The organism is Vibrio sp. JZG10, assembly GCF_054064075.1.
The window spans coordinates 1-57,671 of sequence record NZ_JBSUGE010000002.1 but is presented as its reverse complement, the minus strand read 5'-3'; the positions used below and the strand labels follow the sequence as shown (position 1 = coordinate 57,671).

The 57,671-nt window shown below is 45.1% G+C and carries 48 protein-coding genes and 1 tRNA gene (1 of these 49 running past the window's edge); 17 read left to right on the top strand and 32 right to left on the bottom strand.

The features are described from left to right. Nucleotides 1-59, top strand: the end of a protein-coding gene (locus tag ACWYVB_RS02835; RefSeq protein ID WP_139059842.1) for a LysR family transcriptional regulator. The gene continues 832 nt to the left of window position 1, outside the view; only the last 59 of its 891 coding nucleotides appear in the window; its start codon lies off the left edge, out of view; the stop codon is at nucleotides 57-59. 105 nt (nucleotides 60-164) lie between these two features. Here ACWYVB_RS02835 and ACWYVB_RS02830 read toward each other — a convergent pair whose 3' ends face one another. From ACWYVB_RS02830 to ACWYVB_RS02765, 14 genes are all read right to left on the bottom strand, one after another. Next, nucleotides 165-1,550 carry an FAD-binding oxidoreductase gene (locus tag ACWYVB_RS02830; protein ID WP_193447501.1) on the bottom strand — a complete coding sequence of 462 codons (1,386 nt, stop codon included), beginning with the start codon at nucleotides 1,548-1,550 and terminating at the stop codon, nucleotides 165-167. Nucleotides 1,551-2,077: 527 nt separating this feature from the next. Beyond that, nucleotides 2,078-3,181, bottom strand: coding sequence for an NADH:flavin oxidoreductase (locus ACWYVB_RS02825; RefSeq protein ID WP_457527872.1), 1,104 nt, complete (start codon nucleotides 3,179-3,181; stop codon nucleotides 2,078-2,080). 673 nt (nucleotides 3,182-3,854) lie between these two features. Beyond that, the gene (gene cyoE, locus ACWYVB_RS02820; RefSeq protein ID WP_220458597.1) at nucleotides 3,855-4,769 is read right to left on the bottom strand and encodes a heme o synthase; all 915 of its coding nucleotides are present in this window, start codon (nucleotides 4,767-4,769) and stop codon (nucleotides 3,855-3,857) included. After that, nucleotides 4,730-5,041, bottom strand: a complete 312-nt coding sequence (gene cyoD / locus ACWYVB_RS02815; RefSeq protein ID WP_258688497.1) for a cytochrome o ubiquinol oxidase subunit IV — start codon at nucleotides 5,039-5,041, stop codon at nucleotides 4,730-4,732. Before cyoD ends, cyoE begins: the two co-directional genes overlap by 40 nt. Next, complete coding sequence (gene cyoC, locus ACWYVB_RS02810) at nucleotides 5,041-5,643, bottom strand: cytochrome o ubiquinol oxidase subunit III (protein WP_005375782.1); 603 nt, start codon at nucleotides 5,641-5,643, stop codon at nucleotides 5,041-5,043. Before cyoC ends, cyoD begins: the two co-directional genes overlap by 1 nt. Beyond that, nucleotides 5,633-7,669 carry a cytochrome o ubiquinol oxidase subunit I gene (cyoB, locus tag ACWYVB_RS02805; RefSeq protein ID WP_005375781.1) on the bottom strand — a complete coding sequence of 679 codons (2,037 nt, stop codon included), beginning with the start codon at nucleotides 7,667-7,669 and terminating at the stop codon, nucleotides 5,633-5,635. Before cyoB ends, cyoC begins: the two co-directional genes overlap by 11 nt. A gap of 5 nt (nucleotides 7,670-7,674) precedes the next feature. Next, nucleotides 7,675-8,556 carry a ubiquinol oxidase subunit II gene (gene cyoA, locus ACWYVB_RS02800; protein WP_005388604.1) on the bottom strand — a complete coding sequence of 294 codons (882 nt, stop codon included), beginning with the start codon at nucleotides 8,554-8,556 and terminating at the stop codon, nucleotides 7,675-7,677. Nucleotides 8,557-9,346: 790 nt separating this feature from the next. Beyond that, nucleotides 9,347-10,105 carry an SDR family oxidoreductase gene (locus ACWYVB_RS02795; protein WP_457527869.1) on the bottom strand — a complete coding sequence of 253 codons (759 nt, stop codon included), beginning with the start codon at nucleotides 10,103-10,105 and terminating at the stop codon, nucleotides 9,347-9,349. Nucleotides 10,106-10,215: 110 nt separating this feature from the next. Continuing rightward, nucleotides 10,216-11,121, bottom strand: coding sequence for a 3-hydroxyisobutyrate dehydrogenase (mmsB, locus tag ACWYVB_RS02790; RefSeq protein ID WP_074190873.1), 906 nt, complete (start codon nucleotides 11,119-11,121; stop codon nucleotides 10,216-10,218). Between the two features lie 11 nt (nucleotides 11,122-11,132). Next, entirely contained in the window at nucleotides 11,133-12,272 is a 1,140-nt protein-coding gene (locus ACWYVB_RS02785; RefSeq protein WP_457527866.1) for an enoyl-CoA hydratase/isomerase family protein, read from the bottom strand. An 8-nt stretch (nucleotides 12,273-12,280) separates the two neighbouring features. Then, entirely contained in the window at nucleotides 12,281-13,066 is a 786-nt protein-coding gene (locus ACWYVB_RS02780; RefSeq protein WP_457527864.1) for an enoyl-CoA hydratase, read from the bottom strand. A 38-nt stretch (nucleotides 13,067-13,104) separates the two neighbouring features. Continuing rightward, nucleotides 13,105-14,259: an acyl-CoA dehydrogenase family protein gene (locus ACWYVB_RS02775; RefSeq protein ID WP_457527863.1), complete on the bottom strand. Its 1,155-nt coding sequence runs from the start codon at nucleotides 14,257-14,259 to the stop codon at nucleotides 13,105-13,107. Between the two features lie 19 nt (nucleotides 14,260-14,278). Next, complete coding sequence (locus ACWYVB_RS02770; RefSeq protein ID WP_457528142.1) at nucleotides 14,279-15,772, bottom strand: CoA-acylating methylmalonate-semialdehyde dehydrogenase; 1,494 nt, start codon at nucleotides 15,770-15,772, stop codon at nucleotides 14,279-14,281. Nucleotides 15,773-15,795: 23 nt separating this feature from the next. After that, nucleotides 15,796-17,007 carry a thiolase family protein gene (locus ACWYVB_RS02765; RefSeq protein WP_457527861.1) on the bottom strand — a complete coding sequence of 404 codons (1,212 nt, stop codon included), beginning with the start codon at nucleotides 17,005-17,007 and terminating at the stop codon, nucleotides 15,796-15,798. A gap of 276 nt (nucleotides 17,008-17,283) precedes the next feature. Here ACWYVB_RS02765 and ACWYVB_RS02760 point away from each other — a divergent pair, with 276 nt between their 5' ends. The 5 genes from ACWYVB_RS02760 (at nucleotide 17,284) to ACWYVB_RS02740 (ending at nucleotide 22,301) form a co-directional block, all read left to right on the top strand. Then, the gene (locus ACWYVB_RS02760) at nucleotides 17,284-17,658 is read left to right on the top strand and encodes a MerR family transcriptional regulator (RefSeq protein WP_012842485.1); all 375 of its coding nucleotides are present in this window, start codon (nucleotides 17,284-17,286) and stop codon (nucleotides 17,656-17,658) included. A gap of 66 nt (nucleotides 17,659-17,724) precedes the next feature. Beyond that, nucleotides 17,725-18,894, top strand: a complete 1,170-nt coding sequence (locus ACWYVB_RS02755) for an isovaleryl-CoA dehydrogenase (protein WP_457527859.1) — start codon at nucleotides 17,725-17,727, stop codon at nucleotides 18,892-18,894. Between the two features lie 25 nt (nucleotides 18,895-18,919). Then, nucleotides 18,920-20,524, top strand: a complete 1,605-nt coding sequence (locus ACWYVB_RS02750) for a carboxyl transferase domain-containing protein (protein WP_457527857.1) — start codon at nucleotides 18,920-18,922, stop codon at nucleotides 20,522-20,524. Nucleotides 20,525-20,553: 29 nt separating this feature from the next. Then, nucleotides 20,554-21,393 (top strand): enoyl-CoA hydratase-related protein, encoded by an 840-nt coding sequence (locus tag ACWYVB_RS02745; RefSeq protein ID WP_145472037.1) that lies wholly within the window; start codon nucleotides 20,554-20,556, stop codon nucleotides 21,391-21,393. Beyond that, nucleotides 21,393-22,301, top strand: coding sequence for a hydroxymethylglutaryl-CoA lyase (locus ACWYVB_RS02740; RefSeq protein ID WP_268844888.1), 909 nt, complete (start codon nucleotides 21,393-21,395; stop codon nucleotides 22,299-22,301). The genes ACWYVB_RS02745 and ACWYVB_RS02740 overlap by 1 nt, the downstream gene beginning before the upstream one ends. An 8-nt stretch (nucleotides 22,302-22,309) precedes the next feature. Here ACWYVB_RS02740 and ACWYVB_RS02735 read toward each other — a convergent pair whose 3' ends face one another. From ACWYVB_RS02735 to ACWYVB_RS02715, 5 genes are all read right to left on the bottom strand, one after another. Then, on the bottom strand, nucleotides 22,310-22,861 hold the full coding sequence (locus ACWYVB_RS02735; protein WP_457527855.1) for a DUF2301 domain-containing membrane protein: 552 nt from the start codon (nucleotides 22,859-22,861) through the stop codon (nucleotides 22,310-22,312). Nucleotides 22,862-22,901: 40 nt separating this feature from the next. Further along, the gene (locus ACWYVB_RS02730; RefSeq protein WP_048625206.1) at nucleotides 22,902-23,780 is read right to left on the bottom strand and encodes a DMT family transporter; all 879 of its coding nucleotides are present in this window, start codon (nucleotides 23,778-23,780) and stop codon (nucleotides 22,902-22,904) included. A gap of 208 nt (nucleotides 23,781-23,988) precedes the next feature. Then, the gene (ydiJ, locus tag ACWYVB_RS02725; protein WP_457527853.1) at nucleotides 23,989-27,036 is read right to left on the bottom strand and encodes a D-2-hydroxyglutarate dehydrogenase YdiJ; all 3,048 of its coding nucleotides are present in this window, start codon (nucleotides 27,034-27,036) and stop codon (nucleotides 23,989-23,991) included. Nucleotides 27,037-27,091: 55 nt separating this feature from the next. Next, nucleotides 27,092-27,961 carry an amidohydrolase family protein gene (locus ACWYVB_RS02720; protein ID WP_457527851.1) on the bottom strand — a complete coding sequence of 290 codons (870 nt, stop codon included), beginning with the start codon at nucleotides 27,959-27,961 and terminating at the stop codon, nucleotides 27,092-27,094. Between the two features lie 58 nt (nucleotides 27,962-28,019). After that, nucleotides 28,020-28,913, bottom strand: coding sequence for an alpha/beta hydrolase (locus ACWYVB_RS02715; RefSeq protein WP_258587533.1), 894 nt, complete (start codon nucleotides 28,911-28,913; stop codon nucleotides 28,020-28,022). Nucleotides 28,914-29,067: 154 nt separating this feature from the next. Between ACWYVB_RS02715 and ACWYVB_RS02710 the strand changes: the two genes are divergently transcribed. Continuing rightward, the gene (locus ACWYVB_RS02710) at nucleotides 29,068-30,024 is read left to right on the top strand and encodes a GlxA family transcriptional regulator (RefSeq protein WP_457527849.1); all 957 of its coding nucleotides are present in this window, start codon (nucleotides 29,068-29,070) and stop codon (nucleotides 30,022-30,024) included. Nucleotides 30,025-30,061: 37 nt separating this feature from the next. On the opposite strand, the gene ACWYVB_RS02705 is transcribed toward ACWYVB_RS02710, so the two are convergent. The 8 genes from ACWYVB_RS02705 to ACWYVB_RS02670 all read right to left on the bottom strand — a co-directional run bounded on the left by ACWYVB_RS02705 (nucleotide 30,062) and on the right by ACWYVB_RS02670 (nucleotide 38,887). After that, nucleotides 30,062-31,432, bottom strand: a complete 1,371-nt coding sequence (locus ACWYVB_RS02705) for an MmgE/PrpD family protein (RefSeq protein WP_457527847.1) — start codon at nucleotides 31,430-31,432, stop codon at nucleotides 30,062-30,064. A gap of 17 nt (nucleotides 31,433-31,449) precedes the next feature. Then, nucleotides 31,450-32,286, bottom strand: coding sequence for a nitrilase-related carbon-nitrogen hydrolase (locus ACWYVB_RS02700; RefSeq protein ID WP_237311161.1), 837 nt, complete (start codon nucleotides 32,284-32,286; stop codon nucleotides 31,450-31,452). Nucleotides 32,287-32,290: 4 nt separating this feature from the next. Then, the gene (locus tag ACWYVB_RS02695; protein ID WP_457527845.1) at nucleotides 32,291-33,172 is read right to left on the bottom strand and encodes a glycine betaine ABC transporter substrate-binding protein; all 882 of its coding nucleotides are present in this window, start codon (nucleotides 33,170-33,172) and stop codon (nucleotides 32,291-32,293) included. 35 nt (nucleotides 33,173-33,207) lie between these two features. Continuing rightward, complete coding sequence (locus tag ACWYVB_RS02690; RefSeq protein WP_006742426.1) at nucleotides 33,208-33,942, bottom strand: ABC transporter permease; 735 nt, start codon at nucleotides 33,940-33,942, stop codon at nucleotides 33,208-33,210. After that, nucleotides 33,939-35,108, bottom strand: a complete 1,170-nt coding sequence (locus ACWYVB_RS02685; protein ID WP_182033592.1) for an ABC transporter ATP-binding protein — start codon at nucleotides 35,106-35,108, stop codon at nucleotides 33,939-33,941. Before ACWYVB_RS02685 ends, ACWYVB_RS02690 begins: the two co-directional genes overlap by 4 nt. Before the next feature lie 24 nt (nucleotides 35,109-35,132). Beyond that, a complete protein-coding gene (locus ACWYVB_RS02680; protein ID WP_005391019.1) occupies nucleotides 35,133-35,735 on the bottom strand; it encodes an ABC transporter permease in 603 nt (200 codons plus the stop codon). Between the two features lie 290 nt (nucleotides 35,736-36,025). After that, nucleotides 36,026-37,339, bottom strand: a complete 1,314-nt coding sequence (locus tag ACWYVB_RS02675) for a methyl-accepting chemotaxis protein (protein ID WP_457527843.1) — start codon at nucleotides 37,337-37,339, stop codon at nucleotides 36,026-36,028. A 354-nt stretch (nucleotides 37,340-37,693) separates the two neighbouring features. Continuing rightward, nucleotides 37,694-38,887, bottom strand: a complete 1,194-nt coding sequence (locus tag ACWYVB_RS02670) for an acetate/propionate family kinase (RefSeq protein WP_006742422.1) — start codon at nucleotides 38,885-38,887, stop codon at nucleotides 37,694-37,696. A 363-nt stretch (nucleotides 38,888-39,250) separates the two neighbouring features. On the opposite strand from ACWYVB_RS02670, the gene ACWYVB_RS02665 reads away from it, so the two are divergent. Beyond that, the gene (locus ACWYVB_RS02665) at nucleotides 39,251-40,789 is read left to right on the top strand and encodes a putative bifunctional diguanylate cyclase/phosphodiesterase (RefSeq protein WP_074189973.1); all 1,539 of its coding nucleotides are present in this window, start codon (nucleotides 39,251-39,253) and stop codon (nucleotides 40,787-40,789) included. A gap of 73 nt (nucleotides 40,790-40,862) precedes the next feature. Here the strand turns inward: ACWYVB_RS02665 and ACWYVB_RS02660 are convergent, their stop codons facing one another. Beyond that, the gene (locus ACWYVB_RS02660; RefSeq protein ID WP_047009310.1) at nucleotides 40,863-42,797 is read right to left on the bottom strand and encodes a DEAD/DEAH box helicase; all 1,935 of its coding nucleotides are present in this window, start codon (nucleotides 42,795-42,797) and stop codon (nucleotides 40,863-40,865) included. A 414-nt stretch (nucleotides 42,798-43,211) separates the two neighbouring features. Here ACWYVB_RS02660 and rnb point away from each other — a divergent pair, with 414 nt between their 5' ends. Further along, nucleotides 43,212-45,215, top strand: a complete 2,004-nt coding sequence (gene rnb, locus ACWYVB_RS02655; protein WP_457527839.1) for an exoribonuclease II — start codon at nucleotides 43,212-43,214, stop codon at nucleotides 45,213-45,215. A 72-nt stretch (nucleotides 45,216-45,287) separates the two neighbouring features. Further along, the gene (locus ACWYVB_RS02650; RefSeq protein ID WP_457527837.1) at nucleotides 45,288-46,097 is read left to right on the top strand and encodes a helix-turn-helix transcriptional regulator; all 810 of its coding nucleotides are present in this window, start codon (nucleotides 45,288-45,290) and stop codon (nucleotides 46,095-46,097) included. 40 nt (nucleotides 46,098-46,137) lie between these two features. Here ACWYVB_RS02650 and ACWYVB_RS02645 read toward each other — a convergent pair whose 3' ends face one another. After that, nucleotides 46,138-46,491 carry a DUF3024 domain-containing protein gene (locus ACWYVB_RS02645; protein ID WP_104970115.1) on the bottom strand — a complete coding sequence of 118 codons (354 nt, stop codon included), beginning with the start codon at nucleotides 46,489-46,491 and terminating at the stop codon, nucleotides 46,138-46,140. Between the two features lie 266 nt (nucleotides 46,492-46,757). Here ACWYVB_RS02645 and ACWYVB_RS02640 point away from each other — a divergent pair, with 266 nt between their 5' ends. Next, on the top strand, nucleotides 46,758-47,582 hold the full coding sequence (locus tag ACWYVB_RS02640; protein ID WP_005391035.1) for a phosphate ABC transporter substrate-binding protein: 825 nt from the start codon (nucleotides 46,758-46,760) through the stop codon (nucleotides 47,580-47,582). A 59-nt stretch (nucleotides 47,583-47,641) separates the two neighbouring features. On the opposite strand, the gene ACWYVB_RS02635 is transcribed toward ACWYVB_RS02640, so the two are convergent. Beyond that, a complete protein-coding gene (locus tag ACWYVB_RS02635; protein WP_114322926.1) occupies nucleotides 47,642-48,322 on the bottom strand; it encodes a MaoC family dehydratase in 681 nt (226 codons plus the stop codon). A 329-nt stretch (nucleotides 48,323-48,651) separates the two neighbouring features. Between ACWYVB_RS02635 and ACWYVB_RS02630 the strand changes: the two genes are divergently transcribed. The 6 genes from ACWYVB_RS02630 to ACWYVB_RS02605 all read left to right on the top strand — a co-directional run bounded on the left by ACWYVB_RS02630 (nucleotide 48,652) and on the right by ACWYVB_RS02605 (nucleotide 54,938). Next, nucleotides 48,652-48,742, top strand: a tRNA-Ser gene (locus ACWYVB_RS02630). A gap of 87 nt (nucleotides 48,743-48,829) precedes the next feature. After that, nucleotides 48,830-50,101 (top strand): tyrosine-type recombinase/integrase, encoded by a 1,272-nt coding sequence (locus ACWYVB_RS02625; RefSeq protein WP_457527834.1) that lies wholly within the window; start codon nucleotides 48,830-48,832, stop codon nucleotides 50,099-50,101. Further along, entirely contained in the window at nucleotides 50,098-50,844 is a 747-nt protein-coding gene (locus ACWYVB_RS02620; protein WP_457527832.1) for a hypothetical protein, read from the top strand. Before ACWYVB_RS02625 ends, ACWYVB_RS02620 begins: the two co-directional genes overlap by 4 nt. A 319-nt stretch (nucleotides 50,845-51,163) precedes the next feature. Further along, the gene (locus ACWYVB_RS02615) at nucleotides 51,164-52,384 is read left to right on the top strand and encodes a tyrosine-type recombinase/integrase (RefSeq protein WP_274022531.1); all 1,221 of its coding nucleotides are present in this window, start codon (nucleotides 51,164-51,166) and stop codon (nucleotides 52,382-52,384) included. Continuing rightward, nucleotides 52,377-53,147 (top strand): hypothetical protein, encoded by a 771-nt coding sequence (locus tag ACWYVB_RS02610; protein WP_140325523.1) that lies wholly within the window; start codon nucleotides 52,377-52,379, stop codon nucleotides 53,145-53,147. The genes ACWYVB_RS02615 and ACWYVB_RS02610 overlap by 8 nt, the downstream gene beginning before the upstream one ends. A gap of 231 nt (nucleotides 53,148-53,378) precedes the next feature. After that, complete coding sequence (locus ACWYVB_RS02605) at nucleotides 53,379-54,938, top strand: hypothetical protein (RefSeq protein ID WP_457527830.1); 1,560 nt, start codon at nucleotides 53,379-53,381, stop codon at nucleotides 54,936-54,938. Between the two features lie 357 nt (nucleotides 54,939-55,295). On the opposite strand, the gene ACWYVB_RS02600 is transcribed toward ACWYVB_RS02605, so the two are convergent. Beyond that, the gene (locus tag ACWYVB_RS02600; protein WP_457527828.1) at nucleotides 55,296-56,627 is read right to left on the bottom strand and encodes a reverse transcriptase domain-containing protein; all 1,332 of its coding nucleotides are present in this window, start codon (nucleotides 56,625-56,627) and stop codon (nucleotides 55,296-55,298) included. A 1-nt stretch (nucleotide 56,628) separates the two neighbouring features. Next, nucleotides 56,629-57,267, bottom strand: a complete 639-nt coding sequence (locus tag ACWYVB_RS02595) for an SLATT domain-containing protein (protein ID WP_017420199.1) — start codon at nucleotides 57,265-57,267, stop codon at nucleotides 56,629-56,631. Nucleotides 57,268-57,671 lie beyond the last annotated feature (404 nt).

The following is a 57,671-nucleotide window of genomic DNA, read 5'->3' as shown; positions in this document are numbered from 1 at the left end:
CAAAAGCGTTTCATGATTTGTGTGTACGTTATCTAAACTATCAAGATGAAGAAACGTAGTTCGAAGGTTTTAGCTAACAGTGGCTCCATTAGATTTTAGAGCCACTGTTATTTGATATTAAGTGACAGATCCGGTCATATGAAATGACGACGCTCTTATTGCACTTATTCTGGCTTGATATTCTGATTCATTCTGAACAAGTTATTTGGATCAAACTTCTTCTTCACTGCTTGTAAACGCGCAAAGGTTGGACCGTAGGCAGACTCTGTACGTTCAGCTTCGTCTTGTGTAAGGAAGTTGATATACGCACCTCCACTGGCATACGGTTTGGTTTTGGCAAAAAAGTCTCTCGCCCACGCGATACAAGCTTGGTCATCTTCTGCGGAGTCCCATCTTCCATGCACATTTAATACATAGTTTGCATCACGGCTAGAATAAGCCATAGACTCAGGCTCAGGTCTAGAGGCAGCGCAGCCAAGAGAGGCGATAAAAATCTCACACTGAGGCGATGGTAACTTACCTGCGTATTCTATCGCTGCATCAATCACACCTTCGCTTAGCGAGTTAAAGTTGTGCGATTTCCAATAGTTACGTGCGCCCGGAGTAAGCAATGGATCAAACGCTTGCTGCCACGCCGCAAATGGCTGTACACCAACGTGCTCACCATGTGCATCACCAAACTCTCTCAACGGTGCAATTAACTTCTCACCTTCAGCCGGGTCACCCGCATAACATATCGCGAGTACAACTACTTCTTTACCGTGAACGCTTTCAGGTAAGAATGGGAGTGGCGGCGCTTTCCGACTCACCATCCAGACACTTAGGTCATCAGGGGCCGACTCAGTGAATTTCGCAAACTGGGTGATAATGGATTTCGCTTGCTCAAATGGAAAGACAATGAGACCACTTAACACCTCTGGACCGACAGGATGTAGCTGGAATTCAAAACGCGTAACGATACCAAAGTTACCGCCGCCCCCACGTAACGCCCAGAACAAATCGGCATTTTCTGTCTCATTCGCGAGCAGTTGACGACCATCTGCAGTTACGACATTTGCAGAGACCAAGTTGTCTATCGTCATACCATATTTTCGGCTCAACCAACCAAAACCACCACCAAGCGTTAACCCCGCAATTCCCGTGGTTGAATTGATGCCGACAGGCGTTGCTAATCCATATTTTTGTGTGGCCTCATCGACATCAGCCAACGTACAGCCAGGTTCAACGAAAGCCCTTCTTTCGCTTTCATCCACTTGAACATGATTCAAAAGCGACAAGTCGATCATCACACCATGATCGCAAACCGCATTGCCCGCAATATTATGCCCGCCACCTCGGACCGAAAGTAGCTGATTGTTATCCCGAGCAAAGTTAACCGCCATCACGACATCATCGGCAGACTTGCAGCGAGCGATAACACCGGGACTGCGATCTATCATGCCATTCCAGATTTGACGAACTTCGTCGTACGTAGGATCTCCGGGCAAAACAACATCACCCTGAAATTGATTTTTGAAGTGTTCAATGGTTGCATTTTCTAGACTATTCATATTAGTTGCCTCTCACGTTTTACATGAGGCTTGCAAAGCACAATGCAACGACAAGCTAATACAAGTCCCTCACAATTAAACGTGACGTTTGAGTAGCTATTTTCAGCAAATAAACAAGGCCCCACAGTAACGATACCGTAGGGTCACAAATTCCCTTACTCTCTTGGGTTCGATAAAGCTGAAACACAGTTATAAAAATCAGATAGTTATAGCAATGATACCGCACCTCAAAGCACCTTCTGTATTCTTTACCCTGCGTGACACTCGCACCTAATTATTAATAAGTTCATTGTAAGTTTAGAATGCAATTTAGTTTCAGATATGAAACTTTGTCTTATAATTAATATTTTTAATAATTAATTATATTACCTTTATTTATCAATTAAATAGGATTATAAAAATATTTCGGACTGCGAATAGTGAATAGCCGTTAGAGGCAGTGATATTGAATTAAATTGAATAGCCTTCTTAGTGTTTTAGAAGACTATTGCACTATTTATCAGTGACATACCGTCACTTAAGGTGGGTTATTTACGACGATTTCGGTTCTTATACACTACGCAAAAGTTACCACGTTTGGTTCGGCATTTTGAGCAACGCTCGCAATCCACTGGCGCTCGATTACCCTCTTTCCAGCGCTTTATTAACTGAGGCTCAGCCAATAAAGGACGTGACACAGCGAAAAATTGGATATCTGTGTCTTCTGCAATTTTCTCAATCGCATCAATCTCACTCAACCCGCCGACAGTAATCACCGGTATGTTAACGTCCTGACTGATCACATGCCCATATTCGTGAAAGTAACCTTCTTCTTGTAGTGTATAACCATCGAACGTTTCACCAACAAGTTCGTTTGCTTTGCCGTGAACATTGCCAGATACGATGATCGCATCAACGCCTACTTCTTCAAGTTTCTTACAGACGACGCGAGTTTCATCGAACGTTAAACCGCCGTCAAAGAACTCTGTTGCCGTCAGTTTAACGAGGATGGGAAATTCGCTCCCAACCAGCTTTCTGGTTTCAGAAAAGATTTCTAAAAGGAAACGCATGCGATTTTCTAAGCTACCACCGTATTCGTCTTCGCGACGATTATAGTACGGGCTTAAAAACTGGTTAATTAAGTAAGTGTGTGCCGCATGAATCTCTACGCCGTCAAAACCAGCGTCTTGAGCACGTTTACTCGCCAATGCGAATGCCTTTACGATGTAATCGATCTCGTCCTTAGTCATCGCTTTGCCTTGCGTATTCGTGCCACGCTCAGGCACGTCACTCGGAGCGAAGATGACACGCTCACCGACGTTGTAGGTGGTTTTGGTTCCGCCGTAAGCAATTTGCATTACGATTTTAGAATCGTGTTGATGTACTAGCTCTGTTAGCTTTTTGTATTCTTCAATAAAAGAGTCGTTGTAGATCCCCATCATCCCAGCGTTGGGTTTCTCTTCTTCCACGATATTAGCATAACCGGTCACAATTAGACCCACTTCACCTTTCGCCAACTCTTCGTAAATATCGTAAAGCTTATCCGTCATGTGGCCATTTTCGGTCGCCATGTTTTCCCACGTTGCGCTGCGCACAAAACGGTTCTTTAGGGTCATGCTGCCAATGCGGGCTTCGGAAAACAAAATGCTCAAAACCAGTCCTCTTAATGTTGTCTTTATGGTTCTATCTTTTCCCAAGTAACCAAGAACAAAAAAGGAACAGCGATACACAACGTATGGCTGTTCCTTCTCTGAACCCGTGAGACCTGCAAACTACAGGCGCACCTTAATGCCTCGGAGACGACAAAACTTTAATCTGGGTTAAGGTTTAGTGAGTTTTTAGATTATGTAAAAGGATGATTCTTAATCGTGTTCATTTCACTGGAGTTAAGATGCTTCCTCACCCACTTTCAGCCGTAAAACTTTTGTATTTCGCTAGCTGGTGATTCAACTCAAACATTCACATTGTTAGTTTGTATGCTGCCATGGGAACTAGCACTCCCCCCCAATGTTTACATTACAAACTATCGATATTGAATTCTCATATGGTAAGTAGAGTTATTGCGCTGTTTATACTTTTTAGCTTAATAGTCGCTATCTCTTGGCATTATTACGCGTCAGCGGAAACGCGCGATCCACTATGTTTTACACACTGGTTGTTTTTGCTTTTAGATATGAGTACGTGATAGTGAAGCTAGAGGAGGAACAGGAAAAACAGTGAAAATAAAGGACAATAGAAAGTTAAATGACCTTACTTCCAGGTAAGGCCATTCATGCATTCAGCAGCAAAAGATATTAGCGCGTAGCAAACACTTAGGTCTGGCTGTTACAGAGCTAGAGGAATCAACTCGACACCAAGCACACCACTGATCCCCATCACCACTAGCAGTGAGACTTTAAACACCGACTTTGACCAAGCGATGTAGTTGCTGTCATCAATGCTGCGAAAGGTCACTTTCGTCCACATAAAGCAAACAACCGCTGCAACCGCTAAGTATTCATACCCGGCTTCACCAAGTAAAAATAACCCCAACGATACTGCTCCAAACGCCACGACATACGCTTTCATGTGTCGATGCGCTTTATGAATGCCTTCTTTAACTGGCAATACGGGAATCCCGGCTTCTCGGTAGTCTTGCATGCGGAACATGGCAATGGCATACGAGTGCGGCATTTGCCAGAGACAGAACATGGTAAAGAGTAAAATCGCTTCCAAGCTAATAAAGTTTGTTACCGCTAAATAACCCACTAATGGCGGGACTGCACCTGAAATACTTCCCACTAAGGTTCCATACACCGAGTTACGTTTGTACCACATCGTGTAAAAGAACACGTAATACACGTAGCCAAGCAAAACGACGACAGCGGATAGTGGGTTCACTCGGATAAATAACAGTGCGGTTCCTACCAGCAATAAAGCAAGTGCATAAACAAACGCAATATCGATATTGATGTTGCCTTTCACTGTTTCACGATTTCGTGTACGTGCCATCTTTTGGTCGATATCACGATCGAAAATATTATTCACCACACAACCTGAAGCGATGACTAACCCCACACCAACTAACGTTGTAACGAACAACATTAGACTGGCTGGTTCTGTTTTTGCGGCGAGGAAGAACCCCGCCGCAACAGAAATCAGGTTGCCGAAAATAATGCCCGGTTTGGTGATAGACAAATAACTTTTCAGCATACCTTGGCCTACAACTTCATGTTGACGTTCATGTTGTAGATGATCCATACCGAGCCAGCGATAAGGATAAGTACAACAATGGCGGTAAACATCAGTGATACAAGGTTCCAACGTCCGTCGGATGTTTTTGCTTCCATGTGCAAGAAGTATTTAAAGTGAACAAATATCTGCACTAATGCACATCCAAATAGAATCGCATAGGTCGTTGTATCTGGTAATGATTTCGTCCAAACAAAGTAGAACGGAATTACCGTCAGAATCAGTGAGGCAATAAAGCCTTTCACGTAATCTGACGCACTGGTTTCTACATGTTGATCCATTACATTACCCCCAGTAAGTAAACGATGGTAAAGACACAAATCCAGACGATATCTAGAAAGTGCCAGAATAGGCTTAAGCAGTTAAACCGCATTGCCATATTGTCGTTCAGACCTTTCGTCGACAGTTGGTGATACGCTACCGCTAACCAAATCAGACCAAAGGTTACGTGCAGGCCGTGCGTACCAACCAACGTAAAGAATGCAGATAGGAATGCACTTGTTTGTGGGCCATAGCCTTCTTCAATCAGGTGATGGAACTCATAGACCTCCATACAGATAAAGCCAAGACCAAGCGCGAACGTTACTAACATCCAACGTTTGAGACCAGCAACGTTGTTGCGCTTCATCGCGATAATGCCAAAACCAAATGTGATACTGCTAAACAGCAGCAGCATGGTTTCGACAAACACGAATGGGAGTTCGAAAATGTCTTTACCTGTTGGGCCCGCAATTGAATTGCTCGACAACACAGCGTATGTCGCGAACAAGGTCGCAAACAGTACGCAGTCACTCATCAGGTAAACCCAGAAACCAAATAGCTTGTTGCCATTCGTGTCATGGTGGTGATCATGGTCGTGATGTGCTGCGATATTAGTTTGCATACGTCACCTCCAGATCATCTTTACTTTCGCTGTCTTTCACTGAGTTTTTCTTCGCTTCTTCAAGCTGAGCTCGACGCTCGGCCTCAATTGCTTTGATCTCTTCAACTTCCACGTAGTAATCCACGTCATCGTTGTAACTGTGCTGAATACACGTCACGATAATACCGACCAAACTTGCTGCCGCTAGCCACCAGATGTACCAAATCATGCCGAAGCCAAATAGGAGCGACCAAGCCGACACGTAGATGCCTGTTGCCGTGTTTTTTGGCATATGAATACGTTCGTATTCCACTTCTTTAGTTGGATCGAACTCGCCACTTTGTTTCTGGTACCAGAAGGCATCCAGCACATCACCTTTTGGCAGGTGTGCAAAGTTGTAGAACGGCGGTGGAGACGATGTTGCCCACTCAAGAGTACGACCACCCCACGGATCACCAGTTAGGTCACGGTTTTGCTCGCGGTCACGGATACTCACGTAAATTTGGATGAACTGAGACAATACGCCCAGCGCAATCACAACCGTACCTGCTGCGGCAATCGATAACAGTGGGAAGTATTCAGGGTTGATGTCTTGGCTTAAACGACGAGTCATACCCATAAAGCCCAGCGCGTAAAGCGGTAGGAACGCCATTAAGAAACCAATAATCCAAAGATAGAACGCACGTTTGCCCCAAGTTTCATTCATGGTGAAACCTGTCGCTTTCGGGAACCAGTAAGTGATCGCAGCGAAACATCCAAACACCACACCACCGATGATAACGTTGTGGAAGTGAGCAATCAGGAATACTGAGTTATGCAGAACGAAATCTGCGCCCGGAACAGCCATGAGTACGCCTGTCATACCACCAACAGTAAAGGTGATCAGGAAGCCCACCGTCCACATCATTGGCGTCGTAAAGCGGATGCGGCCTTTGTACATGGTGAATAGCCAGTTGAAGATCTTCACCCCTGTTGGGATAGAAATAATCATCGTGGCAATACCGAAGAAGGCATTTACGTTCGCGCCAGATCCCATCGTAAAGAAGTGGTGTAGCCAAACGACAAACGCAAGAATCGTGATAACTACGGTAGCCCAAACTAGCGATGTGTAACCGAACAACTTTTTACGTGAGAAGGTTGCGGTGACCTCTGAGAACACACCAAAAATTGGCAAGATCAAAATGTACACTTCTGGGTGGCCCCAAGCCCAAATCAGGTTGACGTACATCATTACATTGCCGCCAAGATCATTGGTAAAGAAATGCATACCTAGGTATCTATCCAGCGTTAGCAGAGCGATGGTGACGGTCAGGATTGGGAATGAAATGATGATCAAAATGTTTGCACACAGAGACGCCCAAGTGAAAACTGGCATCTTCATCATTGGCATAGACGGTGTACGCATACGCAAAATGGTCGCGAAGAAGTTCACGCCTGTTAACGTCGTACCGACACCTGATATCTGCAGCGCCCAAATCCAATAGTCGACCCCGACTCCTGGGCTAGCCTCAATACCTGAAAGCGGCGGATACGCCAACCAACCGGTGCGACCAAATTCACCTAAGCCGAGAGACATGTTTGTTAGGATGACACCAACAACAAACAGCCAGAAGCTCAAGTTATTCAGATACGGGAAAGCTACGTCACGCGCACCAATCTGTAATGGCACGATGATGTTCATCAGACCAATAACCAATGGCATCGCTACGAAGAAGATCATGATCACGCCATGGGCAGTAAAAATTTGATCGTAGTGATGCGGTGGTAAGTAACCTGCTTCACCCGCAGAAGAAAGGAGTTGCTGACTACGCATCATGACTGCGTCAGCAAAACCACGAACAAGCATCACCATCGCTACTGCGATGTACATGAAGCCAAGTTTTTTATGGTCTACTGAAGTAAACCATTCATTCCACAAATATTGCCACTTTCCGGCTTTAGTTACCGCGTAAACTACGGCTAAACCAACCAGCGCCACAACCGCTAAGGTGATGACGATAATAGGTTCGTGGAATGGAACTGAATCAAGAGTTAATCTTCCAAACATTACGATTATCCTTGGTTTTCAGGCAAACAGTTCATTGAACCAGGATGCTGAGTCACAACGTCGGTGAACAAGAACGGAGGAACGCTAGAGAACAAAGTGACTGGCTCTGCGATACTTGGCGCTGCCAGTGAGCTGTATTGCTCCCAATCTTCAATACGATCAGGGCTCGCCTTCACTTTCTGCACCCAATTTAGGAACGCAGCACGATCAGACATTGCTGAAGCGGTGAACTTCATTTGCGAAAAGCCTTCGCCGCTGTAGTTCGATGCAAAACCCTTGTAGTCACCTTCATGGTTCGCTATCAGGTTAAGCTTGGTTACCATGCCTGGCATCGCGTAGATCTGTGTACCTAAGCGAGGGATGAAAAACGCGTTCATGATGTTGTCCGAAGTCAGTTTGAACTGCACTGGCACATCTTTCGGGAACGCCACATAGTTCACCGTCGCAATGTTTTCTTCTGGATAGATGAACAACCATTTCCAATCGAGTGACACCACTTCGATGGTCATTGGCTTAACATCACTTTCCAATGGTTTGGAGGGCTCTAGTTCATGAGTCGAACGCCATGTGATCGTCGCAAGAATCGCAATGATGATGATTGGAATTGTCCATACCACCACTTCGATTTTGGTCGAGTGTGACCACTCGGGTGCGTACTCTTCTTCAGTGTTAGAGGCGCGGTATCGGTAAGCAAAGTAAATCGTCATTAGAATCACAGGGATTACAACGATCAACATCAGCAAAAGAGCAGTAATAATTAGCTCTTTTTCCTGCACACCAATGGCACCTTTGGGGTCAAGTAAAGCTGAATTACATCCTGAGAGCATAAGTATGACGGACGCCAAACTTCCCCTCGACAAGATGCGTTTATATCTTGAGGCTTCCATTAACTTTCTCGATGGTTGTCTGGTTTCAAAACAAATGCCAATCACAGTAAATAAGAGCTCAGAAACAGCGCAGGGGAAATGTTTGATAAAAAGGCAAAAATTTTGATAAGTAGTTATTCTACTTACAAATTTTTCAGCGCCGTTATCAAGCATCTTAACCAGCTAGAATGAACAATTACTTGCTACGATTGGTATCAAGCTAAGAACCAGTTGTTATAGTCATTAGAATGTTTATGTGTTGAGCATGAGTAACGTCGGGATCAGAGCGAAACAAAACGGAATTGAGTGGAGATCAAAACCACACTATTAGTGTGAGTTTATTGTTACACTTTGAAACACAATGTTACATTTGGCGCATTATGAGGAGTAAAAAGTTAAAGCTCATTAGCCACAACTGGAAACTAACCTTCCATTAATGAAACTCACACTCTTTAAATAGGAGATTAACCTCAACACGAATTTCACGTGCTTCACGGTTAATGTCTTTTGAAACAGACAGTTGCAAATTCATTTTGATGAGACTGACTATCAACTGCATTTACATAGATAGCTTGATTACGAAGGGGAAATTAAAAGCGGCAAATTGTGATCAATATCAAATTAATGATTTCACTTAGTATTTGAGTGGTATTTACTTCTCATTATTTACTTTTGGCAAACCATTCGCAGGGCGAATCCAAATATGAGTAATAAACACTTACGTTACCCAGAACTGGCTCTCGGAAAAATAGGAAATGCTGAAAGGGAAAGAAGCTTGTCATTCCGGTCTGTGGGACCTAACCCTAGAGCTTTACATACGAATGCCTCCATCCACTTCTAAAACTCTGCCAGTAAAGTAATCACTCTCAAGAATGTATTTTACTGCATGCGCGATTTCACTTGTTTCACCCATCCTTCCAATTGGGATCATCTTTTCTAGCCGTTCTATGGCTTCTGGTTTCATTTGCTCTGCCATCGCGGTATGTACCACACCTGGTGCAATCGCCGCCGCGCGGATACCGTATCTTGCTAACTCACGGGCCCACGTTGTCGCCATGGTTGCGACCGCCTCTTTAGACGCAGAATAATTGGTTTGACCGATATTCCCTGCTCTCGCGACACTAGAAATATTGATGATAACGCCTTGTGAACCGCTCTCAATCATCTTGACGGCAGCTTCACGCCCACACAAAAATGTCCCCGTAACGTTGACGTTCATGACCAAATTGAATTGATCCAAAGACATCTTACTGATCACGCCGTCTTTTGATTTTACAAGTAACCCATCTCTTAGCACGCCAGCGTTATTGACTAGCCCATTGAGTTGGCCAAAATCTTGGATAACCGCTTCAAACGTGTTTTCAACATCGATTTCGCTCGTTACATCCACTTGATAAGTCAACGCTTTTGCGCTCAGCATTCGGCACTGCTCTTGTGTTTCCATTAAGCCGCTAGCGTTTACATCTAATAACGCTAAATCTGCACCGGCTTGAGCAAGCGTAATTGCCATCATTTGCCCAAGTCCCTGCCCTGCACCTGTAATGGCAATGACACTATTTTTAATATCCATAGTTACTGCACTCCGTCGCTAATAATGTTCCCTATTTCAAGCCTGTTTAGGAGGTCCGAAATGATGAGTTTTACTTCACCATTTCAGACGGTTTTGTAGCAAAACTCAGTCTAGCCCTTCTTACTCTTGTAAAACTCAAACAAGCTTGAGAAGTCGAGCTCGCCATGGCCGCTCGCGTTGTGGAAAGAATATAAATTACGCGCCAGTGAGCCCATCGGAACCGAAGAGTGTGTTTGTAACGCCGCATCTAACCCCAAACCGAGATCTTTCAACATAAGTTTGCTCATAAAGCCCGGTTGGTAATCGTTGCTGGCTGGTGCACTGTCCATCACGCCTGGGCAAGGATTGTAAAGCTCCAATGCCCAATTTCGGCCAGAGCTTTGCAGCATGATGTTTGATAACACTTTGGGATCGAGCCCATGATCGATACCTAGATTTAGCGCCTCGCACGTACCAGACATTAAAATGCCGAGCATAAGGTTGTTACAGATTTTCGCCATTTGACCATCGCCCGCTTTACCGGCATGGAAAACATTTTTTCCCATGTACTGCAAAATGGCATTGGCTTTAGAAAATGCTTCATCCGAGCCACCAACAATAAAGGTTAATGTCGCCGCTTTAGCGCCGGCAACACCACCCGAAACGGGCGCGTCGACAAACAGCACGCGTTTATTTGCCGCTTCATTGGCGACTAATCGCGCAGAGTCCGGATCAATGGTTGAACAATCAATCATCAAGGTACTTGGCGAGACAAGATTGAGGACACCTACACCGCCGTGTAAGTCGCCAAGATACACGGAACGAACGTGAGATCCTGCTGGTAGCATCGTGATGACTGTGCTTGCGCCATCCACGACTTCCTCAATAGAGTTCGCCACCACCGCACCAAAAGGTGCAAGTTGCTTTGCCGCTTCGCTATCGACATCAAATACTTGCACGTTAAATCCAGACGCTAATAAGTTTTGCGCCATCGGATGCCCCATTCTTCCTAAACCGATAAATGCGATGGTACTCATGATCATTCTCCTTATTGACCTAGTGTTTGTTCACCCAAATCAGCAAGCGGATGTTCGTCATCCGGCCAAAGTGAGGTAAACAAGGTATCGATGACATCTTCATCGACTTCACTGACACTGTTAAACATCCAGTTAGGTTCGCCATCCCGGTCAATAAGCCGAGAACGGACGCCCTCTTTAAACTCACCTAATAAGGCGCTGCGAACCGATAAACTCAGCTCCAAGCGGAAGCAATCTGCAAGTGGTAAGCTGTGGTATTCTTTCACTTGTCTGAAGCAAATATGCGCGGTGATTGGACTGCCCGCGGCGAACGTTTTTTTCGCGTTTTCTATCCACTGACTGTTCCCTTCGATAGCCATGATTCGCTGTGCTATCGCATTAAGATCAAAGCCTTTGCACGCTTCCTCTATCTGATCTAAGTATGGACAAATTTGCGTGGTTGGTTTGCTATCAATAACCTGTTCTTCCATTAATTGTAGTAGCGCAGTTACCAACTCTTTCGCATCTTCTTTGCCCCACTGGAGCCGCTTTAGCTCATCCAGTAAGGTGGGATACTGCTCTTCCAACAGTAACCAATCGGCCAAAGCAATAGTGACAGCGTCACTTGAATTCACCATTGAACCTGTCAATCCGAGGAATAAACCCACTTGCGGATCTATCTGGCTTAAAAACCACGTACCTCCCACATCAGGATACAGTCCGATATTGATTTCTGGCATAGCAAGGCGTGATGTTGTTGTCACAACTTTATGGCTGGTTCCCATAAAAAGTCCCATTCCACCGCCCATGACAATACCCTCTCCCCAACCGATAATAGGCTTGTTGTAAGTGTGAATGAGATAGTCACACTCATACTCCAACGAGAAATAGTCCGTACAGAACTCTACGATTTTTTCTTTACTCTCGTTATGCATGACGTGATACATAGCTCGAACATCGCCACCAGTGCAGAATGCTTTTTCACCAGCGCCAGTGAGTACCACACAAGTCACATGCGGATCGTCTTGCCACTTGATAAGCTGATCGTTGAGTTGGACCAACATGTCATACGTCAATGCATTCAATGAAGCGGTGTTGTCTAACGTTGCGATACCAATGCGGTGCACGCCATCTAAGCACTCTATTTCACTGATGGTTACCATCCCTGCCATGTGGCCTCCTATCGGTTTTTCCATTGCGGTGGGCGTTTTTCTAAAAAGGCGCGAACACCCTCAACTTGATCTTCCGTATCAAAAAGATTCAGAAACAACTCTCGCTCTTTCATTAAGCCGTGCTTGAGTGGCGCAGAGCGCATATTTTGAATGAGCGCCTTACATGCGGCGACAGAAGATGGTGACTGGTTCGCAACAGATTCAGCAAGCTCCAACGCTTTACTTAACGCTTCGCCTTTGGGAACCAACTCCTCAGCCAAGCCTAGTTCTTTTGCTTTGTCAGCGCTGACTTGTTCTCCACATAAAACGATGCGCTTTGCCCAGCCTTCCCCTACTAACGCTGTGAGATTTTGGGTACCGCCAGCGCAGGGCAAAAGTCCGACTTTGGCTTCAGGTAAAGCAAGTACCGCTTGCTCTTCAACTACTCGAATATCACAAGCTAATGCCACTTCTAAACCTCCGCCCATGGCGTAACCATTAATGGCGGCAATGGAAACACCACGGAATTCCGAGAGCGTTTCAAAAGCTTCACCAAAGCATCGCGCCATGTCTAACGCAACCGCTTTGTCACCATCAGAAAATAGCTTGAGATCCGCACCAGCAGAGAAAAACTTTTCTCCACTGCCGGTTAAAACCAGTGCGTAGACCTGCTTATCATCGTTAAGTGTGAGTATCAGCGACTTCAGTGCCTTGAGGCTCTCTGCTGTCCACGTATTGGCTGGCGGGTTGTTCATCGTCACCACCGCAACGTGATTAGCGATCGTATGTTGAATGACTTCTTGGGTTAATGACATATATGAATCCTTTCTCAATGAACAAATCCAATACTTCGCTACAGCAAGGTCGACTCCTCAGAGAGCAAACGGCGCGCGATGATTAAACGCATAATTTCGTTCGTTCCCTCCAGAATTTGATGCACACGCACATCTCTGAAATGACGCTCCATTGGATACTCTTTGATATAACCATAGCCGCCATAAAGCTGCAGCGCTTGGTCGCAAACCTGAAAGCCCACATCGGTTGCGAACCGTTTTGCCATCGCGCAATAAGCAGCGGCATCTGGGTCATTTCGGTCGAGTTTACTGGCGGCATAGCGCACCAACTGCCGCGCAGCTACTAGCTCTGTCGCCATGTCTGCCAATTTGAATTGTAAGGCTTGAAACTGCGCAAGCGGCTTGCCGAACTGCTTACGTTCTTGAATGTACCGTGTAGCCTGATTAAGGGCCTGTTGAGCCGTACCGACGGAGCAGGTCGCAATATTTATACGCCCTCCATCAAGCCCTTTCATCGCAAAGACAAAACCTTGCCCTTCTTCGCCCAGTAAATGGCTAGCTGGAACAACGACATTTTCAAAAGTAACCGCTCGTGTTGGTTGGTTGTTCCAACCCATTTTGGGTTCTTTGCGCCCATAGCTGATACCATCTGTTTGAGCTGGAACAACAAATGCAGACACGCCTTTGGCACCCGCATCTCCGGTTCTCGCCATCACGACCAAAACATCTGTCTCTCCTGCGCCAGAGATAAAGGTTTTGCCACCGTTGAGGACATACTTATCTCCCTTTTTTGTAGCGGAAGTGGTCAGTGCAGCGGCGTCTGATCCTGCGGTGGGCTCGGTTAAGCAATAGGAGCCTAACCATTCCCCCGTAACTAACTTCGGGCAGAACTGCGTTTTGGCTTCATCGGTAGCAAAACTGGCTATCATCCAACTGACCATGTTGTGAATCGTCATAAACGCCGTAGTGGACGTACATCCCATGGCCAGTTGTTCAAAGATAATTGAAGCATCCAAGCGACTCAGCCCTAGGCCACCTTGCGCTTCTGGAGTGTAGAGACTGAGAAACCCCAGTTCTCCCGCCTCTCTCAATACGTCTTTGGGGAAGATCTGTTTTTCATCCCACTCCGCCGCCATCGGTGCTAAACGCTCATAGGCAAATTGCTGAGCGGTATCGGCAAATGCACGTTGATCTTCATTAAGTTCAAAGTCCATAAAAGCTCCTTCTATTCACTCAGCGCAGTTGGATGGTCAAATTAGGCCCCGTTGGAATATCGTCATCAAACCAACGTGCCGTCACCGTTTTAGTCTCGGTATAAAAACGTACCGCTTGTTTACCATACGCATGCAAATCGCCATAGAAGCTGCCTCTCCAACCAGTAAAGGAGAAAAATGGTAAAGGGACTGGAATTGGCACATTGATCCCCACTTGACCGACTTGAATGTCATGCTGATATTTTCTTGCAGCAGCACCATTAGCGGTAAATATGGAAGTGCCGTTACCGTAAGGGTTGCGATTCACCAACTCAATGGCCTCTTGCAACGTTTCGACTTCCATACAAACTAAAACGGGGCCAAATATCTCTTGCGTGTAAATCGACATATTCGCTGTTACACCGCTAAACAAGGTTGGGCCAATCCAGTTTCCATCGGGAAAGCCTTCCACTTCACACTGACTGCCATCCAGTTCACACACTGCGCCTTGTTGTTTGCCATCTTCAATTAGGTCCAATACGCGTTGTTTAGCTTGTTCACTGATGAGTGGGCCATAAGCAGCTTGCTCATCGTCCCAAGGCCCTGGGTGTACTTTCGCCATTGCCTGTTTGAGGTCTGTAATCCATTGTTTTAAATCGCCGACAAATACCGCAACAGAAATCGCCATACAGCGTTGCCCCGCCGCCCCAACGGAGGACCCCACTAGGTTATTCACCACTTGTTCTTTGTTCGCATCAGGCATGATCACCATGTGATTTTTAGCACCAGCAAAAGCTTGAACGCGTTTAAAGTGTTTCGTACCCGTGGTGTAGATATAACGGGCAACAGGAACCGAGCCAACAAATGACACCGCTCGAATGTCAGGATGAGCCAGCAGAAAGTCGACTTGGTCTTTGCGACCATGAACAATTTGCAACACTCCTTTCGGTGCGCCAGCTTGCTCAAATAGTTCGGCTAAACGAATAGAGGTCAACGGCACTTGTTCGGAAGGTTTGAGCACAAACGTATTACCCGCCGCGATAGCGATTGGGAACATCCACAACGGAATCATGGCAGGGAAGTTAAACGGCGTAATGCCGCAACACACACCCAGGGGCTGAATCATTGAGTAACTATCAATATCCGTGGCAACGTTTTCGACGGTTTCGCCCATCATATTGCTGGCAATGTTTGCAGCCTGCTCAACCACCTCTATGCCTCGCCACACATCGCCTTTAGCATCCACTAAAATCTTACCCGTTTCATGAGAAAGCAGTGTGGCAAGCTCATCATGATGTTCTTTGAGAAGGTGCTGATAACGAAGCATGACTCTAGCACGCTCGGATACTGCCACTTCCTTCCAGGATTGGAATGTCTCTTTCGCATTATCAATGGCGGCTTCCATCTCGTGATCCGTTGAGCAGGGAACGTACGCAATGACATCATTAGTGGCAGGATTGGTCACCTCAACCCAATCCGAAGTTTGAGATTCACGAAACTCTCCACCAATAAACAAGGGAACTAAACGAGTCATCATTTACTCCTTTCTGATTTCAATTAAAGCGGTATTTCAATGCCTATCGCCGTTGCCTCTCCACCACCGATACAAAGTGACGCAACGCCTCGCATCACTTTTTTGGCGTCTAGATCACCGTCGGTACCTAAAGCTTGTAGCTGACGCAAACTATGAATCAATGTCACCAGAATTCGAGCGCCACTTGCGCCTATCGGATGCCCCAGTGCACACGCTCCGCCTTTAATATTGACTTTACTCATATCAAGCCCAAGTTCTGCTACCGCGATTTGTGTCACGACAGCAAAGGCTTCATTTATCTCCCACAGATCCACTTCGTCAATTGACCAATCCAACTGGGACAACAACTGTTCAATCGCATAAACGGGAGCCAAAGTATATTCAGCAGGTTTTCTGGCGTGTGTGGCGTGAGACTTGATAACGGCGTGTGGCTCAAGACCTTGGTGGATCGCAGTCTCTTCATCCATTAGAACAAGCGCTGCAGCGCCATCGGAAATCGCACTAGAATTAGCAGCGGTCACTGTGCCTTTTTTATCAAATGCAGGTTTGAGTTGAGGGATTTTATCCAGATCAATCGAGCGCGGGTGCTCATCGTAATCCAGCGTTCCTTGTTCAGACTTGGTGTTGAATTCAATCGGTGACAGCTCGTCTGCAAATAAGCCTCGCTCTTGAGCTTCCAACGCACGTTTTGCCGACATCACTGCCCATTCGTCCATTTGCTCTCTGGTAAACTTAAGCCTGTCTGCGACGTGCTGAGCATAAACACCCATTAAGTGCCCGTCGTACGCATCTTGCAATCCATCGAGAAACATGTGGTCATACGTCGACTGGTGGCCCATGCGCATTCCCTTTCTCGCCTCTTTCAATAAATACGGCGCATTGGTCATACTCTCCATACCACCAGCAATGGCCGTTCGAATCGTTCCAGCTTTGATAATATCGTGCGCCAACATGACGCTCTTCATGCCGGAACCACACACTTTATTGATAGTCGTGCACCCTACACTCATGGGTAAATCCGCACCAATTGCCGCTTGTCTCGCCGGGGCTTGCCCACAACCCGCAGGGAGCACACATCCCATGAAGACTTCATCTACAGATGTCACATTCACTTCGTGCATTGCCGCCTTGATCGCCAGTGCGCCTAATTGGGGAGCGGAGTAAGTTTGCAACTTTCCTTGAAAGCGCCCGATCGGCGTTCTCTTCGCGCTGACAATCCAGATGTCTTTTTCCATGATTCGCATTCCCTTGAGGTATATGTGAACACTAGACTGACTGATGACGCCCTTGCATGACATTGCTTACCAAGTGCTACGCCAGTCTTTGTCGCCCTTTCTCACTGACAAACTTTCATACTGCGATTTCTTGACGTTTACGTAAGCATAGCACTAGCCTTTACAATGAGATGAAAAAACACACCGAGTAGGCGTTTATCTTTCAAAATTTGCGTTCGGCCTTTCCGTTGAAGGTTCGATTTCAGAAACTGGATTTTTATTCGAGGTAAGTATGTTATGGAAAAATACAAGATCAGTGACCTCGCCAAGGAGTTTGATATTACCACTCGCAGTATCCGGTTTTATGAGGATGTAGGTCTGATTGAACCAGAGCGAAAAGGCAACATGCGCGTTTATCAACGCAGAGATAAAATTCGTCTCAAACTGATTTTAAGAGGGAAACGGCTCGGTTTTTCACTGGCAGAAATTCGTGAACTTTTCGAGCTCTATGACATGCAACAAACCGAAGGACAGTTATTGAAAATGCTCAATATCATTGAAGAGAAACAAGCCGTCCTACAACAGCAACTCAATGACATCAGCGTCGTAATGGCAGAGTTGAATGCCGCTAAAGAACGCTGTATTCAAACACTCAAAAGCAAAGAGACATAACCGCTATACTCAAATAGCGACACTGCAATCGGCTTTTCCACCTTACCTCTGATATCGGGAGACGTTATGAAAAGCACCTACGCCCCACTCAATTTCGGACTTGGTGATACCATCGATATGCTCCGAGACCACGTTAATGCCTTTGCTACGGAACATATTGCTCCCATCGCCGCAGATATAGACCGCGATAACCAGTTTCCGAACCATTTGTGGCCTTTGTTTGGAGAAATGGGGCTGCTCGGTGTCACCGTCGATGAAGAACTTGGTGGTGCAGGCATGGGATACCTTGCTCACGTTGTGGCGATGGAAGAGATCAGCCGAGCCTCTGCCTCCGTCGCTTTAAGCTACGGCGCTCATTCTAATCTGTGCGTCAATCAGATTTTTCTCAATGGCACGCCTTCTCAACGCAAGAAATACCTTCCCAAACTCATCGATGGTACGCACGTTGGCGCCCTAGCTATGAGTGAGCCCAATGCAGGTTCAGACGTGATAAGCATGCAACTGAAAGCGGAGAACAAGGGCGACCATTTTGTACTGAATGGCAACAAAATGTGGATCACCAACGGTCCCGACGCTGACATAGTGGTGCTTTACGCTAAAACGGATGTCAATGCAGGTTCACGAGGTATTACCGCATTCATTGTTGAACGCAACGTCGAAGGTTTCAGCCATGCTCAAAAGCTGGACAAACTAGGTATGAGAGGCTCGAACACTTGCGAACTTGTGTTTAACAATTGCGTAGTGCCGAAAGAGAATATTCTTGGCGAGCTGAATCAAGGCGTCGAGGTGTTAATGAGTGGGCTGGATTACGAGCGCGTCGTCCTCGCTGCAGGACCACTCGGGATAATGCAAGCTTGCATGGACATTGTGGTCCCGTACGTACATGAACGAGAGCAATTTGGAAAATCCATTGGCGAGTTTCAGTTAGTTCAGGGCAAGATCGCCGATATGTACTCTCGAATGAGTGCAGCAAAAGCGTATGTATATACCGTCGCAGCGGCTTGTGATCGAGGTAACGCAACACGCAAAGATGCCGCAGGAGCGATTCTGTACAGTGCAGAACTCGCCACACAAATGGCACTCGATGCAATCCAGTTGCTCGGTGGGAATGGCTACGTCAATGAATACCCTGCTGGTCGTTTGCTACGTGATGCAAAGCTTTATGAAATCGGCGCGGGTACCTCAGAGATTCGCCGCATGTTAATAGGCCGAGAACTGTTCGAAGAATCTCGCTAAAGGAACATACGACAAGGAAGTCATTATGGCCATTATCAAAAGTAAAACTAAGCCAACTGACGAGTTATTTCTTTCCAATAAAGCTGCGATGGAAACGTTGGTCACTCAACTGAATCAACACATCGAGACCATCAAACAGGGAGGCGGTGAAAAAGCCATTCAGCACCAGAGGCAAAAAGGAAAACTCCCCGCCCGAGAACGCATCGCGCGCTTGCTTGATGACAACACTGACTTTCTTGAAATCAGCCAGTTTGCCGCCTGGCAAATGTATGACGAATCCATCCCCTGCGCTGGCGTTATCGCCGGCATTGGTTTCATAGCGGGGATTCAATGTATGGTCATCGCCAACGATGCTTCGGTAAAAGGCGGAACCTACTACCCACTCACGGTAAAAAAACACCTTAGAGCGCAAGAGATAGCCCAACGTTGCCAACTCCCCTGCGTATACTTGGTGGACTCCGGTGGCGCAAATCTCCCTCATCAGTCCGACGTCTTCCCCGACAAAGAACACTTTGGTCGCATTTTCTTTAACCAAGCGAGGATGTCAGCAAAAGGCATCCCTCAGGTTGCTGTTGTGATGGGGCTTTGCACTGCTGGGGGCGCATATGTTCCTGCCATGGCGGATGTGTCCATTATGGTCAAAGAGCAAGGCACCATATTTTTGGCGGGACCGCCTCTAGTTAAAGCGGCCACTGGCGAAGTCGTGACGGGTGAAGAGCTCGGCGGGGCAGACGTGCATTGTCGTAAATCTGGTGTTGCTGATTATTACGCTGAAAATGATGAGCATGCCCTAATGCTTGCCCGAGAAGCCATTGCCAATGCCAATAGAGCGAAACCGATTAAGCCGGAAAACACCGTGCTACCTCCCCGCTACGATGCTGAAGAAATCTACGGAATCGTGAATGCCAACTTACGACTATCATTCGACGTTCGAGAAATCATTGCCCGCATCGTCGATGATTCTGATTTTGACGAATTCAAAGCCTTGTACGGCAGAACGTTAGTGTGTGGCTTTGCTCGCGTTCACGGACACTTGATCGGCATTGTGGCAAACAACGGCATCTTGTTTTCTGAATCGGCACAAAAGGGCGCGCACTTTATTGAACTTTGCGCCAAACGGAAAACACCGCTTCTCTTTCTCCAAAACATTACCGGATTTATGGTTGGGAAAAAGGTGGAAGAAGAAGGCATCGCAAAACATGGCGCCAAGCTGGTGATGGCCGTCGCTTGTGCTGACGTACCAAAGTTTACCGTAATCATCGGTGGGTCGTACGGCGCTGGCAATTATGGCATGTGCGGCCGAGCTTATGATCCAACCATGATGTGGATGTGGCCGAACGCTCGTATTTCTGTGATGGGCGGAGAACAAGCGGCAGGCGTCTTAACACAAGTTCGAAAAGACGCGAAGGAACGCCAGAGAGAAGCGTGGTCAGAGCAAGAAGAACACACTTTTAGAGAATCGATCATAGACTTGTATGAAACACAAGGACATCCCTATTTTGCGAGCGCTCGGCTATGGGATGATGGAATTATTGACCCCAAACAAACGCGTCAGGTGTTGAGTCAGGCGCTAACGGCAGCATTAAATGCTCCCATTCCTGATAGCGAGTTTGGCGTCTTCAGAATGTAAATATCCAAAGATAAATTAAGGAAGTTAGTATGCAGGAAATGCAACCAAGCATTATTCCCAACGCCCAAAGGCAAGATGATGTTCTTTGGCATGTCGATGACAATGGCGTAGCAACCATCACTCTAAACAGAACAGCCAAACACAATGCTTTTGACGCTTGTACGATCGACTTGCTGATCCACCGCCTAGATTATCTCGCTTTACGAACGGATGTGCGATGCTTGGTATTAAAAAGTAACGGCAAGCACTTTTCATCCGGGGCCGACCTGAATTGGATGCAGTCGATGGCCGACAGCACGAGGCAAGATAATTTCGTTGATGCCCAAAACTTGGCAAGACTCATGGAAACACTAGATTCGTTCCCTCAACCCACCATCGCGGTTGTACAAGGCTCCGCTTATGGCGGCGCGCTGGGATTGATTTGTTGCAGCGATATCGCCATCGCGAGCCAATGTGCCAACTTTTGCTTAAGTGAAGTTAAGCTTGGTTTAGTTCCGGCAACCATTGCACCCTACGTCATGCGCGCGATGGGGAATCGACAAGCTAGACGTTATATTTTAAGTGGTGAAGTCATTTCAGCCGAGGATGCCGAACGGTTTGGTATTGTGCACGAAGTGAAAGAAGCCAAACAACTTGAAAATGCGGTCGATAGCGTGATCAAGACGTTACTACTTAATAGCCCAGATGCGATGCGCAAAGCAAAAACGCTCTGTCACCAATGTCATCAAAACCCGATCGATCAACAACTGATTCACTATACCAGCAAGCTCATTGCAGACATTAGGGTATCGCCACAAGGCCAAGATGGCTTGCAAGCGTTTCTTGAAAAACGAAGCCCAAGTTGGATCACCAAATCACAGGACAAGTAATGCTGCCTTCCAAAGTAAATATTGTCGAAGTAGGTCCACGAGATGGGTTGCAAAATGAATCTCCTGTTGCGACCCACACTAAAATCCGTTTGATCAACTTACTCTCTGATACTGGTCTAACGCATATTGAGGCGGGCTCTTTTGTTTCGCCCAAATGGGTGCCACAAATGGCGGACTCAACAGAGGTCATGAAAGCAATAACAAGGCGAAATCATGTTACTTATTCTGCCCTGACACCAAACCTAAAAGGCTTCGAACAAGCCTTGGAGGCTGGTGCCAATCAGGTCGCAATTTTCACTTCATCATCAGAAGGATTCTGCCAACACAATATCAATTGCTCGATTGCAGAAAGTTTAACTCGCTTCGAGCCTGTAATGCGATTAGCCACCAAACACCGCATCCCTGTTCGAGGTTATCTATCCTGCGTTGCCGATTGCCCTTACGACGGTCCGACAGACCCTAGGCAGGTGGCGAGCGTGACCAAATCCCTCATTGATTTAGGGTGCTATGAGGTGTCTCTAGGTGACACCATCGGCACAGGCACGCCAAATCGAATTGCAGCCATGCTGGAGGCCGTCATGTTGGTTACACCTCTCCCCCTGCTTGCTGTCCATTTCCACGATACATGGGGACAAGCGCTCGCCAATATTCATCAAGCATTAAGTATGGGCATCAATACCATCGACAGTAGTGTAGCTGGGCTAGGTGGATGCCCATACGCTCATGGGGCCTCGGGGAATGTCGCGACGGAGGATGTACTGTATTTATGCCAAGGATTAGGGATCGAAACGGGGATCGACTTGGAGCTGTTAGCAAAAGCTGGCTGGATGATCAGCGAAGAGCTTAATCGAGAACCCACGTCAAAAGTATCGCTAGCTTTGCGTAACCGTATGACATCTCTAACATAAGACGTTTATTAAACCTCGTAGTTTGCTTTAATACCAATATCAAAATGAAGTGGCATCCGCCACTTTGATATAGACAGGAAACCCATAATTAAGCCAGACACCCCTGTTGCAATATTCGCTACCGTCAGTATTTCGAAACAAAACGCAAAGGTTGCGATGGCAAGTAGCACTGGCACCGCTTTCAAGCCTGGAACTTTAAAACAAAAGGACTCTTTCAGCGCCACACCGGAAAAAGTGACAAAGACAAAACCAAGAGAAAGCCACACGCGGGATAAGTCTGGATCGCTCACCATGAAGAGCAGTCCCACCCAAGTTGACCAGCTAATGACAGTACGCACAGTTTTACTGTAGACATGGATATTTGCTGCAGTTAATACACCTGCAATGGCGATGAGCAGCAACACATTTCGATCATAAAATGCCGAACCTTCAATAAGGTGCAAACCCGATATCGTCATCGCGATAAGTCCAAAGGCAAATACGCTAATTCCTAAACGGTATAAACAGACACTTAAAATATCTAAAAAGTCTAGTGATTCCTTATGCTCAGTATTGGCCATGCTTCACTCCTAAATTGTTCCCTACCCACATTTCTTGAAGCTACCTAGGGATAGACAAACGAAATCGCCCGCCAGTACGGTAAATAATAAGAGAAAATAAGATAAGCACACAGCCTACTAGCTTATTTGCCGTTAGCACTTCGCCATACCACAGCACGCTCAGAATGACGGTCCAAACTGGCTCTAATATCATGATCAAGGCAGCATTACCTGCCTGAACAAATTTTTGCCCCATGGTTTGCATTACGTAACGCAAGCTCGTCGCTAGCAAAGTGCTCAACGCGAACCACCACCAAATGGAGGAGTCAACCTCTGCCGGAAAAGACTCCATAAAGAAAGAAACCAACAAACCTAAACAACCAGCAGAAAAAAGCTGCACGCAAGTAAGCAGCAACACAGGCAATTTTTGAGAATATTTACTGTTCACATTAAAGTGAAGCGCAAGAACCAGTGCCGCCCCAAGAAACCAAAATTGACTGGCCGATTGCTTCCAACCGCCAACTAAAGAGAGACAGGCGAGACCTAATACCGCGATAGGCAAAGAAAGCCAGAAAATTCGTTGTGGTCGTTGACGAAACATAACCCACGCAACAATCGGCACAAATAGCATGGAGAGACTCATGATAAATGCGCCTTCCCCGAGCGTGTCGCTGATGGAGATGGCGTAAATCCATGTCATAACGGCACTACCTAACAGTAGCCCGACACCACCAGCAGAAAGCACATCTCTCAAATTCGCTTTCAACAAAGGTCGATAGCACAACGGCAGCAGACAGAGCGATGCAATAGTAAATCGCGCCCCGATAAAGCCGAAAGGTGGTAAACCCTGTATTGTTTCCTTAGAAAAGATCCAACCAAGTGCCGCGATCATCGTTGTCGCAACCAGAATAACCGTCGCTTTGCGTTCTGAGTTAAACATAAGTACTCACAAAATATGGAACACAGTATCGCAGCAAGGGAAGTTTGCTGCGCTGTTGTATCAATTTGAAAGGAGTTTCTGTCGAGCGGAAGTGAAAGCCCGATTCTCTCCTGTGTTGTTAAGCAGATTGAAGTTCTGCGGTCGGATACATTAAAGGCAGGCAAAGTCTTAAGGCAAGCGTTTTCGTATACTAAATTGCCTAAGCATCTTATGCACTAAACAAACTGGCTAAAACTTGGACCGGATGTCGAACGACCTCCCCTTCAAAACGCTTAACTTGACTGCGGCAGGAGTACCCCGTGGCTAACACACGCTCAGTGGGCAGGTTCTTTATATTCGGTTTCCAACTCAGTTGATAAATAGCTTCAGACGTACTTTTCTTATCCACTTCATGGCCGAATGTCCCTGCCATACCGCAACATCCCGCAGGTATCACATGCAGTTTTAAGCCAAAGTGATGAAAAATAGACTGCCAAGATTTCTCAGTCTGCGGTATTTTGGTCTTTTCTGTGCAATGCGCCATCAAATACCAAGGCTCTTCATCCGATGCGCGTACAACTGGCCATTCATTGAGTGTATCCACCAACCACTCATGAGCCGTATAAACTGTAAATTCGCCTCGCTTTTCTTTTAAAACCTGACGGTATTCATCACGATAACAAAGCACTAAGGCTGCATCGATACCGATCATAGGAATTTCAAGCTCAGCAACTTGGTTGAGAAAATCCGATGTGTTTTGTGCATTTCTGGCGAATGCCTTAAGGAAACCTTTTACATGTTGAGCTTTCCCATTAGGTTTGAAAGGCAGAACAACAGGGTGTTTCCCTAACCGCTGCAATAACTGAATAAAGTCCGAAACCAACTCGGCTTCATAAAAGCTGGTAAATGGATCTTGAACAATCAAGACGTAATTTTGCTTCACTTCTGGGGAAAGCGATTCTAAATACGAAAAGTCAAACGGGCTCACGCCAGGTGCCTGACATCGACTTTGCAACGTAGGGATAGATAGCACTGGCGAATCAACAAAACCGATGGATGTCTCTAATACTTGCGTAACGGGCCGAGTAGATGCAATTCGATTAACCAGCTTGGGGGCTTTTGCCATAATCGGCAGCAGTTGCTCAATATTCGACACCAGATAGTCGCGCAGAGGTCTGCGATAACGAGAGTGATAGAGGTGTAAAAAACGCGCTCTAAAATCAGGCACATCAACTTTAACAGGACACTGACTCGCACATGCTTTGCACGCTAGACAACCGTTCATCACCTCATAAACTTCATGCGATAAATCATCAGATGTGGGGCGAGATATCAACTTGCTCAGCTTCTGAGTCAAAAGCTTAACCGATAATGTTTGATTGAGAAGCTGTTGTTCGTTAGCGAGCAAATCGAAGCCACTGTCATTCAGGCGACGCAGCCATTCACGCATTATCCCAGCCCTCCCTTTCGGAGAGTGGCGACGATCGGCTGTTACTTTAAATGATGGACACATTGGGCTGTCAGCATCGTAATTAAAACACAGCCCATTGCCATTGCAAGACAGCACGGGCTTAAGCGACTCTCGCACTTCTACAGGGATCTGACGATCATAGTAGCCACGCTTGGTCGCTGTGACTTTTACCATTTCAGCGTCGCTATTCAGTGGCGTGCAAATCTTGCCCGGGTTCATTTTATTGTCGGGGTCAAACGCCGCTTTAATACGCCTTAATTCAGTAAAGAGCTCATCACCAAAGAAGGCTGGTCCATATTCTGAGCGATATCCTTTACCGTGCTCTCCCCACATTAAACCATTGTATTTTGCCACCAACGCGACCACATCATCGGACAGTTGATGCATCAACGCTTCTTGCTCAGGGTCACACATATCGAGCGCTGGACGCACGTGAAGAACGCCTGCATCCACATGACCAAACATGCCATAATGCAGGTTATTGCTGTCTAGCAACGTACGAAATTCCGCGATAAAGTCCGCCAAATTTTCAGGCGGTACACAGGTATCTTCCGCGAATGCAATCGGCTTTGCCTGACCTTTGGTCGCGCCAAGCAGCCCAACCGCTTTCTTGCGCATACCATAAATGGCTTGGATGTCTTGAGGTTCACGACAGACTTGATAACCGATGATACCACTGCGTCGGTGAGCCATTTCTTTATCGAGAATTGAAAGTAAGCGTTCAACTTTATCCTCAATATCATCGTTGTGACTGCCTGCGAACTCGACAAAGTTAATCCCTTGCATCTCTTTGCCCTGCACATCTGAGATCGCGTGTTTTACCGAGTGCCAGACAATGTCTTCTCTTGCAAGATTAAGCACCTTTGCATCAACCGTCTCTACCGATAGCGCCTCTGCTTCGACCATCAAGGGAGCATTTCGCAATGCAGAATCAAAGCTATCGTATTTAACGTTCACTAACCGTCGTGTGGTAGGTATTCGCGTAAGATTGAGCTTGGCTTCAGTGATAAAAGCTAACGTGCCTTCAGAGCCACATAATATTCTCGTGACGTCAAACTCTTCACTCTTGTCGTTGATGGCATTTTTTAGGTCATAACCAGTAAGAAATCGATTCAGAGGAGGAAACTTATCCAAAATCTGTTGACGCTTGTCTCGACAAACTTTCTCTGTAATTTTTAACGCTCGCGATACTACATCACTGTTTAACCATTTGTTTTGTTGAATAGCTTCGGTATCGAGCACCGAACCATCCGCCAATACGGCTTTGAGCGCCAACAGATGATCCGAGGTTTTACCATATTGCAAAGAGCCTTGGCCTGATGCATCGGTATTAATCATCCCACCTAATGTCGCGCGGTTGCTGGTCGACAGATCTGGCGAGAAGAAATAACCATAAGGACGAACGATGTCGTTGAGTTGGTCTTTGACTATCCCAGTTTCCACTCTCACCCAGCCTTCCTGCTCGTTAATCTCTAACACTCGATTCATGTAGCGAGACAGATCAACCACGATCCCCGAGTTCAATGATTGTCCGTTGGTGCCCGTTCCACCTCCTCTGGGCGAAAAGGTCAGGTGTTTAAATTCATCACGAGCACTGAACTTGCCAAGTATTACCACATCATGATGGTTGGCAGGAAAGACGACCGACAACGGAAGTTGCTGGTAGACGCTGTTGTCAGTCGCCATACTCAATCGAGTGGTATAGCGAGCATCAGTATCCCCCTTGAAACCAAGCTGTTTAAGGGTGTTAAAGAACTTGATAACCACAGGATCAGAGGAAACCTGTAGCGGAAGTGCAGGAAGCATAATTTGAATCAGTGCCTTACGGTTGTCTTTTTAGGTTCGTAATAGAAATGCGGAGTTAAAAGCGGTAGAGGCGCTTGGGGTTATCGACCAGAATCTTGCCAAACAGTGTCATATCTTGCGTCCAGTGCCACAAGGTATCTAACAACTGGCCATCATTTGGCATCTCAGCAGCAAAACATGGGTGAGGCCAATCCGATCCCCAGACACATTGCTCTTCATTCGCTTCTAACAAAGCTTGAGCAAATGGAGAAACGTCATCATAAGGCGGTGATTGAAGCGACAAACGATACGGTGCCGACAATTTTGTCCACACTTTCCCTTCGGCCTTAAGCTTCAATAAGGTTTGAAAACCAGGATGAGAAATAAGCTTGTTTGTTGGCATATGTCCAAGATGATCAATCACTACGGGCAGGGGTAAAGCCCTTAATCGCTGATATAAGTCATCAAACTGCGAAACATCAATTAAGCATTGAAGGTGCCAGTGTCGCTCTGCAAGGCGAGCCGCTAAACGTTCAACATCACGCCACTCAATACCACCTTTAAACAGTAGGTTCATCCGCACCCCACAAAATCCCGCTTCTTGTAGCTCATCCAGCGTTTGCTCGGACACATCCGCATCCACGACCGCGACGCCTTTGTAGTCGTAACCTTGCTGGCGTAAATACCGTAATGTATCAAGATGCAACTGGTTGTCATTGCCATACACACTCGGCTGAACCAGCACGCCATGACGGATGCCTAATTGCTGGTGCAAATGCAGGTACGCGCCGACGCTGGCATCAGGTGGTGTGTAGGTTCGCGTTTCACAGTACGGATAACGTGAAGAAAAAACGTGGGCGTGACAATCAACCGCGCCTGCAGGAATCGCAATTGTTGGTTTATGTACAAATGGGTCCGCCGCTTCACAAAATGGGATTATGCTCATCAAAAATCATCCTGTCAGAAAGGTAGAGGTGCCATCAACGAAAGCACCTCTTGAAGACTTAACTGAAGTTCTCACTCAACCAGTTTGCGATCACGCCAGAGAACTGAATAAACTTAGGATCGTCGTCCAACATCCACTCGGTGTGACCACCTTCAGGCAGTAAGAATAGAGATTTCGGCCCAGGGTATTTCGCGTACAGCGACTTTGCTTCGGTCACTGGGTGAAGGTCGTTTTCGGCACCGTGCGCAATTAAGATTGGCGCGTCTGCAAATCGCTCGTCCAGTAGAGCTTCTGGTTTGAAATTGATGAGAGAATCCGCAAAATCCAGATCAGATGTCACGCCATAGCCCGGCGCTTTGACCAGTTCAGTGAATACATATTCGCGGCTTACTGGATCAAGCGGGTAGATTTCAAATGGATCAATCCCCTGCTTTTCTCCACCAAGAGCAAGACGTGTACGCTCTTCTAACATAAATTGACGGAACGCTTTCCAACCGTGCTCACCACGTTGAGCAACCTGAACACGTACCGCATCATAAAAGCCGTTCATGGAGATAAGGCCATCAATCGCATCTTGGCAAACTCGGTAAGCATCAAGAATTAATCCACCCGCCATGCCCCAGCCAGCCAGTACGACTTTGCGACCTTCCTCGTTAGCGCGCTTTTTCACAACCGCAACCGCGTTGGCGATGTCGCGTACTTGTTCATCCAGAATAACTCGCTCACGAATGCCTTCAGATTCACCAAAGCCACGGTAGTCAAACCCGAATACTGTGAAGCCCTTTGCAGTTAAGGCTCTCGCGTAACGCTCTGGGTGAATATTTTTTTGCCCAGTAAAGCCTGAGCAGACAATAACGATCGGTAAGTCTGGATTGTTAACGTTCTCGTCAGTAAAGAAAGCGCCATCAAGGCGTAGACCATCACTAATTACTGGGGCTTTTTGTTCAATCATAATTATCTCGTCCAAATGAATGTGTATGCTCGACAAAGAACTCCTTGTCTTAAGTCACATCATGTTCGAATTTTGATAGCAATAATTTAACAATTGCGACATTCTTATCCAGAAATACGACATAGACGAACTGCCCACTTGGTGACCACAGAGAATGAAAACGACACACACGTATCGCATTGGTTTTTTCCTTATTCCTGATTTTTCGATGCTCTCTTTTTCGGCGGTTATCGAACCTCTTCGAATGGCCAACCGCCTCGCTGGTTGCGATTTGTATCAGTGGGATATTTATGGATTCGAAGATAAAGAAGTATCGGCCAGTAATGGCGTTTCATTCTCGCCAACACAGTCAGTCAACAACATTGCCCATTTAGACTTGCTGCTGGTTGTAGCAGGTATTGGTGCCCACGTTGCTGCTGCGAGTGGCTCGGTGAATCAGTGGTTAAAGCAAGCGCTTCGTCAAGGTATCGCCGTGGGCTCGACTTCGACAGGCAGCGTGTTGTTAGCAAAAGCTGGTCTGTTAAAAAACAAAACGTGTACCGTGCATTGGGAGTCCGCCAACAGCCTGGCAGAGGAGTTTCCAAACATTAACGTGACCAGTGAGTTGTACGAATTCGACCCACGCACACTAACTTGTTCGGGCGGCTTAGCCGGTTTGGATATGATACTTCATTTAATTACAAACCAACATGGAAGCGACTTGGCGAATCAAGTGGCTGAGCAATGCATTCACCCTGCTATTCGACCCGCGCATGATAAACAGCGGATGTCGTTAATCCGTAAGCACAACATCCGCCACCCGCGCCTGCTCGACGCTGTAGAGATCATGGAAGCCAACATGGAAGAACCGCTAAAATGCTATGAAATTGGCGAACAAGTAGGATTATCGGTCAGGCAGATGGAAAGGTTATTTTTGCAATACTTGCAAGATAAACCAGGTAATTACTACCTTCAATTGCGCTTAGAACGCGCTCAACATTTGCTGTTGCAAACCATGCTGTCCATTACTCAAATCAGTACCGCTTGTGGGTTCAGTTCTACATCGTATTTTGCGCGCTGCTACAAAAAACGCTATGAAAAAACGCCGCGTGAAGAGCGACGTTTAGCTTAAGATTGAGTAAGAGAAAAGAAGTTCGATCTCTTCGTTCTCATCGTGATGTGTCAGGTGATGTGTCAGGCGACGTGTCAGACGGCTTGTCAGACAAAGTACCTTGGTAAAGCAATGATAGCCAAGCAAGTACCCGCTCTTTGCTGGCTTTATCAAGTTGCAAACAGCCCTCTTCTATCGCTGACACGCGCGAAGCGGGTAGTTCTTTCTCTGCCAAAGTACGAAACTTACCTCGCATCTCGTCTCGACTGAGCGGATTTTCAGGATTACCTCGCGCAATACAGGGAGGCGAAGTCAGTTTGTCGCCATTTTTCAACGTCACCACGACATGCGCCCAGCGTTCGGCTGGAAACTTATCATTGTAAACGGGCTCTTCAATTAACTTCATCCGCTCCGTAAGTGCCAAGCGAGCAGGATCTTTCAGTCCTTTGGTGACGGCTTCTACCGTGACCGTATTATCCATGACCGCACTCGCGACTGAAAATGGCAAACTGTACTGAGCCTGCTCGGTTGTCTCTGGGCGCTTGGTATGCAGGCACACCGCCTGATGAAAGCTATGAACTTCGATAAGTTCAATCTCATCAGGTTCTAGTTTATTTTCTTGTTGCAGCGCTCTCACTGCTTCAACCGCGGGTTGAGCCCAACGACAAACCGGATACGGTTTAAAGTATTGCTCTAGGATATACCAACGCTGCCCTAAATCTGCCCACAAAGCGTGAGTTTGTTCGTCCAGCAGAGTCACGGCTGGCGCGCCAGTAAATCCCTCTTCTGCTAGCTCTGCACTGGCAAAGCCCGCCATCGCTCCCCAGCCAGAGCCGTCTTTGAGCATGGTTGGATGTTCAATACAACGCATCATTTGGCTGCGTGGACCATAAAACTCAGCAATGCCGAGCGCATGCTCTGTTTGTGCATCCGTTAAGTCTTTTCTTCTTGCAGACACCGCAGCGACGCCCAACGCATTCCAAGCACCAGAAGTATGATAATCACAAGCGGTTTGATGCAGCGCGATTCCGGCGCGAGTTGCTATTTCGTAGCCAATGACGAGGGACGTTAATAACTCTTCTCCCGTAACTGCTGACTCATGCATACTGGCGAGCAGCCCCGGCAAAACAGCGACGCCAACATGGCCTTTCGTCAGGACTTGGCCGTCGTGCGCGTCCATACTGTCAATCAACATGCCGCCATATAGAGTTGCCCCACAACCACTAGCCGTGTGATCAGAAAACAGCATCGGCGTATCACCGGCAAACTGCTTCTGCGCGAGTTTGGCTACCATGTTTTGCAGCTGCGTCGCTTTACCAGCTGCGGCGACACCTAACAAATCCAAGACGCAATATTTCGCTTGTTCAATAACGTCAGCGGGAAGCTGTTCAAAGGTTAATTCGTGAATAAATCGATGAATAGATTGCATCGTCTACTGCTCCAGTTTTAGCGTTTTGCCTTCGACAATAGTGTTGTGATCAATGGTGTATTGCTGTCTCGCATGGTAGGCAGCTCGAATCTGGCTTTATCAATATCGTCCAATGACAAGGTTGCAGTTATCAAGGTTTCACCGTCTTCTGCCTGCGCCAATAGCTCACCCGTTGCAGACAAAATACAGCTTCCTCCCCAAAACCACGCTTCGCCCTCTGGCCCGTAACGGTTGGCCATCAAAACTGGAGTTCCGTAGAGCACCGCATAAAATTTAACGTTAACTAACCAGTTGTCTTCATTGGAAAAATCTTTACTGACAATACTGCTGGCCGAATTGATCGGCGCGAGCAAGATTTCAGGCTTATCGAGTAGCGCGCAATGAACCAAAGGTGGATTCCATAAATCGGCACAAATTAAAACCGAGCCTCGCCAATTATCATCAAGAGAAACGCTGGTGGTTGCGTCACCAGAATGAAACCACTTGCCCTCTTCAAGCCCACCATAGGTTGGTAAATTGATTTTGCGATGCACAGCAACCACCGTACCACCGAGCAACCAAGCCATCGCGTTGTAGTACTCTCCCGGAGCAGCCTGTTCAACAAAGCCGACAATCACGGACATGTGCGGTGCAAGTTGCGCAAGCTCTTTAAGCCGAGCATCATCACGCTTCATGGCAACTTCACGCACAGAAGATTGGAGCTGGTATCCGGTCAAGGAGAGTTCAGGAAATAGCAATAGCTGCGACCCCAAGGCCGCAGCTTGCTTTATGTAATCCTGATGAGTATTCAGATTGGCATTCACATCGCCTAACTGGGCGTTGATTTGGGCCACACTGACTTGCAGGATAGTCATGGTATTACCCCAAGTTATGCTCAGATAGGAACTGGCTTGCAACTTCTGAGATCGAACGTCGCTCCACATCAACTTGTTGATTCAAAGTCGACATCGTATCGCCATCGATCGCCGCAGAAAGCGCGTTCATTTGCTCGGCAAGCTCTGGGTTCGCATCTAGCGTTTCTTCGCGAACCACAGGTGTGATCGCGTAATCAGGGAAGAACTGTTTGTCATCCGTTAAAACGGTAAAACCGAATGCTTTGATACGACCATCTGTTGCGAATACGAGCGCAGCATCGACTTCTTTCCCTTTCAGCGCATCATAAGTTAACCCCGTATCCATGCGTTTCACTTGGTCTCGTGAAGCTTTGAATTTGTAGGTTTTCTGTAAAGGTCGGAAGCCATCTTTTCGTGCATAGAATTCCGCATTCAAAGCAATGGTCATTGGCGGGTCTTGGCGCATTTGCTCGGCGAAGTCGGATAAGGTTGAGATGCCACGTTGCTTCGCATCGTCACTGCGCATAGCGAGCGCGTAGGTGTTGTTCGCTTTTGAAGGGTTAAGCCAAACTAGACCTTTCTTCGCATCGAGTTCCTTAACGCGTTGATACACTTGCTCTGCTGGGAGCTTGTCTTTGACTTTGTTGTAAATGATCAGTGATGTGCCCGTGTATTCCCAATAAAGATCAATCTGGCCGTTTTCTTGCGCTTTACGCAAAACCGCACTGCCCATGCCCGAACGTTTATCAACGTCGTAGCCTTTTTTGGTTAAATATTGAGACGTGATCTCCGTTAAAAGCTGTTGTTCTGTAAAGTTTTTACCACCTACGACGATTTCCGCAGATGCGTGAAAACTTGAAAGCAGTACACCAACGGCCAGCAAGCGGCGAGTAATTTGCTTCAACATGTTTGACTCCTGTCTGTGTTCAATTTTTAGGATTGTTATTGTCTAGCTCTAATAGGGTTACAGCCTTTAGGTACAGTGACATAAGAAACGGCTCCTACCACACTGTCGATAGCGATAGCCAGCATCGCTGTAGGAATAGCGCCTGCCAGCATCATGATGGGTTCATCCAGATCAATACCGGTAAAAATGAGCTCCCCTAACCCACCGCCACCAATTAAGAAGGCCAGTGGAACGGTGCCCACGTTGACAGCTAACGCCGTGCGGATACCGGCAAAAATGACGAACAGCGCATTAGGAATTTCAACCTGAAACAACATTTGTAACTCGGTCATACCAATGCCTGACGCCGCTTCTTTTAAATGAGCGGGCACTTCTTTCAGTCCAATGTAGGTGTTTCTGACAATCGGCAACAACGAGGCAATCGTCAGCCCAAATACCGCAGGCACGGTGCCAATGCCAAGAAAGCTCATTGCCAGCGCGAGAATGGCTAAAGTAGGAATCGTGGTCCCCACATTCAAAACCTGCATCGCCGATTCTGCGACTTTCTGAAAACGGGGACGGCTGAGCAATACGCCGACGGGAATCGCGATTAGGATCGCCAATCCACCAGACAGCAGCACCAGTTCAATGTGCTGAACCGTCAAATAAACAATGTCTTCTTGGTAGTAGAGGAAATCATCGATCGTACCCGCGCCTTGTAAATAAATACCCAACGCAAAGACACACGCTAATAAAACGAAATAGTAGGTTTGTTTGAGCTGGTTGGTCACGATGCCTCCTTAGCCTGATGCAATGGCTGTGGCTGACTAGGAGAGATATCGCGCTGATAAGTTGCGCCTAGATAATGGGTAATGCCGCGCTGTGTGACTTCGCCCACTAAGCGGCCATTCTCGTCAACACACGGCATCCAAACAATGTCGTGCGTGAACATCTTCGACGCGACTTTACGCAGATCATCCGTGGTTCGGGCGATTGTTTTCAGGCCGACATAATGTTCGCCGCAGTACCCCTTCATATTGATTGCGGTAGCTTTTGGCACATAACCGATAGGTTGGTGTTGGTCATTCACTAATATCACGGCGTCGCGATACCCATACGCGTCAATTTTGGTTAGGGCGTCGGCAAGCGTCTCGTTAGGTTTCACGTGCGCAAAGGTGGTCTGCATGACGGATTCAGCCGTCACTAAGCGAAGACGTTTAAGTGCGCGATCATCTCCGACAAAGTTTTTCACGAAATCATCTTTCGGGTGTGCGAGCAAATCGTCAGGCGTATCGTACTGAACCAGGTGACCATCACGGAAAATCGCAATTCTATCGGCCATTTTGACCGCTTCATCAATGTCATGACTGACAAACATGATGGTCTTGTTGAGCTCTTGCTGCATTTTAAGGAACTCATCCTGGATTACTTCACGGTTGATCGGGTCAATCGCGCCAAAAGGTTCATCCATCAGCATAACGGGAGGATCCGCAGCTAGCGCTCGGGCAACACCAATTCGTTGCTGCTGTCCGCCAGACAACTCATTTGGATAACGATTAAGGAAGACACTAGGATCAAGAGCCACCATCTCCAATAGCTCTTTTGCACGCGTCATGTACCTTGCCTTATCCCACCCTAATAACTTGGGAACCACCGCGATGTTTTCGCCGATCGTCATGTTGGGAAATAAGCCAATTTGCTGAATAACATAGCCAATGTTGCGGCGCAGAGTGACTGTATCCATCCCTGAAGTATCTTCACCGCCAAGATAGATCTTGCCCGATGTCGCGGGAATAATTCGGTTGACCATTTTCAGCGTGGTGGTTTTGCCACAACCGGATGGGCCAAGTAACACACAAATTTCACCACTGGGAACTTCCATCTCAATGTGATCTGCGGCAGTCACCGGGCCATTAGGCGTTTCAAAAATTTTGGTTAGCTTGTCAATTTTGATCATTTGAATGTCCCTATTATTTATCCTTTATCGAGCAGCGGTTAAGCCCGGTGGCGTTAATCTTTTTTGTAGTCGAATCAATCCGTAATCCGCGATGATAGCCAGAAGGCTGACGGCGATGGCACCAACGATCAGTTGTCGAGGATCACTTTGCGAGATGCCACGACTGATAAACACGCCTAGCCCTCCTGCTCCGATATACGCGGCGATCGCCATAACGCCAATATTCATTACTACTGCCGTTCTCACACCCGCCATAATCACCGGAATCGCCAATGGAATTTCCACCATTTTCAAACGCTGAAAAGGCGTCATCCCGATGCCGCGAGCTGCCTCTCGGAGTGACGGTTCTACGTTGTGAATCGCGGTATAAGTGTTGCGAATAATAGGCAGCTGAGAATAAAGCAGTACGGTAATCACGGCGGGCACGTAGCCAATCCCATGACCAATGGTCGATAAGAGAGGAATCATCAAACCAAACAGTGCGATTGAAGGAATGGTGATAATGATGGACGCTACGTAAAGCACCACTTTCGCAACGCGCTCATTTTGTGTGATAAGAATGCCGATAGGTACGCCAGTTAGGATGGCAAGCCCAACAGCCAGAGCGACCAAAGAGATGTGCTCCATGGTAAGCGTACCTAGCAGCGCTAAGTTATCTATGGTGAAATTTAGTAAGTCCAAGTAGGTCTCCCCCAACTGTGATTCGCAACCAAGTTAACAGGAGATTAAATTACGCTACTTTTTATTAACAGTGTTGTAAAATAGCGACACGTTAAGATAGAAATACGAAATATTAAGGAGGGAAATAATTAGCTTTCTCATCACCAAAAAAAGCGCTTTATTGGCGATGAGCAGCAGTAGTAAACAAGTTGATTATATCGGAACCGAAAACAGCCATTGATAGCATGAAGAACCCACTACAATGAGCGGTTAAATTGCTCCACAGCCTCTACGACACGGCTAGCGCCATCTTGTATTTCGTTCATCACATTCCCCGCTTTTTCTGAAAGCTCTAGCGTATCTAGTGCTTCTTTTTGGCACTTGGCGATCAGTTGGACAGCATTATCGGTTCGCTCTAAGTTTTCAGTTACCATTGTGACAATTTCATCAGTGGTCGCATTGGTTCTTGTGGCAAGCTGTCTGACCTCGTCAGCAACAACGGCAAAGCCTCTACCATGCTCACCCGCGCGAGCTGCTTCTATCGCCGCATTTAACGCCAGTAAGTTAGTTTGGTCAGCAATACCACTGATGCTATTAACCAGTTCACTAATGCGTGATGAGTGCGCTTTGAGCTCGTCAATGGCCGTATTCGCTTGCTGCATTTGGTCAGACAGTGTTTGCACCTTTTCTAGCGTCGAACCTATCACTTGCTGACCTTGCAGTGTTTGTGTTCCGGTCTCTTGAGAAACTTCATTAGCCAATTGCGCAGCCTGAGCCATTTGCTGCTCTTGCATCACCTGCTGGGTGATGTCGGTCGCGAACTTGACGACCTTGTAGAGCTCTCCTCTATCGTTATGGATAGGGTTATAGGAGGCTTCTAACCATACCTCTTCACCGTAACGGTTAACTCGCTTAAATCGGTCTGAAGCAAACTGTCCTTTTGCCAAACGTTGCCAGAACTCGCGATAAGCTTCAGAACCAGCCTCTTCCTGATCGCAGAACATACGATGATGCTTTCCTTTAATTTGATCCAGTGTATAACCCATCGTACTAAGGAAATTATCATTGGCCTTTAATACATTACCATCTAACGTGAACTCAATAACCGCCATAGAACGGCTCAACGCATTCAGCATGTCCTCTTGCTCACGCGATGCTTTGATCGTTCGCGTAAGCTCAGAAGCAAACACAAAAAAGCTTTCGGCTTCTTGATGTTCGTTCAAAACAGGCTGGATAACCGTTCGTAACCACGCTTCTTCGCCGTTGCCTTTAAGTACTTGCATCGCGCCATTCCAAAATACTTTGTCTTGAACGGCTCTCTTCATTCGATGAAAGTGCTCTGTATTACGCGAATTTGATGGCACCAACTCGGTAATCGGTCTCGCTAAAATATCCGCATCAGTGAAAAAGAGTTGTTGGTGAAGTTTTGTATTTACAGAGGTAATGCAACCTTTCTTATCCAGCGTTAAGCGAAGCATTTCTTCATCTAAACTGTGTTGGATTTGCTGCAAGCGTTGCAGATCCTGCTTTAATCGTTGGTTTTCTTGCTGAAGCGACTTATTAAAAAACATAACTTTCTCTCATTTGACTAATCTTCGAACTAGTCAACGGTTTATTATTTATATGCCCAATAGCCTGCAAAGATAAGATTTCGTTTGATCGTTCTTCAAACGCAATTCCTGTCTCCAAGCTGAGACACCTACATGACATAAGGCTATTTTTCTTTGGTATGGCTTAAGCGCAGTATACTGAAATTTCTTCACCGCCCAAGTTGTTTATATATTTATCAATATTAAGACAATTGGCAGCTATTATAGATCCGTATTAATGCGGATAGTTGTATGGAGAAAGGATGTATTTGGATCAAAAAAAGCCCTTTCCATAAAGGAAAGGGCTTTGACTTAGTTCCCAAAATTTTTGCCGTTTTACAGCAGTTCCACCGACTGTTGAGCGATTACCCACTCTTCATTGGTAGGAATAACTAGTGCTTTCGCACCGAGCAACTCAGATGTTGCAATAACACCTGCGTTGCCAAATCTTGCATCTTCGTTGCCTTTCTCATCTTCAACAAAACCTAGCAGTTTTAGGTTTTTCAAGATTTCACGACGAATTGGTAGTGAGTTTTCACCAATACCACCAGTGAAGATGATGCCGTCTAATGAATCCAGAGCAGCTAGGTAAGAAGTAATGTATTTCGCAACACGGTAAGTGAAGATTTCAAATGCCAACTTCGCACGTGAGTTACCCGCTTCCATAGCTTCTAGTACACCACGTGCGTCACTTGTTACACCGGATACACCTAAGAAGCCTGACTTCTTGTTCATCATCTCGAACACTTCGTCTTTTTCCCAACCTTTACGGAAAAGGAACTCGATAACACTTGGGTCGAGGTCACCACAACGAGTGCCCATCATTAGGCCAGCTAGCGGCGTCAAACCCATACTTGTATCAACACATTCGCCATTTTTAACCGCACTCACTGATGCACCGTTACCTAAGTGCACGGTGATAAAGCTGCTTTCTTCAACCGGTTTATCTAGCATTTTCGCTGCTTCACGGCTTACGTAGTAGTGGCTTGTGCCGTGAGCACCGTAACGACGCACTTTATGCTCTTCGTAAAGCTCGTAAGGAAGCGCGTACATAAACGCTTTTGCAGGCATTGTTTGGTGGAAAGCAGTATCAAACACAGCGAATTGAGGCAGTGAAGGGAATGCTGCCATTGCTGCTCGCATGCCTTCTGCATTCGCTTTGTTATGAAGCGGCGCTAGTTCAGCAAGACGCTCAACTTCTTGAATAACTTTTTCATCGACTTTCACTGTGCCTTTAAAGGTTTCGCCACCAGCAACAATGCGGTGACCTACTGCTACAAATTTTGAGCTCAAACCCAAAGTCTCGAGTAGTTTTACCACTCGCTCAACAGCGTACTGATGATGGTTACCGCCAGCAGGAATTGCTTCAACGGTTTTTTCTCCCTGATATTTCCAACTGATTTCAGCTTCAGGTAGGCCAAAACACTCACCAATACCTGATACCAAAGCTTCACCGGTTTCAGAATCAATAACAGCAAATTTTAATGAAGAGCTACCAGAGTTGATCACCAGTACAAACGAATTAGACATGAAATAGTTATCCTGTTGTAGAGCAGAGGTTGTAATAGCGCTTGTGCGCTGCGTACTTCTTGTTTGCCCCTCTATTATTCAATAATTTTTTAATCTTTCAACAATCTTTTAGTAAAAGCGATTTGATTGAACAAATTTTGTTGATCTGTAGCAAGTTTTGATTTTATTTGAAGACTAAAAAATATGACTTGTTAAACATAATTTATGAATAGGTCAATTTGTACAAATTCAGAGATATGAGCTACGTTGTTTATTGGGTGAACAAAAATAATAAACCAATCAATAAATCGGGGTAATAATGTGCCCACTATTGCATTTCTATTAGTGATCTTAGGTTTGATTTTGCTCTGCTGGGGATGGCAGATGACAAAAAACATCTGCTCGAGAACTGATGTACCCGGGTGGACTTTCCTATTGTTGTTAATCAGCTGTTTCATTTTTGCGTATGCCGCTTTTTTACACGCTATAATGCAAAAACCTATCGCTTCCCTCTTGGAAACCGGAGTTTCTCTCATTTTATTCGGTGGCAGCATTTTTGTGGTGCTGGTTATCAAATGGAGCAACGACTCCATACTAGAACTTCATACCGTTGCTGAAAAAGAGAAGCGTAATGCCGTTCACGACGCACTTACTGGACTCCCTAACCGTAAATACTGCTTTGAGTTAATCGAAGATAGAATACAGTCTGGAGACCCTTTCTCAGTGATCCTTTTCGATGTCGTTAACTTTAAACAAGTCAACGATGCTATGGGACACTTTTGTGGAGACCAACTACTGATTCAAATTGGACAACGTCTCCAAGAGAAACTTAAAGGCAGTGACAAAATTTTCCGCGTTGGTGGCGATGAATTTGTCATCCTCACCTCGTCAGCATGCGAGGAAACAGGCAAAAGTCTCATCGAAGAGTTAGATTCAGCACTGTCTAATCGCTTCCATTTAGATGAGTTTCAAGTCTCTTCCCGCGTTGTTTTCGGTGTCAGTACCTACCCTTATGACGCTCTGTCCAATGATCTATTGATAAAGCACGCAGACATTGCCATGTATCACGCCAAACGAAATGGCAATCTCTTTGCATTTTATAATGAGGACATGAACGTCGGGGCCAAGTACCAGCTCGAAATCTCTTCTCGTATTCAATGTGCGCTGGAAAAAGAGGAGTTCCAGCTATACTATCAACCGTTGATTGATGCACATACTAACTTAGCTGTCGGCTTTGAAGCCGTGATCCGTTGGCATGATGAAAATGGTAAAACGATTTCGCCTAACGACTTCATCCCCATCGCGGAGCGAAGTAATCAAGTGCACAACATCACCATGTGGGTCCTCAACCAAGTTGAAAAAGACCTCCAGACCTTTATAGAAAAAGACATCAAGCTTCCTGTCCACGTTAACTTATCTGCAAAAGATCTCTCGTCTAATTTATTGTTTAACCGCTTGGAAACACTGCTCAAGGTAAACCCTCAATTTGCTGACCTTATAAGCTTAGAGATTACTGAAACGATGGCGATTGATAGAGTTGTTGAGCTCAACCCCCTAATTCACCAAATCAAAGGATTGGGTATTAAGATCAGCTTGGACGACTTTGGCACCGGGTATTCATCTCTGTCGCTTTTGAGAGATCTCCCAGTTGATCAAATTAAAATCGACCGATCATTTCTTTGTACCGCAAGCCGGACAGAGGGCACCCGCTCTATCGTTGAGAACACAATAGCGTTAGCGCATGGCCTAGGGTATTCAGTCGTCGCAGAAGGCGTTCAAGACATGGATACACTGCATTTTTTACGCAGTCGTGGCTGCGACATCATTCAGGGCTACTTGTTCTGCCCAGCCCTCCCCTTAAACGAAGTCATTAGCTGGGTAAATGAGCACGACGAAAAGCAAAGCCGTATTCGACGCGCATAAAAAAGCCGAGCATTTCGCTCGGCTTTCAATTCTTAAGGCAATTTAATCAATTGCTCTAATCACTGATTCGTGATTATGCTTCTTGAGTGCGACGACCACGGCCGTGACCACGCTCACCACGGTGGTTACCACGGTGATCACCACCACGGTTACGATCGAAGCGACGTTCGCCACCCTCACGGTTACCGTCGCGGTTGCCGTCACGGTTACCACGGAAGCCACCTTCGCGACGACCGCCTTCACGACGATCACCACCACGGTTGCCGCCTTCGCGGTTGCCACGGTAACCGCCGCCATCACGACGACCGCCATCGCGACGACCACCGTCACGGCGACCACCACGAGACTCTCGGAAGTCATCGAAGTCACATACTACAGCACCAACATCTTGTTGACGGATGCGTAGTTTGCTTAGCTTGCCCGCAGCTTCAGAAGTCATTGCTTTTGGTAGCTGAACGAATGTGTGGCCTTGTGCTAGCTTGATCGCACCGATAGAGCCTTTACCTAGACCTAGTTCGTTCGCTAGAGCACCAACGATGTCTTTAACTTGAACACCTTGCTCGCGACCAACTTGAAGCTGGTAAGTATCCCAATCTTGGTTGTTGAAGTTACGACCGCCGTCACGACCACCTTCACGGCGCTCTTTGCGACGTTGCTTATCGCGCTCAATCGCTTCAACCATTGGGTCTTCGCCAATGTAGAACAGAGGACGTTTACCTTGCTGACGCTTAAGAAGCATAGCAGCAAGCGTTGCTGGGTCGATTTCTAGAGAAGTTTGTAGTTTCTCTACTAGCTCAGCAAATTTGTCTAGAGCTTTGTGCTCTTTCTCTGCTTCAAGCTCAGCGCCTAGCTTAGCTAGACGAGCTTCAGCAACTTGGTCACGTAGAGGAAGCTGAATCTCTTCCATAGATGACTTAGTTACGCGCTCGATAGTGCGAAGCATACGGATTTGGTTAGTGCGAACAAGAAGGATCGCTTTACCTTTACGTCCAGCACGGCCAGTACGACCGATACGGTGGATGTAAGACTCAACATCGAATGGGATGTCGTAGTTGAATACGTGCGTAATACGTGGAACATCAAGACCACGTGCCACAACGTCAGTTGCAACTAGGATGTCGATAACACCTTGTTTGATGTGATCAACAGTACGCTCACGTAGAGACTGAGGAATGTCACCGTGCAGAGCTGCCGCTTTAAAGCCACGTGCAGATAGCCAATCAGCTAGACGCTCAGTGTCTTGACGAGTACGTACGAAGACGATTGACGCATCAGTTTCTTCCGTTTCAAGAAGACGAGACATCGCTTCATCTTTCTCTACACCCTTCACTACCCAGAACTGCTGTTGAACTTTGTCTACAGTGTGGTTCTTACCAGCAACGTCAACCATTACAGGCTCACGTAGGAAACGCTCAACGATTTTCTTAAGCATCGGAGGCATTGTTGCAGAGAATAGAACGCGTTGAGCAGACTCTGGTGCATGTTCCATGATCGCAGTAACGTCATCAACGAAACCCATGTTTAGCATTTCGTCAGCTTCGTCTAGTACAAACGTGTTTACTTCATCTAGGTGTAGACGTTCACGGTTGATAAGGTCTTGTACACGACCTGGAGTACCAACAATAACTTGTGCACCACTCTTAAGAGCACGCATCTGATCTACGATAGAAGCACCACCGTAAATCTCTAAAACTTTAAGACCCTTGATGTTCTTACCAAGGTTTTTCATTTCAGCCGCAACCTGAATCGCTAACTCACGCGTTGGCGCAAGAACGATAGCTTGTGGTTTACGTTGGTTGAGATCGATCTTATTTAGAAGAGGCAGAGAGAACGCTGCCGTTTTACCTGTACCTGTTTGAGCTTTACCCAGCGCGTCAGCACCTTCCAACAGGTGTGGGATTGCCGCAGCCTGAATTGGAGTTGGTGACACGAAACCCATTCCGTCTAGAGCAGAAAGGATAGAATCATTCAGAGATAAATCGCTGAATTGAATAACAGAATCTTGCATTGGGATCCTACTTAATTAAACAAAAAAACAGTCCCATATGCTCTTCCAATTCGATACTGATTCATCCAGTTACTGATTCCATTCAGACAGGAACACAGCACAGTACACAACCGCGATAAGCCATTAGGGACGACTAAGGGAGGCGGATTATTCCTTAAAAGCATAAAAAAAGCCAGAAAAAATTGAATTACATCACAATTTATTCTCAATAATGGCATTTTTAGCATATTTTTCCACCAGCCCCACCATTCCCCGTAGATTTGCGCAGCTCGCAGATGAGTTTTTCATCAATATTTAAGCCGATTTCCTGCGATTCGACTCAGCAAAATTCACGGCGAAATTGCGCTCCACAGGTAGTAATAATAGCTCGCAATGATTATAGTGTGCCCAACTCCATAGGTAATTTAAGAAAAGATGTTTCAAGATAACCCACTACTCGCTCAGCTTAAGCAGCAAATCCAAGAAAACCTGCCGAAAAAAGAAGGCTCAATAAAAGCCACAGATAAAGGCTTTGGCTTTTTGGAAGTGGACAGCAAGACTAGCTTCTTCATCCCACCTGCGTACATGAAAAAGTGCATGCACGGTGACAAAGTCGTCGCCATTATCCGCACAGAAAATGAACGCGAAGTTGCAGAGCCACAAGAGCTGTTAGAACAAGCCGTGACTCGCTTTATTGGTCGAGTCAAAATGTTCAAAGGCAAGCTAAACGTAGCACCTGATCACCCGCAGCTTAAAAAGCTTTCTCTCAAAGCGAAACTAAAGAAAGGTCTAAAACCTGACGAGTTCGCTGAGGGAGATTGGGTTGTCGCACATCTTATTCGCCACCCTCTAAAAGGCGATAACTCTTTCTTCGTAGAAATTTCTGAAAAAATCACAGACGCGAACGACAAAATTGCACCTTGGTGGGTAACGCTTGCTCAAAACGATCTACCAAACTCTGAGCCAGCAGGCATCGAGAACTGGGAACTAAAAGACGACGCCGATCTAGAACGCGCAGACATGACACACGTTCCTTTCGTGACTATCGATGGTGAATCAACCAAAGATATGGACGATGCGCTGTACGCGAAGAAAACCGAATCTGGCGATTTCGAACTGACTATCGCTATCGCAGATCCAACCGCCTACATCACACCAGAAGATGAAATGGATAAAGTAGCACGTGAGCGTGGCTATACTATTTATCTTCCGGGCCGCAATATTCCAATGCTGCCTCGCGATCTAGCAGACAACCTATGCTCTCTGATTGAAGGCGAAATCCGCCCTGCTATTTGCTGTACCGTAACAGTAAATAAAGACGGCGTAATTGGCGACGATATCAAGTTCTTTGCAGCAAACATCAAATCACACGCACGCTTAGCATACGATCACGTGTCTGATTGGCTAGAAAACGGCAGCTCAGAAGCATGGCAACCATCTGAAGAGATCGCGACAATCGTTCGTGACCTTTACGACTTTTCCCTTGCTCGCGCAGAATGGCGTGAGAAAAACGCAGTGGTCTTCCCAGACCGCCCTGACTACCGTTTTGAGCTGAGTGAAGACAACGATGTGGTTGCTATCCATGCAGATATGCGCCGCAGTGCAAATCGCTTGGTTGAAGAGTCAATGATTACCGCAAACATCTGTGCTGGTCGTACACTGCGCGATAAATTTGAAACAGGTGTTTTCAATACTCACGCTGGCATTAAGACTGAGAAGGTTGAAGAAGTGGTTCAACTTGTCAACCCAGAAGGTGAACTGGAATTCACAGCAGAGTCAATTACCACACTAGAAGGCTTTGCTGCATTGCGTCGCTGGTTGGCTGCGCAAGAAACCTCTTACCTTGATAATCGTATTCGTAAGTTCCAAGCCTACAGTGAAGTAGGTAATCAGCCTCTTCCTCATTACGCTATGGGGCTGGATATCTATGCGACTTGGACATCACCAATTCGTAAGTACGGCGATATGATCAACCATCGCATGTTGAAGGCCGTCATCCTAGGCAAAGAGCCAGTGCAAAAACCTGATGATCAAGTCGGTGAAGAACTAGCTCTGCACCGTAAACATCATAAAATTGCTGAGCGAAATGTCTCAGATTGGTTATATGCACGTACGCTTGCTGATGAGCCGAACAAGAAAACTTGTTTCACAGGTGAGATTTTCGATATTAATCGTGCAGGTGCACGTGTCCGACTTCTCGAAAATGGCGCAGCAGCCTTTATTCCTGGTGCACTAATTCTTGATAATAAAGAAAGAATTGAGTGCAATGGCGACAACGGTACCATCTCTATCGATAAAGAGGTCGTATACAAACTTGGTGATACATTGGAAATTGTCCTCGCGGACGTAAACCAAGAGAACCGCAGTTTAGTTGCAAAGCCAACCCAGGTATTTGCTGAACAACCAGCAGCACAAGCAGAACAGACTGTAAGTGAATAATACCGAATGAAGTTAAAAGGCGCTCTATTGAGCGCCTTTTTTATTTGTTATGTAAAAATGATAAGAACGAATATGCCGAACATTGAGATCATTCGCTTTAATCACTTCACTGCGCGCAAAAGTGAGCGTTACACCGCAACACATAATGGCTTATATGTTGTTGAAGAAGGTGCCCTATTAATTCATCAACCAAATGGTGAACAGTTTGAACTTAAAGCAGGAGATTTTACTCTCTACAACTCTGCTGATTTGAGCAGCGCAGAAGCCATCCCTAGTGAAAATGGCTTTAAAGCACTGGCTCTAGTCTTCAACCCAAATCTATTCTGTGACTTTAAAAAAGCCCACCCAATGCTACGCTCCAAGACGGAAGAAAGGCGCTTCTATCCTTTTTCAGCGCAAACCAGCAGCGAAGTAGCACAACTAAAAGACACATTGGTCAACTTAGCGAGTCGCAATGCTCCAGACTACACACAAGGTCATATCGCAATGGCACTGCTGTCGTTAATGCTGGAGGTAGAGCCAAACATCCTATCAATCATAGATGATGCAAGCAGCCTAAGCGACTCTCAAAAGGCCATCAAGTATATTGAGAACAATATCGAGAAAGATATCACTCTGGAAGGCTTAGCGGCTCATATGAGCATGTCTATCGCGACGTTAAAACGCCGCCTCGCCGCAGAGGAGCTTTCATTTTCACAGATATTAAAAGTGAAGCGGATCAACTTCGCCGCTACCCAGCTGCGCATGTCAGAAAAATCTATAACAGAAATAGCGTTTGAATCCGGATTTAAGAGTGCTGCGCATTTCAGTACCGCATTTAAATCGGTTTACAACATGACACCGAAAGACTTTAGAAACCAAGTCGTTAAATCCAAAGCATAAATCATGGTGACATTGACAGCTGTTAGAGTTGGAGCGTTCCCTATTCCCAAAAACACGCTTGAGGATCGCTTTCCAACTCGGTGAGTAGGTCTTCGAGCGTTTGACTGTATGGAAGTGGCTTATAAGGTATCCACCTTAATAATTCGTTGCGGTACGTTGGGACGTAGAAATACCAAAGCTGATTGCCCTCATCAAACACAATCTTCGCGACGGGAGAGGTATATTCGCTGTGCTGTGAATCAAGAAGAAAATGCGCTCTATGAAGCTCGACACCATTCTCCACTGGCTCATATAGGCACTTACCCTGCTCGACAGGCAGGTTAGCATTACGCGCAGAGCAGAGCGATTGAACTGATTTGTATAAACGACTTGTCGCCATTTGGGACACTGACATCAACGTTCTCCCGATGGATGATAGTTAGAGCTGTCGATCCTAGTATATAACCTTTACACCACCACCGATGCTGATTATCTGCCTACCTCAAACAAAGGGTGGCTATATTCTCATTTCCTCAGATTATCATCTCACTTTGCTTGGAAACGCTACCTACATCACCTCTTGGTTAGAAAGAATTCCCTTGTTTAGACCTGACAGTTCACAAAAGTGTAACCTGAACGCAATATCATAAACGCTGCTTTATACCGTATATGGAGTTTAATATGTTACGTTTTACTGTGGCGACGTTATTGGCCATAGCAGTCTCTCTCCCCGCCATTGCAAAAGAAATTAATATCTCTGGGTCAACCTCGGTTGCTCGCGTAATGGATGTACTTGCAGAGGAATACAACAAAACACACCCGGACGATTACATTGCAGTTCAAGGTATTGGTTCTAGTGCGGGTATTACAATGGTTAATAAAGGCGTAGCTGAGATTGGAATGAGCTCTCGCTATCTGACAGAAAGCGAAAAAGGTGAAGATCTCAACGTATATCCTATCGCTTATGATGGCCTAGCTGTTGTTGTAAACCGTACAAACTCTGTAAAAAACCTTTCTCAACAACAACTGTTTGATATCTACAAAGGTAAAATCAAGAATTGGAAAGAGGTTGGTGGTGCAGATCAACCTATCGCTGTTGTCACTAGAGAGGCGTCTTCAGGCTCACGCTACAGTTTTGAAAGTCTGCTAGGACTAACCAAAATCGTAAATGATCGCCTCGTCTCAGATATCAGCCCGAACAACTTGGTTGTAAATAGCAACAGCATGGTAAAAACCATCGTGAACCATAATACTCGTGCAATTGGGTTTATTTCTGTGGGATCAGTAGATCGCTCAATAAAAGCGATTCAATTAGATGGTATTGACCCAACTTCGGCAAACATTAGCAATCACAAGTATAAATTGGCGCGGCCATTCCTAGTACTCTACAAAGTCAATAAGATTAGCGAACCAGGTAAAGGGTTCGTCACCTTCCTTCGCTCAGAACAAGGACAAAAAGCGATTGCTGATTACGGTTACACTCCAGTAAAAAGCTTTAATCAATAAAACCAAAAAGAGAGCATATTAATGCTCTCTTTTTATATGTTTTCTATCTGGCTCTGGAATTAGAAATGCAGTTGAATAACAGAAACGACAACAGCACCAGGTCGACGAATACCTTCGATTTCCACTTTAATTTCACGCTCGATCTCCAAACCTTTTTTGATCGGCGTTACTTTTGTCAACGTGCTGACAGCACGAACGTTGTTTCCTGCTTTAACAGGGTAAGGGAAACGAACTTGGTTTAAGCCTAAGTTAACGACCATTTTGGCTGTTGGGAACATTGGCTTATCAGGGTCCACTGAGTCAGTCAATTTAGGCAACAATGCTAATGTTAAAAAGCCATGAGCGATGGTTGTCTTAAATGGAGATTCAACTGACGCACGTTCTGGATCTGTGTGAATCCACTGCATGTCTTCCGTTACCGCACCAAATTGATTGATACGTTCTTGAGATACATGCACCCAGTCACCAATGTGAATCACTTCACCAATTTTTTCACTTAACTCGTCATACAGCTTTTGAGCCTCAGGTGCCATTACGATTGGTGTAGGTTGAGGCGCAACCTCTTCGTTAACAGCTGGCTGTTGGTGATCACGAACTTTTGAGAAAAGAAAGCTATTCTGAGCTTTTCCCAAAAAGTCACTCCAATAATCGCGTAACGTTGGAGACATCCAATTCATAAACTCGGATTGATGAGCAGAAATCGCATCAACTTTGTCTTTAAATAGATTTGTGACCTTCATAAACACCCTTAAAAAATTTAAGCACAACTGGCTATACCAGTTAATTTTGAATTAGTTCACAAAGTCTTGCAAATACTTTCGGGCGAACACATGTACCCTAAAAGCAAGTTATTTCTTAAATATCATAAAGATAACAATAAAACACCATTTTATTGACTTGCGCCAAGATAAAGTAAAAACTCTATAAATTGCTACTATTTGTCTCTTTTTTACCCCATTTTCAAACTGTTTAACATCACATCAGCGACTATAAAACGAGCAAACAGTACTTCTATTATAATTCAGCACTTTACAAGTCGGACTATGCTCCCTATTATACGTTCCGCAACGGAGAGATGGCTGAGTGGTTGAAAGCACCGGTCTTGAAAACCGGCATACGTTAATAGCGTATCTAGGGTTCAAATCCCTATCTCTCCGCCACTTTCAAATGAACAAAGCTCTGATTTTTCAGGGCTTTTTTCATATCTGATGCATGCAAAAGTCACCTACTACAGTGAGGTGATACATATGTATCTGCTAAAACTCCCTTCTAGCGTTTATTACCACCGCTCTCCCGTTCCAACTACATTACGTGAACGGGGCTTTCCAAACGAAGTTCGCCTTTCTCTACTAACCAAAGATCGTCAAATTGCTTTAGAGCGCAATATCCATGTATCTCTAGCAATGAAGCAGAGTTTCGAGAGTGCTCTTACAGATGACGCTCTTACTTACAATGACATCAAAGCTGCCTTGAATCAGAAAATCTCGGCATTAAGAGATAGTTATACAGTTAGTACGTCTCAGGTAATGCGTCTGAGTGTTATTACTCCAAAACCTAAGCTTAAACATTTTGATGCTATGCATGCCTTACGCGAATTTTTACGTTCCAAAGAATCAGATAATGTGACTGCTTTGACTCTGCACCAACTCGAACAACGCACAATGCATTGCTTAGACTTTCTTGAGAGTTCGTCAAAACCGTACAGTGAAGAAGCTCTAGAAGAGTACCTAGAGCACTTAAAATCTCAAGGGCGTTCAGCTAAAACGAACAAAGATTACTTTGCATCTATTAAGCAGTTCTTTACCTGGTGTCACGCTAAGAGCCTGATAAAAGTAAATCCATGTCTCAATCTCACGGCCAAATTCAAATCTAATAAACATGCAAGTGAACAACGCGATGTTTGGAAAGCCAGCGAACTAAACTTACTCTTAGATAGTTCTGAGTATCAAAGTAAATCCGAGGATTTTCGCTACATAACAGAGTTGCAAATATATCATGGACTTAGACCAAATGAGGCTTGCCAGCTTTTCATTTGTAACGTCCAGTGTGACGATAATCTCTGGTTTTTGGACATCACTGATGCAGGTGATAAACAGCACCTAAAAAATGAACACTCCGTCCGCCAGATCCCTCTACATCAAGATATAGTCAAAAATGGCTTCCTTGAGTTTGTGCAAGACAGAGCCAAACTAAATGCACTGAATACCCCTCTATTCCACTACGAGCCATACGGTAAGGATCATGATTGGTCTAAATACTATCGAGTTGAATTTGGCAAGTTGCAGAGCAAGATAGGGATGAAAGCTGGTTCTAGACCGACTCCGTATGGCTTTCGTCATACGTTCATAGATGAGCTAAAAAATGCGGAATTAGCTGAATCATTAGTAGGTGAATACGTAGGGCATGCCAGTCACGGCATGACTTTTGGAAGATATGGGAAGAAACTCAAGCTTGATAAGCTAGTAAAAGTAGTACAAACATTCAGCCTTCCTTCGAACAAAAAAGGAGGGGCGAAATGAGAAAGCTTAATGATGCAATTTTAAAAGACATATTAGCTCGGAGACTGGGTGATGAGGATTGGAAACGTGATTGTTCAAACTTATTGGCTCAAGGTGTTTCATTACGCCAGATTGGTCTTGTAATGGACACAGCAAATCAACTGGAAATTGATCCGTTACTTACTGAAGACTCCTTGCTAGAAGACGGGATTACTCACAAAGAAATCGAACACACCTTCAGTAGCATTGAGAATCTCAAAAGCTTACTAGGTATAAGTTACCATTTCAGTGACTACCTAACTGCTAAGAACTTCGATCCTGCTGCAGGGATAGATATTCCATACTTCATCTATCAATATTTTTATGAAGAAATCCGCAACGACTATAGCATTGACTTAAAACTCGACTGGCAAATATGTGTAGAGCTTGGAAATAACATAGCGTTGTCTTCAATCCCACTTTTCGGTAAATATAACGCCATTATACCTGCCACGGACGAAGAAGCAGCGGGCATCACAGCCGCTTTACTTGCTGACCGCTATAAATGCCTCAGTTATGACACAAATAATGGTCTTTTAGAGCTAGAAACGATAGATGATAAGCGCAAAGTTCAAATCGAAGTACGCTGCTTATCATCAAAATTTAAGAGCCATCGTCACTGCGGTGTCTGTGTTGTAGATGATAATGAAATATGTCACCCAAATTGCCAGCAAAGTAAGAGATTAAGCTTTTCTCATTTGTTAAAGCGCCACATGTCTGACTAACTTGCTAACTCACTGACTAACTTTCTAGAAAGTTAGTCAGTTCTCCTCTCCCCTTAAAAACACACCTTTTATGTATACTATTAGTATAACTAATGTATAAAAATTCACTTTTTTAAATTTCTTTGAAAAAATTTAGCGTGATTTTTTCATGGGTAGATTTGAATTCTTCCCAGTAAACAAAGGATAAATCTACGTTGACTTTTGTTTAACCTGTTGTATTTATGGTGTTTGTTGACTTTTGTTCTATTGCTATAGGATTTTTATCATGTATCATTGTTTATAAAAGAAGCATAAATAATAAAAATAAAAGGAAATAATTATGCCAAACTACCATATAGATACCTATCCTATATTTGCTGTTAATACATTAGAAAAATTTGAGGACTTTGCGAATTTTTTTCTTAATTCTAGGGTTAACTCGCATGCAAAATCGACAGTTCGAGCAGATAAAGCCCGTATTAATAAGCTCTGTAAAATTTTTGGTGAGAAGTTAATTTCACAAATTCGACACTCAGACCTTTTGAGGTGGCTAATGGCGATGGAAGCAAAGTACAAGCCTAAAACTACGGTTGAATACCTCAATGTGCTAAAAGCTATCTTCCGCATCGCTGTCTATGAAAAAGTTATTACAGAATCCCCTGCTGAAATGCTTAGTGTATGTGTTGAGTTCACGTCGGAACCTGAACCGTTTAGCCGTTCGGAATTAGAAACCATGTCATTAACTCCTACAGAGTTCGCTTCTGATCATAATTTGATCGTATCTGCTCCAATGATTGGAGCAAGAATGTGCGAGATGATTGCTCTTAAGCGTGGTGATATTGATTTAGAAAAGGGAGTCGTTCACATTCACTCGAATCAAGTTCTTGGTGAAGCTAAAGCAACTAAGAATATCTACTCTGATCGTTATGTCGAAATTAACGATCCGCTACGAGTAATACTCACTCACCAGTTAAAAATATCTGCTGATAACGCTTGTATGACTATAGAGGAAAGGTTGAGAAAGACTAACCAAACTAAGACTTATCAAGAGCAATACCTCTTTGTTAATCCTTGCACTGGACTACCCTATCGAGACGTAAAAGACTTTAGTCAGCGCGTTTGGAAGCAATTTATGCGAGATGCAGATGCGCTTCATCAACAACGACATGGTAAATCAATCAAGTATCGAGGGCTTTCTCAATTCAGACATACATATGCCAGCCAAGCTCTTACGGCAGGCGTAAACCCTGTGTGGTTAGCAAAGCAACTCGGTCATGCTAATACAGATATGATCTTTAGGCACTATGCGAGATGGATTAAAGAAGACGCCCAGGTTGATAACAATCAAGCAGTGAGTCATCAATTTAGTCGACTGATCGGAGAGACAAAAGACCCGATCATTGTGGGTAGTATAAAAAAGCGAGCAGAGCTGAAAAGCTTGATGCAGGTAAAGCAAGCGCTGGCTTATTCAGAAGATAACGCTTTAAAACAAAGCATCAATAATGCAATTCGTACACTTGAAGCGGAGATTAAGCACTTCGAGGAGATCAATCATGGATAAGACAGAGCATGATTTTAACGAAGAGTGTAAAAAAGTCGGTATCAAAGATCCTTCTCGCTTGAAGTTTACGTTTAAGCACTACCTAGCTGTATTTGTAGAAATGACCAGTAATGGAAAAAATTCAATCAGAGTCAAAGAGTATCATCGTGCTGTCGGTGGCGGTGAATACAAAGTAGCGAAGGTAGCTTTTAATCTGTTTAATCAAACAAATGATGGTCAAGACAGAATCGCCGCCCCTCGTCCACATTGGTTTCAACAGTTTGTCGCAAGCACTGCTAGCTTTGCTCAAGATCTTTGGGAAGAAATTAGCACTGAAATTCAACGTGAAGTCGAAGAGCGCGTGCAAGTATCCGAAGCAGCTAGAAATAAGGCCGAAAGAGAGCAAGCTAGCACTGAGGATTACCTTGAGGAAGTTATTTCTGAAAAACAAGAACTTGAGATTACGGTTGAGGAACTAGCGGGATATCGAGAAAGGAACGAAGAACTGCATCATGAGCTAAAGGATCTAGCACGAGATAAATATCATATTGAAGAAAAGCTGTCAGATGTAGTGGAAGAAGTAAATGCCCTCCGTTTACAAATACCAGAATTGCAGTCGCTGAGAATTCACGTTGCAAAGATCGAGGCGGAGCTTGAAATTAAAACACAGCAAGTCAGTGACTACAGGGAAATGCTTCGACTTTCTGAATCGTTTAAATTGGTATCTGATAATACCGAAACTCTTAGCAAGCACGCTCTCCAAGCTGAGGAGTGTGACTCATGATGCTTCCATCGGTAATAGAAAAATGCAAGCGCGGGAGCGCTTGCTTATTCGTGCTTGGTGTGGCGTTGCTGTTGAAGGGAATGCGACAAATAAAGGGTATTAAGGAACTGATACGCTTTAGTAACCCGCTACGCTTTCGTCACACTTTTGCTTCGCAAAAGATGCACGAAAGCTGCGGTCCAAAGAAGGCTCTCTGGACTCTCGTAAATATAACCTCCCGAGGAGGTTATAATGGCTAGGCAAAATAAAATCATTCGCTTGTTCCACCGTCATTTGAATTTCAATTCAACTTCGAAAAACCGCAAAGCGTGTGAAAAGTCTCTCAAGCACTCACTAAGAATCTCTCCTACTGGTGAGTCGGTTAAGCAATTAGAGTGGAACCCAGAGTTAACAGGCAAAAACATCCTCTTTAAGGATGGTAAATTCTATCGTCTTGATAATAAGTTAACCGATGATCATCGATGGAAAGTATTACTTGATATCGCACCACAGCCCAAAATCAAAAGCCACGGTAAATATCAGACCCAGCAGAGACAGTATCGCAAGAAGCTCAAAGACGCTGCTAAGTCAGAGCGAACGCGAGGTAATGACATTGGTGCAAAGTTCTTAGAACGTATTACATCAGAAACAGGCTTGATCAAATGGGAGCATTTAAAAGATATTCAACTTATGCAGTTATCTCGATATAAGCAACGAGCGAATGCGATTAAAAAGTACGTACTTGCACATAACAAGCTATGCCAGTATCCGCCAAACGCTAATAGTACAGTAGTTCAGGAAGGTATCTTTAAGATTCCTCATCGTTGGAATGTGACTTCCGATGACATCTCTCTACGGGATTACATACTCACCACAAAGACGTTTCTTGAGACTCATTTTCCAGATCACCCAATTAAAGCAATCGTAGGACATGATGATGAGCGCAATGAGAATGAAAAAACTGGCCTGCACACTCATTACTTTGTTAGCGGCAAAAATCGGAAAACTGGTGAATATGACTTGAGAAAACATCAAATCTTGGTTGTTAATGAGTATCTAGCTAAGAAAGGGCTTGAGGATGAACTGCTTCCCGTCAATCAGGACTTAACTCGTCACCAGTCTAGGGCATTCGGGCATTATTGGCAGTGTTTAGTTCAGGATTTCATGAATACTCATTTACTCAATCCTAAAAACTTACATGCTGAATTTAGTGACGAAACAGAGAAGAAAACCGAGCAGTATCAGTACATGATACGTCAAGGTAAATTGCCCAAATCACAACGCGATTTAAGCTATCACACTCGTCTTATTGATAAGCTTAACTTGGAAATTCAGGTGCTCAAAAATGAGCGAAAAGATGAATCGATGCAGCTTAATGTCATCAGTACTACCCTTGAGGAATTATCGGATAATCTCAAAGCCAAGGCTTTAGAGCTAGAGCAGCTTGAGCTAAAGAAACACCAGTTTCATCAGGAGTTGCAAGAAGCGGCACATCGCTATATCTATTTGGAAGAATGCTTCGAGGAAAAAGATGCCAAGCTAAATCACGTTGAAATGCTACTGGCAGAGAAAGAGGCTCAATTTGCTGATATTGACACTAGAATGAAGCAACAGATGAAAGAGACCATACTAGACGCTTACATGCTAATGCAGGCGAGGCATAAAAAGTTTCCAAAGGCTGCGCGAGAGTTTGCACAGAAGATATCTGACCGACTAGACGGTGATATACCGAGTCAATTGTCTCCTCTGCTTGATGCAGCATTGACAGAGAGCGGCTATTACACTTCAACCAACGAGACTCTTGATTTTTAGGGTTTAAGTTTGTGAAGATTGTGATTTTAACAATTGATAAATAATACAATTTATGCGGTTCGTAAAATGAGAACCGCGTTTTACGAACTAAACTTATCAGGACGTATTGAAAGCAAACTAATACCTCTGAGTCGAAGGAGTGAATCAGCCAACCTAACCTCATTAATTTTGCCTCATTCCGTGCAGGCAACTAGGAAGGAATCCTTCTAGGTTGCGTAAATTACCTTTTCCCCAAAGCAAGTTAGCTACCGTTTAAGACTCACGTCTCTGAATCATCATTTGGCTTATTTCTCCTAATGCCTGTCAGGCGTCTATAGGAACGCGGGAACATCTCCCCTTGTTTAACGAACACTCAACCTAGTAACCAAAGTCTTTCACATCAACTTCTAGCTCTCTGACTTGAGAACCTATTTTTTTATGGAAGTGGTAACGAATTTCTTCATCAGCCATATTGGTCAAATCAAAACTAAAATATTGAACTAAAACCTCTTTCATCTCAGGTATGTCATGCTGGTCGAAGTTTGGTACATAACTGGTGTTATATTTGTTGTGGCTAATTTCTTTGAAAGTGCGAACAAACTTTTTAGGTTTGATTTCTACCCCAAAACGCTTACATAGGCGCAGGACATAATGATCTAATCTGTGGAGTAGCTTTTCATCATTGATCTCAGCGAAAAAAAATTGCCAACCCTTACATTTCTTCTCAAACACACAGCCAGTGATTCGTAGGTTTAATCGCCATTCTAAAATTTTTAAGCTCTTATTTTTAGAGTGCTTATAGCTTGTGAAAATCCCAGCAAGAGAAGCCTTTAACTTTTCAATCGAACCGTTTCTTGCAGAGATATGCTCATTGGTGAATTGATACCCAAGATAATCAAAACCGTTGGCAAGTGAGTCAATTTTTGACTTCTCTGGCACTTTCACAGGGCAGTGTATTTTTAAACCAATATTGCGAAACTTCTTGATAATGATTTGTGCTAGATCGTGTGCTTGATCAGCAGAACAAAGAACTAATACATCATCAACGTAGCGGTAGCATTTTACGTTAGGCAATTCAGATAAAAATTTGTCAATGTTTTGGAGGTAGATGGCTGCAAGGATGTTGGAAACAGCCAACCCTTGAGGTACGCCGACTTCACTTGGCTTATCATCCTTTCTCGAAACTAGAACTGGAGGGGCAGTGACAGCCGAAAAGATCATGTCTAGTATGTGATCTTGCCTAATGCGCTTTCTCAATTGAGAGCGTAGGTTTTTATGTCTTATTGATGGGTAAAAATTCGAAACATCTAACTTAATATAGCTATCAAAGTCACCAGATAAAGCGTGAGCCTTGACATCTTTAATGACATCTTGAGGAAGCGTGAACGCCACTGATTCTGCAAATCGCTCTTGTAGAAAGTTACACATAGCACGTAATGCAATTCTATCTCTCACTGTAGGGATAGAGATTTCACGAGGGGCCTTATTTCTCCCTTTAGTCAGCAACTTTAACTTGTACTTGGAAAACGCATACGAACCTTCAATCATTTTACGAGAAATGATTTCAACTTGCGGGTCTAACTGCTTTCTAAAAGCATACTGATTCATATTGTCTATGCCAGTCGCACCAGAATATACAATATGGTTGGAAAAGATTTCTTTTAGATTTTCTTGACTAAACTCTTTACTAAATTGGTCTTGTACACGCATTTTATTCACCAGTACAAGTTGGAAAAGATGAGTTTAATGAAAACCATATCAGTACGGGCAAGGCATAGAAAAACACGAGAGTTAAGAACCTAGTGGTAAAATAAGATACCGCTAAAAACCAGTGATGTGATGTTGGTATTCTGCTAAGAGCTTGTTTTGGTTTTGTATTTTCCGATGTGTCTGAATGAAACTCTTTGCTTACTTGTCTTACGGTGCTAGTACTTGCCCAATACTCTTGGCATAGTGCAATGGCAAAATCTTTGTCAGTGTGGTTTTCACAAGCATTCAGCTTAGATTCGTAGATTATTGATAAATCGGTAAAATCAGCACCTTCCTTGGAGGCTTGATGCATAATGCTATTCAAACTTTCATAACATTCTTTAATTAGGTTTGCTCTTTCCTTAAATGAAAGCCCGTTGATGAATCCTGAAATACAAAGTACGAGGACAGAATATACAACCCAAGAGATCGCTTCGATTCCATTTTGTGGGTTCTTTAGATAATAAACGGATACGGCGACAGAGAAGAATGAATACCAGAGTAGTATTACTTGTGAGTGAAAGGCGTTAGACAAAAGTCGTTTTTCAGTTTGAATTCGTGCTTTTCTTGTCCACCAAATATTGTCTGCTAAAGCCACCATCTTCTCCTAAATGTTGGGGGTGTGCTTCATAGAGGTAGTTTAGTTACAATAAGTTAACACTCCTACTGGAGTAAGCATATCCGAGATACACTAAGGGCGAACCCTTCGAAATTAGTTTCACTCTTACTGCTAAGAGTGGACAGCTACTAAGAACTGTCACCACTATGAAACACAGTGTGTATGGTACATTTTCGGAGTTCGAGGCTCAATAATTTTTTGTCACCGTTAAGCTAGTTTCCATACTTTAAGTAATTAAAGGATCACTAATTTAGCAAAATCACTGACTCATTTCTGTCCATAGGTGAGTTTGAAAATACTAAGCATTTTCTGTGATCACCAAGCGATTCTGTCGTACCTTAACTACCAAGCGACTTTGTCATTACAATAACTACCGAGGGAAATTG

What these genes read in the sequence shown, in the direction of transcription:
- ACWYVB_RS02830 (WP_193447501.1), bottom strand. Translation starts at nt 1,550, where the DNA reads ATGAATAGTCTAGAAAATGCAACCATTGAACACTTCAAAAATCAATTT.
- cyoE (WP_220458597.1), bottom strand. Translation starts at nt 4,769, where the DNA reads ATGGATCATCTACAACATGAACGTCAACATGAAGTTGTAGGCCAAGGT.
- cyoD (WP_258688497.1), bottom strand. Translation starts at nt 5,041, where the DNA reads ATGGATCAACATGTAGAAACCAGTGCGTCAGATTACGTGAAAGGCTTT.
- cyoC (WP_005375782.1), bottom strand. Translation starts at nt 5,643, where the DNA reads ATGCAAACTAATATCGCAGCACATCACGACCATGATCACCACCATGAC.
- cyoB (WP_005375781.1), bottom strand. Translation starts at nt 7,669, where the DNA reads ATGTTTGGAAGATTAACTCTTGATTCAGTTCCATTCCACGAACCTATT.
- cyoA (WP_005388604.1), bottom strand. Translation starts at nt 8,556, where the DNA reads ATGGAAGCCTCAAGATATAAACGCATCTTGTCGAGGGGAAGTTTGGCG.
- ACWYVB_RS02795 (WP_457527869.1), bottom strand. Translation starts at nt 10,105, where the DNA reads ATGGATATTAAAAATAGTGTCATTGCCATTACAGGTGCAGGGCAGGGA.
- mmsB (WP_074190873.1), bottom strand. Translation starts at nt 11,121, where the DNA reads ATGAGTACCATCGCATTTATCGGTTTAGGAAGAATGGGGCATCCGATG.
- ACWYVB_RS02785 (WP_457527866.1), bottom strand. Translation starts at nt 12,272, where the DNA reads ATGGCAGGGATGGTAACCATCAGTGAAATAGAGTGCTTAGATGGCGTG.
- ACWYVB_RS02780 (WP_457527864.1), bottom strand. Translation starts at nt 13,066, where the DNA reads ATGTCATTAACCCAAGAAGTCATTCAACATACGATCGCTAATCACGTT.
- ACWYVB_RS02775 (WP_457527863.1), bottom strand. Translation starts at nt 14,259, where the DNA reads ATGGACTTTGAACTTAATGAAGATCAACGTGCATTTGCCGATACCGCT.
- ACWYVB_RS02770 (WP_457528142.1), bottom strand. Translation starts at nt 15,772, where the DNA reads ATGACTCGTTTAGTTCCCTTGTTTATTGGTGGAGAGTTTCGTGAATCT.
- ACWYVB_RS02765 (WP_457527861.1), bottom strand. Translation starts at nt 17,007, where the DNA reads ATGGAAAAAGACATCTGGATTGTCAGCGCGAAGAGAACGCCGATCGGG.
- ACWYVB_RS02760 (WP_012842485.1), top strand. Translation starts at nt 17,284, where the DNA reads ATGGAAAAATACAAGATCAGTGACCTCGCCAAGGAGTTTGATATTACC.
- ACWYVB_RS02755 (WP_457527859.1), top strand. Translation starts at nt 17,725, where the DNA reads ATGAAAAGCACCTACGCCCCACTCAATTTCGGACTTGGTGATACCATC.
- ACWYVB_RS02750 (WP_457527857.1), top strand. Translation starts at nt 18,920, where the DNA reads ATGGCCATTATCAAAAGTAAAACTAAGCCAACTGACGAGTTATTTCTT.
- ACWYVB_RS02745 (WP_145472037.1), top strand. Translation starts at nt 20,554, where the DNA reads ATGCAGGAAATGCAACCAAGCATTATTCCCAACGCCCAAAGGCAAGAT.
- ACWYVB_RS02740 (WP_268844888.1), top strand. Translation starts at nt 21,393, where the DNA reads ATGCTGCCTTCCAAAGTAAATATTGTCGAAGTAGGTCCACGAGATGGG.
- ACWYVB_RS02735 (WP_457527855.1), bottom strand. Translation starts at nt 22,861, where the DNA reads ATGGCCAATACTGAGCATAAGGAATCACTAGACTTTTTAGATATTTTA.
- ACWYVB_RS02730 (WP_048625206.1), bottom strand. Translation starts at nt 23,780, where the DNA reads ATGTTTAACTCAGAACGCAAAGCGACGGTTATTCTGGTTGCGACAACG.
- ydiJ (WP_457527853.1), bottom strand. Translation starts at nt 27,036, where the DNA reads ATGCTTCCTGCACTTCCGCTACAGGTTTCCTCTGATCCTGTGGTTATC.
- ACWYVB_RS02720 (WP_457527851.1), bottom strand. Translation starts at nt 27,961, where the DNA reads ATGAGCATAATCCCATTTTGTGAAGCGGCGGACCCATTTGTACATAAA.
- ACWYVB_RS02715 (WP_258587533.1), bottom strand. Translation starts at nt 28,913, where the DNA reads ATGATTGAACAAAAAGCCCCAGTAATTAGTGATGGTCTACGCCTTGAT.
- ACWYVB_RS02710 (WP_457527849.1), top strand. Translation starts at nt 29,068, where the DNA reads ATGAAAACGACACACACGTATCGCATTGGTTTTTTCCTTATTCCTGAT.
- ACWYVB_RS02705 (WP_457527847.1), bottom strand. Translation starts at nt 31,432, where the DNA reads ATGCAATCTATTCATCGATTTATTCACGAATTAACCTTTGAACAGCTT.
- ACWYVB_RS02700 (WP_237311161.1), bottom strand. Translation starts at nt 32,286, where the DNA reads ATGACTATCCTGCAAGTCAGTGTGGCCCAAATCAACGCCCAGTTAGGC.
- ACWYVB_RS02695 (WP_457527845.1), bottom strand. Translation starts at nt 33,172, where the DNA reads ATGTTGAAGCAAATTACTCGCCGCTTGCTGGCCGTTGGTGTACTGCTT.
- ACWYVB_RS02685 (WP_182033592.1), bottom strand. Translation starts at nt 35,108, where the DNA reads ATGATCAAAATTGACAAGCTAACCAAAATTTTTGAAACGCCTAATGGC.
- ACWYVB_RS02680 (WP_005391019.1), bottom strand. Translation starts at nt 35,735, where the DNA reads ATGGAGCACATCTCTTTGGTCGCTCTGGCTGTTGGGCTTGCCATCCTA.
- ACWYVB_RS02675 (WP_457527843.1), bottom strand. Translation starts at nt 37,339, where the DNA reads ATGTTTTTTAATAAGTCGCTTCAGCAAGAAAACCAACGATTAAAGCAG.
- ACWYVB_RS02670 (WP_006742422.1), bottom strand. Translation starts at nt 38,887, where the DNA reads ATGTCTAATTCGTTTGTACTGGTGATCAACTCTGGTAGCTCTTCATTA.
- ACWYVB_RS02665 (WP_074189973.1), top strand. Translation starts at nt 39,251, where the DNA reads ATGACAAAAAACATCTGCTCGAGAACTGATGTACCCGGGTGGACTTTC.
- ACWYVB_RS02660 (WP_047009310.1), bottom strand. Translation starts at nt 42,797, where the DNA reads ATGCAAGATTCTGTTATTCAATTCAGCGATTTATCTCTGAATGATTCT.
- rnb (WP_457527839.1), top strand. Translation starts at nt 43,212, where the DNA reads ATGTTTCAAGATAACCCACTACTCGCTCAGCTTAAGCAGCAAATCCAA.
- ACWYVB_RS02650 (WP_457527837.1), top strand. Translation starts at nt 45,288, where the DNA reads ATGCCGAACATTGAGATCATTCGCTTTAATCACTTCACTGCGCGCAAA.
- ACWYVB_RS02645 (WP_104970115.1), bottom strand. Translation starts at nt 46,491, where the DNA reads ATGTCAGTGTCCCAAATGGCGACAAGTCGTTTATACAAATCAGTTCAA.
- ACWYVB_RS02640 (WP_005391035.1), top strand. Translation starts at nt 46,758, where the DNA reads ATGTTACGTTTTACTGTGGCGACGTTATTGGCCATAGCAGTCTCTCTC.
- ACWYVB_RS02635 (WP_114322926.1), bottom strand. Translation starts at nt 48,322, where the DNA reads ATGAAGGTCACAAATCTATTTAAAGACAAAGTTGATGCGATTTCTGCT.
- ACWYVB_RS02625 (WP_457527834.1), top strand. Translation starts at nt 48,830, where the DNA reads ATGTATCTGCTAAAACTCCCTTCTAGCGTTTATTACCACCGCTCTCCC.
- ACWYVB_RS02620 (WP_457527832.1), top strand. Translation starts at nt 50,098, where the DNA reads ATGAGAAAGCTTAATGATGCAATTTTAAAAGACATATTAGCTCGGAGA.
- ACWYVB_RS02615 (WP_274022531.1), top strand. Translation starts at nt 51,164, where the DNA reads ATGCCAAACTACCATATAGATACCTATCCTATATTTGCTGTTAATACA.
- ACWYVB_RS02610 (WP_140325523.1), top strand. Translation starts at nt 52,377, where the DNA reads ATGGATAAGACAGAGCATGATTTTAACGAAGAGTGTAAAAAAGTCGGT.
- ACWYVB_RS02605 (WP_457527830.1), top strand. Translation starts at nt 53,379, where the DNA reads ATGGCTAGGCAAAATAAAATCATTCGCTTGTTCCACCGTCATTTGAAT.
- ACWYVB_RS02600 (WP_457527828.1), bottom strand. Translation starts at nt 56,627, where the DNA reads ATGCGTGTACAAGACCAATTTAGTAAAGAGTTTAGTCAAGAAAATCTA.
- ACWYVB_RS02595 (WP_017420199.1), bottom strand. Translation starts at nt 57,267, where the DNA reads ATGGTGGCTTTAGCAGACAATATTTGGTGGACAAGAAAAGCACGAATT.